General features: G+C 38.3%; 57 protein-coding genes and 3 tRNA genes (1 of these 60 only partly in view). 37 read left to right on the top strand and 23 right to left on the bottom strand.

Translation table 11 applies throughout. The annotated features are described in order from the left end of the window. Positions 1-676: the 3' portion of a tRNA (N6-threonylcarbamoyladenosine(37)-N6)-methyltransferase TrmO gene (gene tsaA, locus ACT53H_RS02280; RefSeq protein ID WP_476008505.1), read on the top strand. It extends 59 nt beyond the left edge of the window; only the last 676 of its 735 coding nucleotides appear in the window; its start codon lies off the left edge, out of view; the stop codon is at positions 674-676. A gap of 6 nt (positions 677-682) precedes the next feature. Here the strand turns inward: tsaA and ACT53H_RS02275 are convergent, their stop codons facing one another. After that, positions 683-1,954: an MgtC/SapB family protein gene (locus ACT53H_RS02275; RefSeq protein ID WP_474770476.1), complete on the bottom strand. Its 1,272-nt coding sequence runs from the start codon at positions 1,952-1,954 to the stop codon at positions 683-685. Positions 1,955-2,243: 289 nt separating this feature from the next. Between ACT53H_RS02275 and tfpB the strand changes: the two genes are divergently transcribed. The 4 genes from tfpB (at position 2,244) to ACT53H_RS02255 (ending at position 6,543) form a co-directional block, all read left to right on the top strand. After that, positions 2,244-4,001, top strand: a complete 1,758-nt coding sequence (gene tfpB, locus ACT53H_RS02270; RefSeq protein ID WP_174732310.1) for a type IV pilus assembly ATPase TfpB — start codon at positions 2,244-2,246, stop codon at positions 3,999-4,001. Positions 4,002-4,076: 75 nt separating this feature from the next. Continuing rightward, positions 4,077-4,436 (top strand): NirD/YgiW/YdeI family stress tolerance protein, encoded by a 360-nt coding sequence (locus ACT53H_RS02265; protein ID WP_312822608.1) that lies wholly within the window; start codon positions 4,077-4,079, stop codon positions 4,434-4,436. Positions 4,437-4,543: 107 nt separating this feature from the next. Continuing rightward, positions 4,544-5,206 carry a response regulator transcription factor gene (locus ACT53H_RS02260; protein WP_004791211.1) on the top strand — a complete coding sequence of 221 codons (663 nt, stop codon included), beginning with the start codon at positions 4,544-4,546 and terminating at the stop codon, positions 5,204-5,206. Beyond that, positions 5,203-6,543, top strand: coding sequence for a sensor histidine kinase (locus tag ACT53H_RS02255; RefSeq protein WP_312822605.1), 1,341 nt, complete (start codon positions 5,203-5,205; stop codon positions 6,541-6,543). Before ACT53H_RS02260 ends, ACT53H_RS02255 begins: the two co-directional genes overlap by 4 nt. A 72-nt stretch (positions 6,544-6,615) precedes the next feature. Here ACT53H_RS02255 and hemP read toward each other — a convergent pair whose 3' ends face one another. Then, complete coding sequence (gene hemP / locus ACT53H_RS02250) at positions 6,616-6,786, bottom strand: hemin uptake protein HemP (RefSeq protein WP_004643472.1); 171 nt, start codon at positions 6,784-6,786, stop codon at positions 6,616-6,618. A 136-nt stretch (positions 6,787-6,922) separates the two neighbouring features. On the opposite strand from hemP, the gene ACT53H_RS02245 reads away from it, so the two are divergent. Continuing rightward, positions 6,923-7,825, top strand: coding sequence for an NUDIX domain-containing protein (locus ACT53H_RS02245; RefSeq protein WP_476008504.1), 903 nt, complete (start codon positions 6,923-6,925; stop codon positions 7,823-7,825). Positions 7,826-7,847: 22 nt separating this feature from the next. Here the strand turns inward: ACT53H_RS02245 and ACT53H_RS02240 are convergent, their stop codons facing one another. Further along, positions 7,848-8,396, bottom strand: coding sequence for a tetratricopeptide repeat protein (locus tag ACT53H_RS02240; protein WP_191899952.1), 549 nt, complete (start codon positions 8,394-8,396; stop codon positions 7,848-7,850). 21 nt (positions 8,397-8,417) lie between these two features. Then, positions 8,418-10,814 carry a penicillin-binding protein 1B gene (gene mrcB / locus ACT53H_RS02235; protein WP_312822599.1) on the bottom strand — a complete coding sequence of 799 codons (2,397 nt, stop codon included), beginning with the start codon at positions 10,812-10,814 and terminating at the stop codon, positions 8,418-8,420. Positions 10,815-10,999: 185 nt separating this feature from the next. Here mrcB and ACT53H_RS02230 point away from each other — a divergent pair, with 185 nt between their 5' ends. Together ACT53H_RS02230 and ACT53H_RS02225 are read left to right on the top strand one after the other, a co-directional pair. Continuing rightward, positions 11,000-11,908 carry an NAD(+) kinase gene (locus ACT53H_RS02230; RefSeq protein WP_004791221.1) on the top strand — a complete coding sequence of 303 codons (909 nt, stop codon included), beginning with the start codon at positions 11,000-11,002 and terminating at the stop codon, positions 11,906-11,908. Then, on the top strand, positions 11,905-12,177 hold the full coding sequence (locus ACT53H_RS02225; RefSeq protein WP_004791223.1) for a YeaC family protein: 273 nt from the start codon (positions 11,905-11,907) through the stop codon (positions 12,175-12,177). Before ACT53H_RS02230 ends, ACT53H_RS02225 begins: the two co-directional genes overlap by 4 nt. Positions 12,178-12,379: 202 nt before the next feature. On the opposite strand, the gene ACT53H_RS02220 is transcribed toward ACT53H_RS02225, so the two are convergent. Further along, positions 12,380-13,393: a glycosyl transferase family protein gene (locus ACT53H_RS02220; protein ID WP_476008503.1), complete on the bottom strand. Its 1,014-nt coding sequence runs from the start codon at positions 13,391-13,393 to the stop codon at positions 12,380-12,382. 505 nt (positions 13,394-13,898) lie between these two features. Between ACT53H_RS02220 and ACT53H_RS02215 the strand changes: the two genes are divergently transcribed. Beyond that, a complete protein-coding gene (locus ACT53H_RS02215) occupies positions 13,899-15,257 on the top strand; it encodes a dicarboxylate/amino acid:cation symporter (protein ID WP_174759360.1) in 1,359 nt (452 codons plus the stop codon). A gap of 163 nt (positions 15,258-15,420) precedes the next feature. Continuing rightward, entirely contained in the window at positions 15,421-16,566 is a 1,146-nt protein-coding gene (locus tag ACT53H_RS02210; protein ID WP_476008502.1) for an acyl-CoA dehydrogenase family protein, read from the top strand. Between the two features lie 51 nt (positions 16,567-16,617). Here ACT53H_RS02210 and ACT53H_RS02205 read toward each other — a convergent pair whose 3' ends face one another. Both ACT53H_RS02205 and ACT53H_RS02200 read right to left on the bottom strand, forming a co-directional pair. After that, complete coding sequence (locus ACT53H_RS02205; protein WP_476008501.1) at positions 16,618-17,244, bottom strand: hypothetical protein; 627 nt, start codon at positions 17,242-17,244, stop codon at positions 16,618-16,620. Between the two features lie 108 nt (positions 17,245-17,352). Beyond that, on the bottom strand, positions 17,353-18,297 hold the full coding sequence (locus ACT53H_RS02200) for an alpha/beta hydrolase (protein ID WP_476008500.1): 945 nt from the start codon (positions 18,295-18,297) through the stop codon (positions 17,353-17,355). A gap of 184 nt (positions 18,298-18,481) precedes the next feature. Here ACT53H_RS02200 and pheA point away from each other — a divergent pair, with 184 nt between their 5' ends. The 4 genes from pheA to ACT53H_RS02180 all read left to right on the top strand — a co-directional run bounded on the left by pheA (position 18,482) and on the right by ACT53H_RS02180 (position 24,089). After that, a complete protein-coding gene (gene pheA / locus ACT53H_RS02195) occupies positions 18,482-19,591 on the top strand; it encodes a prephenate dehydratase (protein ID WP_003650703.1) in 1,110 nt (369 codons plus the stop codon). A gap of 107 nt (positions 19,592-19,698) precedes the next feature. Beyond that, positions 19,699-21,945, top strand: a complete 2,247-nt coding sequence (locus tag ACT53H_RS02190) for a bifunctional prephenate dehydrogenase/3-phosphoshikimate 1-carboxyvinyltransferase (protein ID WP_476008499.1) — start codon at positions 19,699-19,701, stop codon at positions 21,943-21,945. Positions 21,946-22,072: 127 nt separating this feature from the next. After that, positions 22,073-22,456 carry a hypothetical protein gene (locus ACT53H_RS02185; RefSeq protein WP_004791237.1) on the top strand — a complete coding sequence of 128 codons (384 nt, stop codon included), beginning with the start codon at positions 22,073-22,075 and terminating at the stop codon, positions 22,454-22,456. 172 nt (positions 22,457-22,628) lie between these two features. Next, a complete protein-coding gene (locus ACT53H_RS02180; RefSeq protein WP_476008498.1) occupies positions 22,629-24,089 on the top strand; it encodes an aminoacyl-histidine dipeptidase in 1,461 nt (486 codons plus the stop codon). Positions 24,090-24,122: 33 nt separating this feature from the next. Here the strand turns inward: ACT53H_RS02180 and rtcA are convergent, their stop codons facing one another. The 5 genes from rtcA to ACT53H_RS02155 all read right to left on the bottom strand — a co-directional run bounded on the left by rtcA (position 24,123) and on the right by ACT53H_RS02155 (position 29,004). Continuing rightward, on the bottom strand, positions 24,123-25,169 hold the full coding sequence (gene rtcA / locus ACT53H_RS02175; RefSeq protein WP_476008497.1) for an RNA 3'-terminal phosphate cyclase: 1,047 nt from the start codon (positions 25,167-25,169) through the stop codon (positions 24,123-24,125). 259 nt (positions 25,170-25,428) lie between these two features. Continuing rightward, positions 25,429-25,887 (bottom strand): DIP1984 family protein, encoded by a 459-nt coding sequence (locus tag ACT53H_RS02170; RefSeq protein ID WP_107972906.1) that lies wholly within the window; start codon positions 25,885-25,887, stop codon positions 25,429-25,431. Positions 25,888-25,913: 26 nt separating this feature from the next. After that, positions 25,914-26,477: a hypothetical protein gene (locus tag ACT53H_RS02165; protein ID WP_476008496.1), complete on the bottom strand. Its 564-nt coding sequence runs from the start codon at positions 26,475-26,477 to the stop codon at positions 25,914-25,916. Between the two features lie 29 nt (positions 26,478-26,506). After that, complete coding sequence (locus tag ACT53H_RS02160) at positions 26,507-27,775, bottom strand: RtcB family protein (RefSeq protein WP_141314354.1); 1,269 nt, start codon at positions 27,773-27,775, stop codon at positions 26,507-26,509. A 251-nt stretch (positions 27,776-28,026) separates the two neighbouring features. Continuing rightward, positions 28,027-29,004, bottom strand: coding sequence for a ribonuclease Z (locus ACT53H_RS02155; protein ID WP_476008495.1), 978 nt, complete (start codon positions 29,002-29,004; stop codon positions 28,027-28,029). Between the two features lie 67 nt (positions 29,005-29,071). Here ACT53H_RS02155 and rtcR point away from each other — a divergent pair, with 67 nt between their 5' ends. Beyond that, positions 29,072-30,670 (top strand): RNA repair transcriptional activator RtcR, encoded by a 1,599-nt coding sequence (gene rtcR, locus ACT53H_RS02150; protein ID WP_476008494.1) that lies wholly within the window; start codon positions 29,072-29,074, stop codon positions 30,668-30,670. 59 nt (positions 30,671-30,729) lie between these two features. Here the strand turns inward: rtcR and ACT53H_RS02145 are convergent, their stop codons facing one another. Then, positions 30,730-31,362 carry an alpha/beta hydrolase gene (locus ACT53H_RS02145; protein WP_476008493.1) on the bottom strand — a complete coding sequence of 211 codons (633 nt, stop codon included), beginning with the start codon at positions 31,360-31,362 and terminating at the stop codon, positions 30,730-30,732. A 125-nt stretch (positions 31,363-31,487) separates the two neighbouring features. Here ACT53H_RS02145 and yaaA point away from each other — a divergent pair, with 125 nt between their 5' ends. Both yaaA and ACT53H_RS02135 read left to right on the top strand, forming a co-directional pair. Next, entirely contained in the window at positions 31,488-32,261 is a 774-nt protein-coding gene (yaaA, locus tag ACT53H_RS02140; protein WP_476008492.1) for a peroxide stress protein YaaA, read from the top strand. A gap of 19 nt (positions 32,262-32,280) precedes the next feature. Beyond that, complete coding sequence (locus ACT53H_RS02135; protein WP_476008491.1) at positions 32,281-32,904, top strand: HD domain-containing protein; 624 nt, start codon at positions 32,281-32,283, stop codon at positions 32,902-32,904. 141 nt (positions 32,905-33,045) lie between these two features. Here the strand turns inward: ACT53H_RS02135 and ACT53H_RS02130 are convergent, their stop codons facing one another. The 5 genes from ACT53H_RS02130 to ACT53H_RS02110 all read right to left on the bottom strand — a co-directional run bounded on the left by ACT53H_RS02130 (position 33,046) and on the right by ACT53H_RS02110 (position 35,779). Beyond that, positions 33,046-33,831 (bottom strand): thiazole synthase, encoded by a 786-nt coding sequence (locus ACT53H_RS02130; RefSeq protein WP_001154366.1) that lies wholly within the window; start codon positions 33,829-33,831, stop codon positions 33,046-33,048. Between the two features lie 13 nt (positions 33,832-33,844). Next, positions 33,845-34,042 carry a sulfur carrier protein ThiS gene (thiS, locus tag ACT53H_RS02125; RefSeq protein ID WP_004791249.1) on the bottom strand — a complete coding sequence of 66 codons (198 nt, stop codon included), beginning with the start codon at positions 34,040-34,042 and terminating at the stop codon, positions 33,845-33,847. A 13-nt stretch (positions 34,043-34,055) separates the two neighbouring features. Further along, positions 34,056-34,421, bottom strand: a complete 366-nt coding sequence (locus tag ACT53H_RS02120) for a DUF423 domain-containing protein (RefSeq protein WP_004791252.1) — start codon at positions 34,419-34,421, stop codon at positions 34,056-34,058. Between the two features lie 112 nt (positions 34,422-34,533). Then, a complete protein-coding gene (rpoH, locus tag ACT53H_RS02115) occupies positions 34,534-35,400 on the bottom strand; it encodes an RNA polymerase sigma factor RpoH (protein ID WP_004791254.1) in 867 nt (288 codons plus the stop codon). Positions 35,401-35,533: 133 nt separating this feature from the next. Next, positions 35,534-35,779 carry a sulfurtransferase TusA family protein gene (locus ACT53H_RS02110; RefSeq protein WP_004791256.1) on the bottom strand — a complete coding sequence of 82 codons (246 nt, stop codon included), beginning with the start codon at positions 35,777-35,779 and terminating at the stop codon, positions 35,534-35,536. Between the two features lie 375 nt (positions 35,780-36,154). Here ACT53H_RS02110 and ACT53H_RS02105 point away from each other — a divergent pair, with 375 nt between their 5' ends. Both ACT53H_RS02105 and rhlB read left to right on the top strand, forming a co-directional pair. Further along, entirely contained in the window at positions 36,155-36,367 is a 213-nt protein-coding gene (locus ACT53H_RS02105) for a cold-shock protein (protein WP_000126912.1), read from the top strand. A gap of 103 nt (positions 36,368-36,470) precedes the next feature. Further along, positions 36,471-37,622, top strand: coding sequence for an ATP-dependent RNA helicase RhlB (rhlB, locus tag ACT53H_RS02100; RefSeq protein WP_004791258.1), 1,152 nt, complete (start codon positions 36,471-36,473; stop codon positions 37,620-37,622). A gap of 38 nt (positions 37,623-37,660) precedes the next feature. On the opposite strand, the gene ACT53H_RS02095 is transcribed toward rhlB, so the two are convergent. Continuing rightward, complete coding sequence (locus ACT53H_RS02095) at positions 37,661-38,041, bottom strand: hypothetical protein (RefSeq protein WP_003650739.1); 381 nt, start codon at positions 38,039-38,041, stop codon at positions 37,661-37,663. 208 nt (positions 38,042-38,249) lie between these two features. On the opposite strand from ACT53H_RS02095, the gene ACT53H_RS02090 reads away from it, so the two are divergent. The 12 genes from ACT53H_RS02090 to ACT53H_RS02035 all read left to right on the top strand — a co-directional run bounded on the left by ACT53H_RS02090 (position 38,250) and on the right by ACT53H_RS02035 (position 50,605). Further along, the gene (locus tag ACT53H_RS02090; RefSeq protein ID WP_004791260.1) at positions 38,250-38,825 is read left to right on the top strand and encodes a nitroreductase family protein; all 576 of its coding nucleotides are present in this window, start codon (positions 38,250-38,252) and stop codon (positions 38,823-38,825) included. A gap of 34 nt (positions 38,826-38,859) precedes the next feature. Next, the gene (locus ACT53H_RS02085; protein WP_005306983.1) at positions 38,860-39,933 is read left to right on the top strand and encodes an NAD(P)H-dependent glycerol-3-phosphate dehydrogenase; all 1,074 of its coding nucleotides are present in this window, start codon (positions 38,860-38,862) and stop codon (positions 39,931-39,933) included. Positions 39,934-39,989: 56 nt separating this feature from the next. Beyond that, positions 39,990-40,445 carry a SixA phosphatase family protein gene (locus tag ACT53H_RS02080; protein WP_476008490.1) on the top strand — a complete coding sequence of 152 codons (456 nt, stop codon included), beginning with the start codon at positions 39,990-39,992 and terminating at the stop codon, positions 40,443-40,445. A 23-nt stretch (positions 40,446-40,468) separates the two neighbouring features. Continuing rightward, positions 40,469-41,608, top strand: coding sequence for a type II secretion system protein GspL (gene gspL / locus ACT53H_RS02075; protein ID WP_476008489.1), 1,140 nt, complete (start codon positions 40,469-40,471; stop codon positions 41,606-41,608). After that, positions 41,608-42,087: a type II secretion system protein GspM gene (gene gspM / locus ACT53H_RS02070; protein ID WP_013197251.1), complete on the top strand. Its 480-nt coding sequence runs from the start codon at positions 41,608-41,610 to the stop codon at positions 42,085-42,087. The genes gspL and gspM overlap by 1 nt, the downstream gene beginning before the upstream one ends. Positions 42,088-42,176: 89 nt before the next feature. Further along, complete coding sequence (locus ACT53H_RS02065) at positions 42,177-43,181, top strand: quinone-dependent dihydroorotate dehydrogenase (RefSeq protein ID WP_004791270.1); 1,005 nt, start codon at positions 42,177-42,179, stop codon at positions 43,179-43,181. Between the two features lie 6 nt (positions 43,182-43,187). Further along, complete coding sequence (locus ACT53H_RS02060; RefSeq protein ID WP_151963198.1) at positions 43,188-43,775, top strand: CvpA family protein; 588 nt, start codon at positions 43,188-43,190, stop codon at positions 43,773-43,775. A 25-nt stretch (positions 43,776-43,800) separates the two neighbouring features. After that, positions 43,801-45,342, top strand: a complete 1,542-nt coding sequence (purF, locus tag ACT53H_RS02055) for an amidophosphoribosyltransferase (protein WP_004791274.1) — start codon at positions 43,801-43,803, stop codon at positions 45,340-45,342. A gap of 78 nt (positions 45,343-45,420) precedes the next feature. Then, the gene (locus ACT53H_RS02050; protein WP_151963196.1) at positions 45,421-47,310 is read left to right on the top strand and encodes a M48 family metalloprotease; all 1,890 of its coding nucleotides are present in this window, start codon (positions 45,421-45,423) and stop codon (positions 47,308-47,310) included. Positions 47,311-47,410: 100 nt separating this feature from the next. Beyond that, entirely contained in the window at positions 47,411-48,058 is a 648-nt protein-coding gene (locus tag ACT53H_RS02045) for a hypothetical protein (RefSeq protein WP_476008488.1), read from the top strand. An 11-nt stretch (positions 48,059-48,069) separates the two neighbouring features. After that, positions 48,070-49,035 (top strand): 2-hydroxyacid dehydrogenase, encoded by a 966-nt coding sequence (locus ACT53H_RS02040; RefSeq protein WP_476008487.1) that lies wholly within the window; start codon positions 48,070-48,072, stop codon positions 49,033-49,035. Positions 49,036-49,177: 142 nt separating this feature from the next. Then, positions 49,178-50,605, top strand: a complete 1,428-nt coding sequence (locus ACT53H_RS02035; protein ID WP_476008687.1) for a M48 family metalloprotease — start codon at positions 49,178-49,180, stop codon at positions 50,603-50,605. Between the two features lie 91 nt (positions 50,606-50,696). On the opposite strand, the gene ACT53H_RS02030 is transcribed toward ACT53H_RS02035, so the two are convergent. Together ACT53H_RS02030 and rpsU are read right to left on the bottom strand one after the other, a co-directional pair. Beyond that, positions 50,697-51,143, bottom strand: coding sequence for a GatB/YqeY domain-containing protein (locus ACT53H_RS02030; protein ID WP_004791284.1), 447 nt, complete (start codon positions 51,141-51,143; stop codon positions 50,697-50,699). 25 nt (positions 51,144-51,168) lie between these two features. Beyond that, complete coding sequence (rpsU, locus tag ACT53H_RS02025; RefSeq protein WP_001136722.1) at positions 51,169-51,384, bottom strand: 30S ribosomal protein S21; 216 nt, start codon at positions 51,382-51,384, stop codon at positions 51,169-51,171. A gap of 145 nt (positions 51,385-51,529) precedes the next feature. On the opposite strand from rpsU, the gene tsaD reads away from it, so the two are divergent. Continuing rightward, positions 51,530-52,540, top strand: a complete 1,011-nt coding sequence (gene tsaD / locus ACT53H_RS02020) for a tRNA (adenosine(37)-N6)-threonylcarbamoyltransferase complex transferase subunit TsaD (RefSeq protein ID WP_005306952.1) — start codon at positions 51,530-51,532, stop codon at positions 52,538-52,540. A 2-nt stretch (positions 52,541-52,542) separates the two neighbouring features. On the opposite strand, the gene ACT53H_RS02015 is transcribed toward tsaD, so the two are convergent. Both ACT53H_RS02015 and ACT53H_RS02010 read right to left on the bottom strand, forming a co-directional pair. Further along, a complete protein-coding gene (locus ACT53H_RS02015; protein ID WP_476008486.1) occupies positions 52,543-53,646 on the bottom strand; it encodes a DUF6670 family protein in 1,104 nt (367 codons plus the stop codon). 108 nt (positions 53,647-53,754) lie between these two features. Beyond that, the gene (locus tag ACT53H_RS02010) at positions 53,755-54,636 is read right to left on the bottom strand and encodes an ATP-binding protein (protein WP_174727805.1); all 882 of its coding nucleotides are present in this window, start codon (positions 54,634-54,636) and stop codon (positions 53,755-53,757) included. A gap of 178 nt (positions 54,637-54,814) precedes the next feature. Here ACT53H_RS02010 and ACT53H_RS02005 point away from each other — a divergent pair, with 178 nt between their 5' ends. The 5 genes from ACT53H_RS02005 (at position 54,815) to ACT53H_RS01985 (ending at position 57,536) form a co-directional block, all read left to right on the top strand. Beyond that, positions 54,815-56,323: a DUF3336 domain-containing protein gene (locus ACT53H_RS02005; RefSeq protein WP_004791293.1), complete on the top strand. Its 1,509-nt coding sequence runs from the start codon at positions 54,815-54,817 to the stop codon at positions 56,321-56,323. Next, positions 56,310-57,116 (top strand): protein kinase domain-containing protein, encoded by an 807-nt coding sequence (locus ACT53H_RS02000; RefSeq protein WP_238611686.1) that lies wholly within the window; start codon positions 56,310-56,312, stop codon positions 57,114-57,116. Before ACT53H_RS02005 ends, ACT53H_RS02000 begins: the two co-directional genes overlap by 14 nt. Positions 57,117-57,218: 102 nt before the next feature. Further along, positions 57,219-57,303 (top strand) — tRNA-Leu (locus tag ACT53H_RS01995). A 53-nt stretch (positions 57,304-57,356) separates the two neighbouring features. Next, a tRNA-Trp gene (locus tag ACT53H_RS01990) sits at positions 57,357-57,430 on the top strand. A 27-nt stretch (positions 57,431-57,457) separates the two neighbouring features. Continuing rightward, positions 57,458-57,536: transfer RNA gene (locus tag ACT53H_RS01985), tRNA-Leu, on the top strand.

The raw sequence follows: 57,536 nt of genomic DNA, 5'->3' as shown, positions 1-57,536 counted from the left end.
ATTTGGCATTCCACGCCAGCCTAATTTGGTAAATATTGAGTCTTATATCGAAATGGCAGAACCTTATAATGACTTATTAGCATTTGAGGGAATTGAGCAGTTCAGTCATCTCTGGCTAGTTTGGCAGTTTCATGACAATAAAAATCAGGAGAGTGCAGATAAATTCCGTCCACAGGTTCGTCCACCACGTTTAGGCGGTAATGAGAAAATTGGAGTCTTTGCTACACGTAGCATGTATCGACCATCTCCAATCGGGCTTTCAGTTGTAAAATTGAATAAAGTGGAAAAAGTTGGTAAGTCTGTTCGGGGCTATATCACAGGAAGTGATTTATTAAATGGCACTCCAATTTTAGATATCAAACCTTATATTCAATATTCTGATGCAATTATTGATGCAGAAAGTGGTTATGCACATGCAGAACCTGAACGGAAGTCGGTCGTTTGGTCAGAAGCTGCGTTAATAGCGCAAAAATATTTTCTGCAAAATAATGAAATGAATTCACAGTACATTGATGAGCTTGAGCAAGTTTTATCTTTAGATCCTCGGCCTGCCTACCAAGAAGACGCTGAACGAATCTATAAAATGAAATTTTCAGACTTTGATATTCATTTTAAGGTCGATCAATTTGTAGTTACTGTCGTTGATGTGGTGAAGACTTCTTCGCTTGCGCAATAGAAATTTTTAAAACCAATGGATGTTGAGCCAAAGTAAACTAATAAAAATAGCCATATGAATGAGTTGGGCTGGAACGAAAGCAAGGGCATAGCGTAGCCCGCCCGAAATTGCAGAGTTCACACTTTTGGCAAGGGCATGAACTGCGAAACCTCCTAAAAATGCAATTAATAAAGGTGTCATATGCGTGCTATCAGGTTCACCTTGCACAATGACTGCCGCAATAGCTGCGTGTATTTCAAACAAAGAGCCAAGTAGGGTTCCAGCGATTAAGCCCGCATCTCCCAAATATAGACTTAGGCCATATACTCCAATCTGAATGAGAGTGAGTGTGCTGGCAATAATAATTGCTTCTTTTAAGCTGAACATTCTTGAGTCGAGTTCGGGCGAAGTTGTACTGGGCTCTGCTTTACGTAATAAAATGAAGGCCCAGATTGCTAAAACTACTAATGCAATAAGTGTAGGAAATATAATCAGTTTAAACCAAGCAAAGCTAATTCCAATCACAATAATTAAAGTTTGAATGAGTGTTGAAACGCAAGACATCAATGCAGCACCTGCATTTGTCGTTGCATTGGCTTTGCCTGAGCGTACCTCTAAGCCTAAACTGGCAATAGTCGCTGTACTAGAAACAAATCCAGAAGCTAAAGAAGAAAGCAACAAAGCATTTTTAGATGTCAAAAGCCGCTTTGCTATATGGGCGAGGGCTTGCACAAATAAGATTAAAGTCAGTAATTTTAAAATCACATGTGGATTTAGGACTGGCCCCCAGAAAGGCTTATTAGGTACTAAAGGCAGCGCTATTAACAGTAAGGCAAGTAGGAAAATACCATCACGTAATTCTGATTCAGTAATCCACTGACTGGCAATGCCATGCATAGATTGTTTAGCTAATAAAATAATCGTCATGATTACGGCAAGTCCAGCCGCCAATGATATATTCCAAATGCACAGCGCTCCAATAAAGTAAGTCATAATAAAGGCAAGTTCGGTGGTCACACCAGGGTCATTGGGCTGATTTTTGAGAGAGGCAATGCTGATCGCGCCAATAAGGAGAGCGCCTACAATTCCAATTTCAGTGCCGAATAAAAAACAGATGGCGCCTAATAATGAACTAATTGCAAAAGATCGAAATCCAGCAAACGTTTTGTATTCATGTTTAAGCTTACTTCGCTCACGTTCTAAACCAATTAATAAGCCACAACCGAGCGCCGCAGCAATCACGGTAATGAATTCTTCAAATGAAGTTGTTTGTAATGACATTGTCATTGGAAGCTCCATGTTACTTCCTCTTTGGTTTATTGTTATAAGTCGATTTGAATCGTTTTAAAAATCATATATTCACGTTCAGTTTATGCTTTTTATTATAATGAGCATAGTACCTTTTCTAGACAAAACCACATACACAGTTTTTTTATAAATGTGAACTATGACGCAAAAAAATATTAAGTTGAGAGTTGGTTTAATGATTTGAAGTTAAAGAATATTTAAAAGTACCGTTTAGCAATTTTGTGACGAGCTAAATCAAAAATATCTCTGCTATATTATAAAAATATATTGGGGATAACGCATGAATGCACATGTACAAATAGATACGTATTGGTGTCTAGAACAATTATTACAAGAAGGTCGTATTACAGAACGAGATAAATTACTGGTACAGTCAAGCCACCGTCAAAAAGACCAATTAAAGTGGCACCCATTACAGTGGATTGCACATTTTAATTTAAAAGATCAGCAGCACACACATGCTCATTTAAGTTTAAACCGCTTATGTTTATGGTTTGCAGATCTGGTTCAGCTCCCTTTATTCGTGATTGATCCTTTAAAAGCAGATGTCAGTGCTTTAACGCAAGTAATGTCACAAGAGTTTGCCATTCGCAATCATATTTTAGCTGTTGAAATTCGTGCCGACCGAATCGTGATTGGAACAGATCAACCATTTCAAACAGATTGGCTAACCAATTTAGAGCGGAGTCTAGCACCTAAAAAAATTGAGCGGGTATTACTTAACCCTGAACAGTTGCAACGCTATTTGCGTGAATATTATCAGGTCAGCCGTGCGGTAAATTCCGCTCAAAAAGATGCAGCTCATGAACGTGACACTAAAAATGTTGAAGCGCTTTTGCAGCTTGGTGATAGTCAAAATCCAGATGCAAATGATCAGCATATTGTGAAATTGGTTGACTGGATTTTACAGTTTGCATTTGAGCAGAGTGCCAGTGATATTCATATGGAACCACGTAAAGACAATGGTAAAGTCAGGTTCCGTATTGATGGTGTGTTGCACACTATTTATAACATGCCTTCAAATACACTGACCGCTGTGATTTCCCGAATTAAAATTTTAGGGCGTTTAAATGTAGCGGAAAAACGTAAACCGCAAGATGGTCGATTAAAAACACGGACACCTAAAGGTCAAGAAACTGAACTCCGTTTATCAACCTTACCAACAGCGTTTGGTGAGAAACTGGTCATGCGTATTTTTGATCCAGATGTGTTGGTACGTTCTTTTCATCAGCTTGGTTTTGAAGAGGGCCTCTTACAACAGTGGCAGCAATTAACAAAAAATAGCCATGGGATTATTTTAGTCACGGGGCCAACAGGTTCCGGTAAAACCACAACGTTATATTCTTCTTTAAAGCAGCTCGCAACAGATCAGGTTAATGTCTGTACCATTGAAGACCCGATTGAAATGTTAGAGCCTAGTTTTAACCAAATGCAGGTCAATAACGCAATTGAACTAGGATTTGCAGACGGTGTTCGTGCACTTATGCGACAAGACCCAGACATTATTATGATTGGGGAAATTCGTGATCAAGATACAGCGAATATGGCCATTCAGGCCGCACTCACAGGTCATTTGGTGTTATCAACTTTACACACCAATGATGCGCCGTCCAGTTTGACTCGATTGCATGATTTAGGTGTGCAGCCATTTTTAACGGCAGCAACTATTTTAGGTGTATTGGCTCAGCGTTTAGTACGACAACTTTGTCCACTCTGCAAACAGCAAACTCATATTAATGAGGATGAATGGCAACATTTAACATTCGACTACATTATGGATATGCCAGAAAAAGTTTATCAGGCAGTTGGGTGTGAACAATGTCGTCATACAGGCTATAAAGGGCGAGTCGGTATTTATGAATTTATGCCAGTTAGTCTTGAGCTTAAGCATCTTATTAGTAGCCATATGACATTAAATGATTTGAGAACGCAAACTAAAAAAGAAGGTATAGAACCCTTAAGAATTGCAGGTGCTCGTAAAGTGATTGATGGTCTTACAACATTAGAAGAGGTATTGCGGGTTGTGCCATTAAATTAACTTTTTCTTAAGATTCACCTCATCTATGCCTGTTGTACTTACGCTATTCCAAGATGTGGTTAAAAAGGTGATCTTATGAAAATGCTTAAAGCAATACTAATGACTACAGGTCTAACAGTTACTGGCGTAGCTATGGCAAATACACCTGTGAATCAGGCAGCAATTGCTCCAGCAACTCTGACAACTGTTAAGCATGCATTAACGGCGAAAGATAATACACCAGTCAAATTACATGGTCAGGTTGTAAAGTCTTTAGGTGATGAAAAATATCAATTTCGTGACAAGACAGGTAGCATTACAATTGATGTAGATGATGAACTTTGGCAGGGTCGTCCTATTTCAGCAAATACAAATGTCACTCTAATTGGTGAAGTAGATATCGACTATAAACCTTTAAAACGTGTAGAAATTGATGTGGATCAAGTTCAGTTTTAATTCATGAGTCTGTAGATCTACTACTTTTAGCCGCATTTAAATGATGCGGCTTTGCTTTTTTTATAAAGGCTTGGCAAGATCAAATCAGGATACAACAGGAAAAATAGATGAGAATTTTGCTTGCAGAAGATGATCGATCTCAAGCTGAAAGCATTCAATCATGGTTAGAGTTAGACGGTTATCAAGTAGACTGGGTTGAAAGAGGTGATTATGCCCTTACGGCAATCGAACAGCATAACTATGACTGTATTTTGCTTGATCGGGGACTGCCGCAATTGGCTGGTGAAAAAGTTTTAACAACGATCCGTCATAAACAAAAAAATGTTCCTGTTATTTTTATTACTGCACGTGACAGCATTCATGATCGGGTAGAAGGACTAGATTTAGGTGCAAATGACTATTTGGTTAAGCCTTTTAGTTTAGAAGAGTTATCTGCTCGTATCCGTGCTCAATTACGCAAACAAACTTTGAGTCAGCAATCAATTTTAACGTGGGGTGACCTGCAACTTGATACACAAGCAAAAGTTGTATTAAGTGCGGGCAAGTCTATTGATTTAACGGCAAAAGAATTCCAAATATTGCGTAAGCTTATGATGCAGCCCGAGCATATTATTACCCGTGATCAATTAGAAGAAGCACTCTATGCATGGGGTGAGGAAATTGAAAGTAACGCGATTGAAGTATTTATTTATCAGCTTCGAAAAAAAATTGGAAGTAGCAGTATTAAAACCATACGGGGGCTAGGCTATCGTATGGGAGATTTAAAATGAAATCGAATCGCTCATCCTTGCAGTCGCAACTGGTTAAAACCACAATGTGGAGTAGCGTTGTGGTGGGGCTGTTGGCTTTAAGTTTACTCACCATATTTTCGATCTATCACAACATGTCAGTGCAAGACGAAATTATGGATGAAATTTCAGATACTTTGTTGGTTTCTGACCTTTCTGGACACTCCATGAAACAGTTTGATGAGCTGAGCGATGAATTTGATATTCAATATGAGTTATTAAACACAGGCCAAGTATTGACCCATTCTCATAGCTATCAGCATGAACTTTTTGAACAAGGTAACTTGTCAGAAGGTTTTTCATATTTTTGGTTTGATGGTCAATTATGGCGTAGTCTGGCTGCACAACAAGATGACTCTCAACTCCAAGTTGAAGTTTTTCAGCCAATGAGTACACGTATTGAAGAAGTACTCAAAGCACTTGCCGGATATAGTGGTCTTATGGTGTTGTTCTGGCTACTACAATGGGTCATTGTAAGTTGGCGTACCGAGCATCAATTGGCTGCACTAAATTTACTCTCAAAACGTATTGCTCAAAAAACTGCATCAAATTTAGAACCAATTCAAGAACCAGATGTTATTACAGAAATTCAACCTGTTATAGATGCTTTAAATCAGTTGCTTGCAAGATTGCAAAGGGCTCTTGTTGCTGAACAGCGTTTTACCGCAGATGCTTCGCATGAGCTACGTTCTCCGTTATCTGCCATACAAATGCGTCTTCAAGTTTTACAGCGTAAATACCAGCATCTTCCCGAGCTTCATCAAGATTTTGAACGTATACAAGAAGATGTTTCTAGAAGTACAAAGATACTTGAAAATTTACTACTTCTTGCTCGTTTGGAACCGAATGAAGCTGAGCAGCCACAACTTCCTAAGGCAGTTATCGATTTAAATTACTTATTGGCAAGAGTTATTGAAACTGTAGATTTAGATGCGAAAGCTAAACAGATGTTGATAGAGACAAATACTTTCTCGACAGAAACTAAAATGTTTGCAAATGAAGAATTACTGTTTATTGCTTTTAGAAATTTATTTGATAACGCCATTCGTTATAGCCCGAATTTAGGCTCTATTCATGTCGAGATTAGTCAGGACGAACAGCAAATTAAGGTCGCTATAGAAGATACAGGAAATGGTGTAGATGATGAGGTATTGCAACGTTTAGGGCAGCGTTTTTTTCGAGTATTAGGCACTCAGCAACAAGGTTCAGGGTTGGGAATTTCAATTACTCGAAAAATTATTGAATTGCACAATGGTGAATTGCATTTTATGCATGCTGAACAGGGTGGTTTGAGGGTAGAGGTTAATCTTCCATTATAGAAAATAGCATGGTTACCCATGCTATCCATTTTTTGTTTTCCCACGAATATTATTGAAACGCGAGTGTATTTTTTATTTAGTTAAAATTAGACGATTGTTGCGAGTGAGGCGTAAACGATATTCCTCGCCAGCATGCATAATGCGGATTTCACGGCCTAATGCAAAGAGGTTGTTAGAATGTAACATTGGTAAGGCATGAGCTGTTTCATTGTTACGAGTAAATAAGCTAAAAGGTGCGTTCATTTGTTGTGCTCCGTGGTATGTTCTTGAACGATTTAAATGATAATCATTATCGAATAGATCTGTCAATGAGATTTTTAAGATTTTATAAAATGATAAAATTTGCTTACACTTGAGAAAAGTTTTAGAGAGTAAAAAAATGCCCAAACCAATTGTTGATGTCGCTATAGCAATCTTGATCCATCATGGAAAAATACTAGTTGGATGGCGCGAAGAGCAGCAGCATCAAGGTGGAAAGCATGAGTTTCCGGGGGGGAAGGTTGAGCAAGGTGAAACACCCGAAGAAGCCTGTCGCCGTGAAATCTATGAAGAAGTGGGTATTGGTTTAAAAGATTGGCATCAATTTGATTATATTCATCATGAATATGACGACATTATTGTCAATTTACATTTATTCCATAGTTATGTGCCTGATGAACTATTAAATCTTATTCATCAACCATGGGCATGGTACACACGTGAACAATTACTTCACTTAAACTTTCCAAAAGCCAATAAAGACATCATAAAAAGATTGTATTGGCCGCATTTTATTAAAATTAGTCCTACGCTGGCACCAGTCGAAAATGATGACACTTTAGTGTATTGGCGTAGTGAAAAAGATAGTTTTGATCAGGCAGATCTAGAAAAATTAGCTCTTTTAGATACCAATCAGCTTTCAAAATTAATCGTGAATGTCGAAGTTTGGCACAAGCTAAAACCTGAGTTAAAAACTCATATAAAAACAGTACATCTTAAGCAACCCCAATTAATGAGTTTACATAAAGGCGACTTGGAAGTGGGAGTGCGTTTTATTGCTGCTTGCCACGATGCAGTTTCTTTACAGCATGCTCAGCAAATTGGCTGTGATGCTGTTTTTGTAAGTCCTGTCAAAGTAACAGAGACCCATCCAGATGCGACCGCATTAGGGTGGAATCGTTTAAATGACTTGATTGAGAAATGCCAGATTCCCGTATTCGCTTTGGGAGGCATGAGTCCTGATGATTTAGCCACAGCACAGCAACACGGTGCGTATGGCTTGGCGGGTATTCGTAATTTTTAATAAAACATAAAAGCATTAAAAGCTAGAGCGCTTTTAATGCTTGCTGTGCTTCTTGAACAGTTTTTTGGTTATTACGTTGTTGCCCAGCTTTTAAAATAGTTAGCCAAAGCTGTTTTTTCATTGCCTGACTTTGGGCAAAACTCAAACCACGTCTGGCAAGAGACTCAGCATTAGAATATTGCTGTTTATGATTTGCAGTAAGTGCAAGAAATAAATAAGTCTCAGCTGCTTGCGGTGCTAAACGCTGTGCCTGAAGTGCATAGCGTTCAGCCTCTGACCATTGCTGATTTTTATAAGCCTGCTGTGTTTTCTGCATTAAAACTTTAAATGCAGGTAACTGACTTCCATCATCACTAAAATGTTGAGGCTTTTTCTGTTGAGGAACAATCACCTGTAAATTTTTGCGTTGAATTTCCGGGTGATCATAAGGTGTAATTTTTACACCCGATGGAGTTTCCGTCTTTTTGACTGGAGGAGTAGGTGTTTTCTCTTTGGAGTCAGAATGATCGGGCAAAGTTGTACAGCCGACCATAAGAACAGCACCAATATAAAAAACACCTTTCTTCAACATATCCTAATTTCCTGTTTACGCTTAGTTGTTATAACTACCACTTGAAATCACGTGTGAGTTATTTGACAGATCTTGTTGCATCTGACTTTCACTTTCACGAATATAACTGTCGGTATTATCATCCTGAGAGTCAGGCGTTGTGTTATCACTTTGTGGCGTATATGTTGGATCAACTTGATAATAAGGTGCTCCACATGGAGTAGCACGGTGCGGAACCGTATGGGTTAGCATCGGAATATACATAGCGCCATCACAAGCCTGAGCAGATAAATCACCCGTTGCACGATCAATCCACTGCCACTGTACAGTGTCTGGTTGACGTATATTCACAGGAGTTTGGCGTAACTGTTTCATCACGTTAGTCCATACTGGCAATGCACCAGATGAACCTGTTAGACCAGTTACTTTATTGTCATCTAAACCTAACCATACTACAGCGACATGGTTACCCGAATAACCAGCAAACCATGAGTCACGTGTATCGTTAGTCGTACCTGATTTACCTGCCAATTTTAAAGCTGGAGATAAGCTACTGTAGGCTGAACGACCAGTACCCGAAGACATGACCTGTTGTAAACCATAGTTCATGATATAGCCAACAGCCGGATCAATCGTTTGTTGAACATTCAGGCCATAACGGTCAAGTAAACGACCATTCGCATCTACCACAGATCGAATTGCACGAGTTGGATATTTAAAACCGCCTGTAGCGAAGTTCTCATAGATTCCGAGCACTTCCATTGGTGACATATTGACTGCCCCAAGGAAAATAGAAGGGTAGGCAGGAATCGTTGATTCAACACCAAACTTTCTTAGATTATTGCTAAATGTTGATAAACCAAACTCTTGACCCAAACGTACAGCAGAAAGGTTATATGAGTTTGCTAATGCTTCGCTCAGACTTACTACACCATGTCCACCACCACTATAGTTTTTAGGTGTCCAGCTTTTACCGCCGTCTACAGGAACACTGATTGGAGCATCTTCAATTTGGCTTGCCCAGTTATAACGTCCAGATTCAATCGCACTTAAATAAATGACAGGTTTCAATAAAGAACCGACTTGGCGTTTTGCATCTAAAGCACGGTTAAAACCAGTAAAGTCTTGTGTAGAGCCAACTGCTGCAACAAGCTCACCATTTTCAGGATGCGCAATCAGTACAGCACCTTGGAGGTTTTTCAAACGTGCTGGGTTGCTGTTTGCTAAGCGGTCTACTGAAGCTTTAAATGCATTTTGAACTTGAGTTTGAGTAATTGGGTCTAAGGTCGTAAAAATACGTAAGCCCTGATTGGTTAAATCACTTTCTTGATATTCTGTACGCAATTGACGACGTACAATATCTAAAAAGTCTGGGAATTTTGCAGGCCCTAAACTTGGTTTGCTTAATACATTTAAAGGACGTGCAATTTCATCTTCATATTCGGCTTGAGTTAAATAACCCATCACACGCATGTTATTTAATACGGTATCGCGGCGTTTTTTTGCACCTTCAGGGTTTTTCCAAGGATTATATAAAGAAGGTCCTTGTACCAAACCTACTAAATAAGCTTGTTGTGCAACACTAAGCTCACGTAATGGTAAACCAAAATAAAATTGTGAAGCCAAACCATAGCCATTAATTGAGTAGCTACCGTTTTGGCCAAGATTTACTTCATTTAAATAGGCTTCTAAAATTTCATCTTTGCTGTAATGCAGTTCGATGAGCAAAGCCATTAATGCTTCATTGACTTTACGTTTTAATGTGCGCTCAGGTGTGAGATAGAAGTTTTTAACTAATTGTTGAGTCAGGGTTGAGCCACCTTGACGCTTTCCACCTGTGATATTACTCACTAGTGCACGAGCCGTACCGCGAATTGAAATACCATGATGATGATAAAAATTGCGGTCTTCTGTAGAAATTAAAGCTTCAATAAGTGGTTTAGGGACATTATTCAGTTTAATGAGTACACGGTCTTCATTGTGTTGAGGATAAATTCCTCCAATGAGTAACGGTTCTAAGCGTGCAACGCCAGTTGAAGAAGGTTTGGTACTTCGAACTTCAACAACTTGATCATTTGCAAAACTTAACTCTAAGACTTGTTCAGGTTCAACACTGTCGCCGTAGTCAAAGCCACGTGTGTGAATATACATATTACTGCCTTGAGCAACATAACTTCCAGACTTGTCATAATTACTTGAAGTTTTGTAACCCAGTAGCTTCAATTCTTGAGTGAAATTTGCTTGGGAAATAGGCGCGTTGTTATAAATTTCCAGAGGTCGTGCAAACACTTTGGCAGGAATATCCCACCGCTGTCCTTCAAATTTTTCACGGATAATATTATCTAAACGAATCAGATAGATACTAAGAGCAATAAAAGCACCAATGACCAAAATGGAAAAGATTAGTGCAAAGAAACCGATACCACGTTCAAACTTCATAAAAATGAGATAAAACCCTAACAATGCCTGTAATGATGCGATAGCTTGTCATCAATTTGCAATGATAAAACTGTGAATAATTGGAAAACTTAGATTGAATTTTACAGCATCTTGTAGTTATGTTTTTTTAAATTAATCAGGATAATGTTATTATAGGCAAGTATCGCAGCGGAGCTTACTCATTCGTGCAAATTTCACATAAGTCCTTCAGAAACGTCGGGTTAATCGGTCGACCAGATAAATCATCAGTTGTAGAAACACTATGTTTAATTCATGATCATTTATTGAACCTAGGCTTAAACCCCATTTTTGATCAGGAAACTGCTGAATTAGTGCCTTATGATCATGCACAGGTGGTAAGCCGTCATTTATTAGGTGAAGTTGCTGATTTAGTTATTGTAGTAGGCGGGGATGGCTCTTTACTCCATGCGGCAAGAGCTTTGGTTCGTTACAATACACCTGTTATTGGTATCAATCGTGGGAGATTAGGTTTTCTAACCGATATCAAACCGTCAGAAGCGATTTTTAAACTTGACCAAGTGCTTCAAGGGCATTTTCAACTTGATCGCCGTTTCTTACTTGAAATGGAAGTGCGAACAAATGGCGAAGTCATTTATGATGCCATTGCTTTAAATGATGTCGTTTTGCATTCGGGTAAGTCGGTCCACATGATTGACTTTGAACTCAACATTGATGGCCAATATGTTTATCGCCAGCATAGTGACGGTTTAATTGTTTCGACTCCAACTGGTTCAACAGCGTATGCGTTGTCAGGTGGTGGACCAATTTTACATCCAAGTATGGATGCGATTGCATTAGTTCCAATGCATCCCCACACATTGTCATCACGTCCTATCGTAGTCGGTGGACAAAGCGAAATTAAGATTGTTATTCGCGAAAATCGGGTGTTACCGATGGTGAGTGCAGATGGTCAACATAGCATATCGCTCAATGTTGGAGATAGTTTACACATCCGCAAACATCCATTTAAACTAAGTTTATTGCATCCACCAGGTTATGATTTTTATATGGCCTGCCGTACCAAACTTGGTTGGAACCAAGATTTTGAATCTTTCCAAAGAGATGAATCATGAATATTGAACAAATGCTATCTATTTTAAACCCTGAGATTGTAGAGCGTTTAAAAACAGCAGTAGAAATTGGTAAATGGCCAAATGGCGTTGTTTTAACAAAAGAGCAGCGTGAAACTTGTATGCAAGCTGTAATCGCTTGGGAGCTAAAGAACTTACCAGAAGAGCAGCGTAGTGGTTATATTGACCGCGGTACGAAAGAAGAGGGTGAGGTTTGTGAAGATGATCATCACAAACATGAGCCAGAATTTAAACCAATTCGTTTTGTTTAAAATTTTATAAGACAGAAAACTTATTTTTTGTTATTCCATATAGCCTTGAATACCATGTTTTTTATGAGTTATAGCATATAGGCTTTTATTACTTTTGAAGGATCAAAAGTAACCAAAAATCTTTTGTATCACTGACGATACTTCCATGTATCGCAGTGATACGGTCGACATCCATGTCGACCTTCACGATAGCATTTGTTAACTACGAATTAAGATTGCTTAAATTTCGTGTATCCCATAACACTTTTGCTTTTTGCATTGCCTCTTCAAAACTCGCAACAACGCCCATCGTATATAGCGCGATTCCGATGGTTTCTGTTACGGCCATTTCTCCATATTCATGGTGCTGTTGACCTAACCATACTGCTTTAAAAGTTGCTAAATCTAACTCTTCTTCAATTGGACTGCGTTCAGGGGTGAGCTTTGGTAACTCATGTTCATAGAGCTCACCATTTTTAATGCCACAAATGAGTGTTTTTGCATCTGGATTTCGTTCAAACTCACCGCCTTCACCTTTAATGACAGCACTATTTTGATAGCCTAAGCGCAATGCACTATGTTGATGTGAAGTTCGATAAGCTGGATGGAATATAGCTTGTAAGGTAGCTTTAGCATTAAAAGGATTGATTAAGCGGGCTAAAGTATGGATAGGTGAGCGTAGGCCCATTACATTTCTTAAAGAAATTAGTTCACTTAAAACTGGTGAAATCACATCTAGTGGTAAGTATGCGAAATTTTGCTCTGCTATTTGTGTTCGTACTTCTTGTTCAGAATGACAAATTTGATAACCCAGATATTCTAAAACTTGCTCGGTATAGACGCGGTTAAGCGTGTGGCCTGATGCACCATGCATAACAATCTTATAGCCATGCTGGGCAAGTGTGAGAGCTGCTAACAAAAACCATGGGTAATGTTTACGTTTACCCGCATAAGATGACCAGTCTAAATCAACTTCCAAAGGTTGAAAATTGAGTTGATCTCTAGTGGCTTGAACAAATCCCGCGAGTTCATCAATAGATTCTTCTTTAACACGAAGTAGCATTAAAAAAGCACCTAACTGAACATCAAGCACTTCACCTTTTAAAATCATGCTAAATGCTTGATAAGCTTCTTCATAGCTTAAAGAGCGTGAACCACTTTTTCCCTTACCTAAAATACGGACATATTGAGCGAATGGGTGTTCAGCATCTTTATAGATATTACGTTTAGTATTCATCGTGGTTCAAAAACAATAAAAATGATGGGATGTAGGCAGCTCAAAATGAAATGTCCACAAGTATTTAATCAATATGACATAAAAAACTGTCGAAAAAATATCAAAAGTGTTTCTTATACTAAAGTCTTAAGGCTGCATGAGTGTTTTTTGCGCGTATTAGCTAAAAATTTAACCGAATCATTGTTTAATTCGAGTACACTTTCTCGTGCTTTTTTGAGCATTCATATCATAATTTTCTGTGATTCTCCTATATCTTCAGCTTTTTATTGAAAAAGTAAGAGGTTATTTCTAACTACTCAAAGTGGTTAGAAACTTCAGGTATTCTCCTGTTTTAGAAAACAACTTTTTTTGTTTTCATTGAGGTAGTAGGAAGGTTTTTTGTTTACAAAGAACCGTTTCCCTTTTGCGGTGTTCATGTGAAAGGTTAGGGCTGTGTATTCGTAAAGAATAGACGTTTCATTTTGGTATTTCCAACGGACTTGGAAATATAGATTGAAGTAAAGTTATGGCTAAAAAACCGATTTATAAATCACTTTATTTTCAGGTGATTATTGCGATTATTGCGGGTGTTTTGGTAGGGCATTTTTCCCCAAGCTCAACGCAAATTGTCAATGGTGTTGAACAGCATATCCCAGGTTTAGGTGAGAAACTCAAGCCATTAGGTGATGCCTTTATTCGTTTGATCAAGATGATCATCGCTCCAGTTATTTTCTGTACCGTGGTCAGCGGTATTGCTGGCATGGAAAGCATGAAGTCAGTCGGAAAAACTGGCGGCGTCGCGTTGTTATATTTTGAAGTTGTTTCAACAATTGCACTTCTGATTGGCCTTGTTGTAATTAACATTGCTAAACCGGGTGTAGGGATGAATATTGACCCTACAACTCTAGACACCTCGGGCATTCAAAAATACGTCAGTTCTGGTGAGTCACAATCTACCATTGATTTCTTAATGCACATCATTCCAGATACGGTTGTTGGCGCATTTGCAAATGGTGAAATCTTACAAGTCCTTCTTTTTGCAATTCTCTTTGGTTTTGCTTTACATAAGTTAGGTGATGCAGGACGTCCAGTTTTAAAATTTATTGATCAAGTTGCACATGTGTTCTTTAACATTGTGAACATGATCATGAAACTGGCTCCGATTGGTGCATTCGGTGCAATGGCATTCACCATTGGTAAATATGGCGTTGGTTCACTTGTACAATTAGGGCAATTAATTCTCTGCTTCTATATTACGTGTCTACTCTTTATCTTCTTGATTTTGGGTACAATCAGCCGTGTTAGTGGATTCAGTATTCTCAAAATGATTCGCATGATTCGTGAAGAGTTATTAATTGTACTTGGTACATCTTCTTCTGAATCTGTTTTACCTCGCATGTTGCGTAAACTCGAAATTGCAGGTTGTGAAAAGTCTGTAGTCGGTTTGGTTATTCCAACAGGTTATTCATTTAACTTAGATGGAACGTCAATTTATTTGACTATGGCAGCAATCTTTATTGCTCAGGCAACGAATACTCAGCTTGATATTCAACATCAGATCACTTTGTTATTAGTACTCTTAATCTCATCTAAGGGTGCTGCGGGTGTAACAGGCTCTGGTTTTATTGTTATGGCGGCAACTTTGTCTGCTGTAGGACATATTCCAGTTGCAGGTTTGGCATTGATTTTAGGTATTGACCGTTTCATGTCAGAAGCACGTGCTTTAACTAACCTTGTTGGTAACTCTTTAGCGACGATTGTGGTTGCTAAATGGGTTGGTGCTTTAGATAAAGATAAGCTTAATGATGCTTTAAATAATCCAGATGAAGTCGACAGAAAAATGATGGAACCAAAAAGTCCTCAAGTCGCTGAAGGTCTAGATTAATTCAAATAAAACTATATAAAAAAGGAAGCTAAAGCTTCCTTTTTTATTGGCTGACTGAAAAGTACAGTTTTAATGAGCAGCTATGCCATGACAGTTGCTAAAAAAATGATTAGCATGCACAGCAACGAGATTCGATAAAACAATAAAGCTGAAGGAAAATATTATGTTGGCATACGATGCAGATTTAGAATTATTCCGTGATAATTTTAAACGTTTTATGAGTGAGCATATTGCGCCTCACTACGACCAATGGGAACGCGAAGGAATCATGCCTCGTTCAGTTTGGAATCAACTGGGCGAAAATGGCTATCTATGTGTAGATGTTCCAGAAGAATATGGTGGTTATGGGGTTCCAACCTACTACTCATTAATGTTAGTTGAAGAGTCTGCACGTGCCGGTTTTTGTGCATTATCAACAGCTATTTCTTGTCACTCTGAAATTGCTGCGCCGTATATTTTACATATTGGGACAGAAGAGCAAAAACAATATTGGTTACCGAAAATGGTAACAGGTGAAATTGTTGGTGCAATTGGTATGACTGAACCTGGAGCAGGCTCGGATTTACAATCAATGCGTACCAGCGCCATCTTGCAAGGCGATCACTATTTATTAAATGGTTCAAAAACATTTATTTCAAATGGACAGCATGCTGATCTTGTTGTGCTTGCAGTAAAAACTGATCCCCAAGCCCGTGCGAAAGGTGTGTCATTATTATTGGCAGATACACATCTGGAAGGCTTTAAAAAAGGCACAAATTTAGACAAAATCGGCCTACATTCTCAAGACACATCTGAGCTGTTTTTTGACAATGTGAAAGTACCTAAAAACCAATTACTTGGCCAAGCTGGGCAAGGTTTTGCTTATTTAATGCAAGAGTTACCTCGTGAACGTACTGCAATTGCATCTACTGCAATTGGGGCAATTCGCGGTGCGATTGATTTGGCAACAGCTTATGTAAAAGAGCGCCAAGCATTTGGTCAACCCATTTCACAGTTCCAAAATACTCGTTTTGTTTTAGCACAAGCAAAAATTGATGAGCTTGCTACAGCAGCTTTTTATGAAAGAAACGTTGCTTTATATCAAGAAGGCAAACTAGATGTAGAAACGGCTGCGGCATTGAAAAGTTTCAGTAGTGATATGCAAATGAAGGTTGCAGACAACTTACTCCAACTTTTTGGTGGGTATGGTTATATGACTGAATATCCAATTTCACGTTTCTTTGTAGATGCTCGTATCCAACGTATTTACGGTGGTACAAATGAAATTATGAAAGAAATCGTAGCGCGTGGATTAATTGGCAAAGCCTAATTAAGCAGAGAAAAAAACAGCCTGTCTTAGAACAGGCTGTTTTGTTTTTAACTATTTAGTCTTCTGTTGAATGACAGGATAGTCTTGTTGTTTCGGTAATTGCTGTAATGCATGATTCATCTTTTTTAAAAACTCATCTGCTTCATCTTGATGAAATGAATCTTCGGTGTATTCACTACGTTCTTGAAAGACGACACCACAACCAGTTATTTTCATATTTTCAGGATTAAATGACCAGTCATTTGGGTCCTTTAAGTTAATGTTTAAATCACTTTCACAACTTTTCCATAAACGTAAAAACTCATTTGATAATTCTGCTTTAAATCCTCGTGCTGGATAGACCGAGAAGCCTTTCATTTCGGGATTCGAAAACTGTATAAACATGTTTACTGGCATACCGCCCCAAATGATTGCTGTACCTTCTTGTAAATAGATGCCTGATAAATTTTTCTCTTTTAAAGCATGTGTTTGCTCAAATTTCTGCCTGAAATTTTGCGACTGATAAGTCAGCTTGGTTTGGGGTGGGATTGGAATACCACGAACTTGATTACTGACAGTTGTTATATAGTACGGAGAATTATCCCTACCATTGCATCCTGCGATTAAGGGGCAACCGCCACAAGCCGTTAAACTAAAACTTGTAAGACCCAGTAAGCCTAAAACAATAATTTTATTCATTCTATTTTACTGTTGTTATGACATATTGGGTCAGTATAACCAATCTATGCATTAAGAGGACTATCTTTAAGAACAACGAAATAATCATCTTTAAATGTAATTATGTTTTTACTTGGCTGGCTGCTGTGATGGCTCATCAAATAAAGATTTACAGCTTTCTAGGTCTTTGCACGAAGCAAACATAAGAGCTTTAGGTAGGCTCGCATACAAATTTGTAATGTGTTGTTCAGCAGGGTTATAAAAATGCCAATAAGTAAATTGATCTGAACGTTTATTTTCCAGAGCTTTAAAGAAATCTGTTTCGTTAAATTTATTATCAAGTTGAGTACGAGGTCCACCTTGCTCATGTGTACCGACCGTGGTCAAAAGCATCGGAGAGTTGTTTTGTTTTTGACTTTGCCAATGATTTAACTGTTGGAATAACATGCCTTGGTCAAACCAAAGAGAAGGGCTGGCAGCAAAATAACGCTGAAACACATCTGGCTTTTGAAAAAAATGATAAAGAACCAACAAGCCCCCAAAAGAATGTCCATATAGGCTCTGTTGTTGACTATTAACTGGAAACTGTTTTGCAATTTCTGGTTTGAGTTCATCATTTAAGAAATTGATGAATTTGTCAGCACCGCCATATTTATATTTACCTTGTGCCTGAAATTCAGCAGAAGGTTTTGGTGTGTAATCATAAGCACGTTTTTGCACATCAAAAGTTTTTTGCTGCGGATAACCAACCGCGACAATCATGAGCGGGTCTAGACCTAATTTTGCAGAACCGGCACCAATTGACTGGGCAATATTGGCAGCACTTGGAAATGTTGCATTGCCATCTAATATATAAAGTACTGGATAACCCTGTTGGGGTGGGGCAACGGGTGGTTTATAAATTTGAATAAGATAATCATGGCCTGTATTTTTAGATTTAATTTGAAATTGGGCCTGATTATTTTGAAAAACGATTTTTGATTGATTTTGTGTAGAAGTTTGAGCCAAAACAGAGCTACTTATTAATGAGCTCAAAAGGAAACAGCAAGGTAAAAAGAAAAATGATTTATGCATAATGGGGAATAATAAAATTTATTATACAAATGATAAATGAAAATCATTATCAAATAAAGCGATTCAAGGAATGTGTGCAAAAAGGTTAATGAAAAAAGCTCTTACAGCCATATTGCCTAACAAATCAAAGCAGACTATTGTTATACTCTCGTTCAAAAGATGATTTTACTGAGGCTGCATTCTAATGATCAACGATGATCAAAACAAAACGACTTCTCTTAGTTTAGAACAAATTCGCGAAGATATTGATAGCGTGGATCAACAGATTCAAGAATTATTAAATCGACGCGCAAGCCTTGCTGAAGCTGTTGCGAAAGCTAAATTTGCTTCCGAAGAGAATCCTTTGTTTTATCGTCCTGAACGTGAAGCACAAGTGTTACGTAAAGTGATGGAGCGTAACCAAGGTCCTTTGTCTGATGTAACCATGGCGCGTTTGTTCCGTGAAATTATGTCTGCTTGCCTTGCTTTAGAAGCACCGCAAAGTATTGCATTTTTAGGGCCAGAAGGTACTTTTACTCAATCTGCTGTGCTTAAGCATTTTGGTAAAGATGCGGTTGTACGACCACTCCCAACGATTGATGAAGTCTTCCGTGAAGTGGAAGCTGGTAGTGCACATTACGGCGTAGTTCCAGTTGAGAACTCATCTGAAGGTGTTGTAAACCATACCTTAGATTGCTTTAAAACATCGAATTTAAATGTGATTGGTGAAGTTGAATTGCGTATTCATCATCAATTCCTCGTTTCTGAAAATACACGTAAAGACAGTATTAAGCAGATTTATGCTCATCAGCAAACTCTGGCCCAATGTCGCCAATGGTTAGATGCGCATTATCCAGGTGTTGAACGTGTTGCTTTAAACTCAAATGCAGAAGCTGCGCGCCGTATTCGCAATGAATGGCATTCGGCAGCGATTGCATCTGATATTGCAGCAGGCATGTATAACCTTGAAATCTTACATAGCAATATTGAAGATAATCCGGAAAATACCACGCGTTTCTTAGTGATTGGCCGTGAAAAAATTCCACAAAGCGGTAATGACAAAACATCGTTATTGATTTCAGCACATGACCGTGCGGGTGCTTTACTAGAAATTTTAGCACCATTTGCAAAACATAATATTAGCTTAACAAGTATTGAAACTCGTCCAGCATTACCTGAAAAGTGGGCATACGTATTCTTTATCGATTTAGAAGGTCATATCGAACAAGAGAATGTTGCTGCTGCGATTAATGATATTCGCCCAATGGTGAAAGAGATTCGTATTTTAGGTTCTTATCCTGCCGCTGTTCTGTAATCACTTATGTTGGAATAATGACATGCATCAAGATAAGCATGTCATTATGCTTAAAAACAAATTGCTCAATGGTTTAAATAACTTTGAGCAAAAGCAAAGTTGAAGTTATGTCACAACCCCTATTTAAAAAAGTTGCATTTATTGGTTTAGGACTCATCGGGTCGAGTTTAGCTCGTGTTATTGTTGCAGAAAAGTTGGCCACAACTGTTGTTGCATCTACACGCTCACAGAAAACTTTAGAAGATGCAAAATCACTTGGCTTAATACAAGAAGGATTTTCTGATCCTGTTGAAGCCGTGAAAGGGGCAGATTTAGTTGTTTTAGCCTTGCCCGTACGTGCTACACAAAAAGTGCTTGAGCAAATTAAACCTTATTTGTCAGAAACCACGATTGTAACTGATGTGGGAAGTACAAAAGGTAATGTCGTTGATGCAGCAAAAGCTGTATTTGGTGAAAATTTACCAGCAGGTTTTGTACCGGGACATCCTATTGCAGGTAGTGAACACACGGGTGTTCATGCAGGTAGGGTTGATCTATTTGCAAATCACAAAGTAATTTTAACGCCGTTACCGACAAGTGCAGAATGGGCTGTTGATAAATTAATTCAACTTTGGTCAGCTGCTAAAGCTGAAGTCATTTGTATGGATGTTGCTAAGCATGATGAAGTGCTTGCGCATACGAGTCATCTACCACATTTAATGGCATTTAATCTGGTCGAGCAACTTGCAAATCGTGAAGATAATCTTGATATTTTCCGTTATGCAGCAGGTGGTTTCCGTGACTTTTCAAGGATTGCAGCTAGTGATCCTCAAATGTGGCATGACATTTTCTTTGCCAATAAAACAGCGATATTAAATGCTGTAGATGGCTTCGAAAAGCAACTTACCGTACTTAGAAAATTGATTGAAAACGAAGATTCTCACGCATTAATGGGATTACTCGGCCATGCTCAGGCAGCACGTCAGCATTTCAATCATATGTTAGCCAAAAAACCTTTAATGGAGAAAAATAAGGTGACACAGCAATTCAGTATCTTACCGGGAAATAAGGCCTTTAAAGGTAAATTTACCGTACCGGGTGACAAATCTGTGTCACATCGCTCCATTATGTTTGGTGCTATTGCCGAAGGCACTACCCATGTAACTGGCTTTCTCGAAGGTGAAGATGCTTTGGCAACTTTGCAAGCTTTCCGTGATATGGGCGTAAGCATTGAAGGCCCTAAAAATGGTGAAGTGACCATTCATGGTGTAGGCATGCATGGTTTAAAAGCACCTGCAAGCGCATTGTATATGGGTAACTCTGGTACAAGCATGCGTTTGCTTTCAGGCATGTTATCAGCACAAAAGTTTGATTCAGTGATGACGGGTGATGCTTCACTTTCTAAACGTCCAATGGAGCGTATTGCTAAGCCATTGCGTTTAATGGGTGCGCAAATCCAGACAACAGGTGAGAAAGGTACACCACCTGTCAGCATTACGGGTAGCCAGCAATTAAAAGGCATTCAATACGATTTACCTATGGCATCTGCTCAAGTGAAGTCTGGTATTTTACTTGCGGGCCTATGGGCTGAAGGTGAAACTTCGGTAACTGAACCAGAACCAACTCGTGACCATACAGAGCGCATGCTTCGTGCATTTGGTTATGATGTTAAAACTGAAGGCAATAAGATCTCTCTTGTGGGTGGCGGAAAATTAGTAGGTACTGACATTCAAGTACCATCAGATATTTCATCTGCTGCTTTCTTTATGGTGGGTGCTGCAATTACTGAAGGTTCCGATGTTATTCTGGAAGCTGTAGGTATTAATCCAACACGTACTGGCGTAATTGAAATTTTAAAACAGATGGGTGCTGACCTAACTGTTGAAAATGAACGTATTGCTGGTGGTGAACCTATTGCTGATATTCATATTAAAGGTTCACGCACGCTTAAAGGCATTCATATGCCCGAAGATCAAGTGCCTTTGGCAATTGATGAATTCCCAGCTTTATTTATTGCAGCAGCTTGTGCTGAAGGCCAAACGGTACTAACTGGTGCGGCAGAACTTCGTGTGAAAGAATCTGACCGTATTCAGGTTATGGCAGATGGCTTAAAAATCATGGGTATTGACTGCACGCCAACTGATGATGGCATCATTATCGAAGGTAAGGGTAAGTCAGGTGATTGGTCACCAATCTTTGCTGGTGGTGAAATTGAATCACATCATGACCACCGTATTGCTATGAGTTTTAGTATGGCTGGTCTTCGTAATTCTGGTCCGATTACAATTCATGGTACTGAAACTGTGGCGACAAGTTTCCCAACTTTCACTGAGTTGGCGAATCGTGCAGGCTTAACAATCGAAGTTAGCCAATAACTTTTGACCTAACACATTTTATAATTGCTAACACAATAGCAACGGCAGCAGCGGGCTAAAGGCTTGGCTGCTGTTTGTTTATTGCTTATGCTAAGCGCAGATAATGATAAAAGTGTTAGGACAAAGGATGAAAAAATTACAATTTATTGCCAGTTGCCCACAACATGGGGTGCTTGATCATCCACCAAATGAATGCCATATCACTCAAGAATATGTAGCGGCTTTACTGTTTAAACAATTGGGGCACTATGGCTTTGATGCACAGCATATTGTGCATGAGCATGAAAAGGTAGAAGTGAGTATTGATAATCACCTTTTACCCTTGTCGATTACTTGTCAGAAAACAGACCACGATGGGCATTTGATGTGTGAAATCTCTGCCAATCCAGATGAAGAGCAAGACTGGTTTGAAAAGATTGAAACACAAAGCATTATTCGTCAACTTGCGCAGGCCGTTGAAAATAGTTTGAAAGCTGATCATAGCTTTTCAGCATTTGAGTGGAAAAACTAAAAAATACGCTTGTTAATATTTATTTGTGAAGTACGGCTTTTTTAGAAAAGTCGTACAATTTCTTTAGATTAAAGATAAAAATACAAAATCTTTCCCGAAATCCCTACCTATCTTTAATGCATTGTGTATATTGAAATTATTAAGATATTTACATAATTAGAGTGTGGTTTTCATGACACAAGTTGATATTGCAGCATTATCTCCTCAAGTGGTTTGGCAGCATTTTCAGACACTTTGCACTATTCCTCGGCCATCAAAGCATGAACAGCAGCTTCGTGGGTTTTTACAAAGCTGGGCTGAAAGTCGAAATTTAGAAACTTACGTAGATGAAGTCGGTAATTTAATTATTCGTAAGAATGCGACTGCGGGTAAAGAACATGTATCTGGCGTTATTCTGCAAGGCCATTTAGATATGGTCACACAAGCCAATACAGGCACAGTACATAACTTCTTTAAAGACCCGATTCGTCCAGTTTTTGAAGATGGTTGGTTGATTGCTAAAGATACGACTTTGGGTGCTGATAATGGCATTGGTGTAGCTTTAGCTTTGGCAGTTCTAGACTCAAATGATATTGCTCATGGCCCAATTGAAGTTCTTTTAACTGTTGATGAAGAAGCAGGTATGAGTGGTGCACGGCTTTTACAGGCAGGTGTACTAAAAGGGAAATGGCTATTTAATATTGATACAGAAGAGTGGGGTGAGTTATATCTCGGATGTGCTGGCAGTATTGATGTTGAAGTTGAGCAACCACTTAATTATGAACCAATTCCTGAAAACTTGATGGTTGTAAATATTCAGGTGGCTGGCCTTAAAGGTGGTCACTCTGGTGTAGATATTCATTTAGGACGTGGCAATGCCAACGTTATTCTGGCCCGCTTTTTAAATGAGTATTTAGCAAAGCTGGGTGGACACCTTGTTGAATTTACAGGTGGTACAGCTCGTAATGCTTTACCTCGAGAAGCATTGGCAACCATTGCTATTTCGTCTAACCAATTGCCTAAATTAGAAAAATTACTCGATGAATATCAAACAGCATGGAAAAAACAGCTACAAGGTATTGATGACAATCTGCAATTAACTATTCAGCCTAATAGAGCTGAAGTGACCGAAGTAATTGCTCAACAACAGCAAAACGAGTGGTTACAAGCTTTAGCAACAAGTCCTTATGGCGTTGCAAGTATGAGTCAAGCTCTCCCAGATGTGGTTGAGACTTCAAATAATATTGGGGTGGTGAGACTAAATAGAGAAGGCGGAAAAGCTGTTTTAATGGTTCGCTCAATGGTGAATCAAGAAGCTCAAGATTTTGCAGAAAAAATTCAGGCACATTTTAGTCAATTTAATATCGCCTCTATACTCACACCATTAGTTTCAGGTTGGACACCAAATCCTGACTCGGCTGCTCTAAAGTGCTTACAACAAGCCTATCAAAATGCATTTAATATTGAGCCAAATCTAAAAGTAATTCATGCAGGCTTGGAGTGTGGGATTATTGGTGAACATTATCCACATTTACAGATGGTTTCTTTTGGACCAGATATTCAAGGTGCACATGCACCAGGTGAACGAGTCAAAGTTGATACTGTAGAGAAATGCTGGAAGCTGTTGGTAACAGCTTTAGCATCTGTAGAGTAGTTTTTACAAATAAGAAGCTCAATTGTGAGCTTCTTAAACTTTAATTTTTACATGAAAATGATTTGGACTTAACTCGGCAAACTCGATTTCACAATTAATAAATTTTTCAATCATGGCTGCTTGAGTATGAGTGTGTTCGCTAATACATTGTGCGGTGAATTCACCACCTTGACCTAAAGCTAAAGGTAGAAGCAATTGATCTGCCAAATACTCATCTACAACAGCCTGCGAGGATAAATATAGCTTTACATCTTTTGCTAAGTGATCAGCTATTTGCTCTGCACTTTTGCTCTTCTCACCTAAAGCTGTAAAAAGTTGAGTGTGATATTGATGAGTAACTTTCACATACACTGTATTGCCTTGGCTAATTCCATTTAAATGAAATTGCTGTTGAGAGCTTAAGTTTAGCTTTTTACTTAACATAGTTAGTTCACGCTGTGCAATTTGTGCTTCTTCTGAAAGATTTAATACTGCTGCAAAAGCTTTATTGCATTGCAAAACACCACGATCTAATAAATTTAGCTTGTTTCGGTGTTGCCATGGCTGAACGGTAACCTGAATTTCACCTGCACCTATCGGAAAAAAGCCAGCTTTATTTAATCTAAAATCGACGTTAATTCCAATCTTCGCTAGAGTAGGTAAAAAGCAGTGTTCAATAAAATCTGCTGTTGGTGCAAGTGGGTTGTGTGTGCCCCCTGAAATGATGAGTTCTGTAGCTTCATTTTGTAATAACAAAACAGGTAGAAGCGTTTGTAAAACCAGTGTTGTACTACCCGCTGAACCGATTTGAAATTGATATTTACCACTTTGAACATGCTGAGGTGCGAAATATAAACGTTGGCTATGTAATTCAGCACCCTCTACATAAGCTTGGCTAATTTGTTGAGATGCTTGTACACAAACCAAATGTTGACGCATTAACCCTGGTTTTTTACGTCCTGCACGTATATTAATTAATTCAAATGCCTGACCTGTAATCATTGAAAGGGCAAGGGCGGTTCTTAAAATCTGTCCACCACCTTCACCTTGTGAGCCATCAATTTGAATGGCTTTTGGCATATTTGCCAAAGCTTTATTCACTTCTGTTTTCCTTATTTTCTAATTTAATGAACATACTGTCAGTACATGGTAATGCGAAGTAACGTGTGACTTTGCTTTTGACAAAGATTTACTAGGTGCATAGTGCTGAGCCTGATAAGTGAATATCGATGCACGGCTCACATGCTGCCATAGCCGCCTGAATTATTTTCAATCCCTCAGATCGGAGTAACGCAGGATCTTGTACTCGCCCAGTATGTCCAAACTTTGATTGTGAAAATGATTTCACAAAATTTATTGTTTAATCGATTAGATCAATTTGCCAATTAGCAGCCTGAATTTTTACGTTTAAGTCACGTAGTTTCGCACTGATATCATCCGCCTGCTTTTGTAAGTTAGAAACAGGAATGACTTTCTTCCACTTAATTTCACGTGAGCTATAACGATCAGGTTCTCGATGTGTATTAGCAATCGCATCGATTAAAATCTTATGCTGTTCAGCATAACTATCGCGCAAGCTTAATAGAGACAATAATACTTTGCCATCTTCCAGTTTTGCTTGTGCATTGGTCAAATGAATACGACAAATCAATTGATTGCTTTCCTGAGTTAAAGCAAATATCTGTTTGATCAGTTCATTTGGATCTTCACTAGGTTCATCACCGTCTTGTACCAATACATTGGCATTGATTCGTTGTTTTAACGAAGCGAGCTTTTTTTGTTGATCGCTTCGAAGTAAAAGCGCTTCTGCGAGTTTCATCTTTTATTTTCCTAAAAACTTATTCTTTAGTCTGTTGAACTTGCAAGTAATAAACAGCCTTTATGTTGCTGTGCTGAATAGATGGTTAAGCACCAATTGCCCCACCATTCACGACCAGGTTCAAAATAATCATTCCATTCAGAATCATCATCTCGACCACTACCAGAACAACCCACCCAATCATATATTTCACAGTCATTCTCAGTTAAAAGACATAACTGAGACAACGCTTTTAAAAAAGCAATCTGATTAGGACGGGCAAGGGTAGTGTTATATGGTGGATAAATAATTGCGTGTAGTAAGCTTAAAAACCAATTTTGCATGGAAAACAAATTAACTTTATCAAAGCTATCAATATCACTATCTACAAGATTATGATCTAATTTTTCGGCAGCTAGAACGTTTAAGTCTAAGGATTTTTCTATTGCTAAACTTTCACAATTCAATAGCATTTGTTGATGAATAGTCCGTGTATTTGAAAATCTGGAGACATCTTTGATATCAAATAAAGAAACTTCAAATACAGCCTCTATAGCATCAAGATTAGATTGTAATTCTTTGGTTTTTAAATGATCTAATTGTACAAACATATGCTCACCTTTATGGTTGTGCGAAGATTTTAACCTTTCACACAAACCACTTGTCTTAATGTATAAACCACTTCAACCAAATCACTTTGTGCTTTCATTACATCTTCAATTGGTTTATATGCCGATGGAATTTCATCAATAACCGCAGCATCTTTACGGCATTCCACACCTTCAGTTTGAGCAATTTGATCTTCCACAGTAAAACGTCGTTTTGCTTCAGTACGGCTCATAACACGGCCTGCACCATGCGAACATGAACAGAAAGATTCCTGATTTCCAAGTCCACGGACAATAAATGACTTCGCACCCATTGAACCTGGAATAATTCCGTATTCACCTAGACGCGCACGGACTGCACCTTTACGAGTGACCATTACTTCTTCACCGTAATGTTCTTCCTTTTCCACATAGTTATGGTGACAGTTCACTGCTTCCAAACGTGCCTGAAAAGGCTTTGGTACAATTGTAGCCAAGGCTTTAATCGCAGATTGCATCATGATTTCTCGGTTCTTCATCGCAAAGCGTTGAGCCCAACCTACCGCAAACCAGTAATCATCAAAGTGTTCAGTTCCTTCTACTAAGTATGCTAAATCTTTATTTGGCAAATTAATGAAATGCTTCTGCATGTCTTTACGGGCAAGTTCAATAAAATGATTACCTATAGCATTTCCTACACCACGAGAACCTGAGTGCAACATAATCCAAACATGATCATGCTCATCTAAACAGATTTCGACAAAGTGGTTTCCAGTACCTAAAGTTCCCAAATGTTTGCGGTTGTTGGTGTTTTTTAAACGTGGGTGTTTTGCGCAAATATATTCAAAATCTGCAACCAGATCGGTCCAAGCTTGATCTACCATTTCTGGTGGAGTTTCCCATGACCCACGATCACGTCCGCGCTTAGTCATTCCATGTGGAATTAATCGTTCTAGTTCAGTACGTAGAGCATGTAAGTTATCTGGTAAATCTGAAGCAGTTAAGCTTGTACGGGTTGCCATCATTCCACAACCAATATCTACACCCACAGCAGCAGGAATAATTGCCCCTTTAGTTGGAATCACGCTACCAATAGTTGCTCCTAAACCGAAGTGTACATCTGGCATTACCGCCATCCATTTATAAATAAAAGGCATTTGAGCAGTTTGCAATAATTGTTGTTTTGAGTTGTCATCAACAAGCACGCCTTTAGTCCACATTTTGACTGGCATACTTTTTTCATTTTGCAGAACTTGATAAGAGCGTTCTTGCTGCTTTTGTTCAAATTGAGCTTGTTGGTTAATTTCTTCAATGACAGACATTTTCTTTTCCTTTCAAAGCCTGCCTGCCAAGCGTTTGCAGGCAGGTGTTATTCACAAGATCCCAATGATGTTGTGTGCTTTGTACTATTGCACTGAGTGTGCCAACTTTTTTAAAAAGCATTTAATTTAAGTGTAAATTATTGAAAATAATAAATATAAATAATTTTATTTTATATCAGATGAATTTTGTTGGCGGTTTTGAATATTGAAAGTATATCTAAAAATATATTTAAATATCTTTTTGGATATATTTAATTAATTGGTTTTACGGTTTTATTGACTTTTAAAAGCTGTCCAGCTCCATTTAAAGTAAATTCATCAAAATCATTTGCTAAATAAAAATGACCTTTATAAAACTGGCGAACTTCTTCGGTAATAGCTTGCTGCCCAGCTTTATCCTGATGTCTAGGGCTAAAATGCGTCAGAATTAAATTACTTAAAGATTGCTGTTCTGCAAATTCAGCCACCATTTTTGCTGAGCTATGCATTGGACCTTTGCCGACTTTATCTAAAACCGTTTGCAAGTAAGTCGATTCGTGAATAAGGAGTTGAGCATCTTTGCAAGCATCAGCTAATAGTTCAGGTTGATCATTATCTCCACCTATAATTGCATGAACTTGTTGATTTTGAACTTTGATAAAGTCTTGAGCTTTTAAAGTTTTTCCCTCAAATTCAACATTGTAGCCTCGTTTTAAATGGCCCCACATATCACCTTGAGGTACGCCAAGCTGAGTTAGAGCTTGGGTATCTAACTTCTTCTGAATAGATTTGATATAAATGCTAAAAGCAAAACTTGGAACACGATGGCTTAGTGGATGTGCTTGAACAATGAATTCGTCAGTGATTTGTTGTGGCTGCGTTGCTTCATTCACATCAATAAATTGAAGGGAATAGGGTAAATGTAAATCTGTAAGATAGGCAGTGATTTCAAACCATTGCTGAATTTCTTTCGGTGCAATCACGATTAAGGGTTTGCTACGGGCATTCATGCCTGCACTTGCCAATAAACCAACTAAACCATAACAATGGTCGCCGTGAACGTGTGTAATACAAATGGCAACTAGGTTTTGTAATGAAAGTTTGGCTTGTTGAACGCGGTGCTGTGTACCTTCGCCGGCATCAATTAAAATCCAGTCCTTATTTTTGCTGTTACGAACTGCTAATCCTGAAACATTACGTGTCAGGGTCGGTACACCTGAAGACGTGCCTAAAAAAGTAAAATGAAGCATATTCTTGGAATTGTTTGGTCAAATGCGTATTGTATATTATAGACACTTATAAAATTTTATAGAAATTATGGCGGATGCAAAGAAAACAGTCGTTATTGGCTTTGTGGGTTCTACACTTGATCAGGGAAGAAAGCCAGATCGATGGCAACGTTGGCGTCCTACGATTAGCTTGTTAATGCATGAAGATTTGCTTGTAGATGAATTGGTGCTGTTACATGATCGACAACATCATAATTTAGTTAAATCTATAGCAGCAGATGCTAAAGAGATCTCTCCACAAACTGAGGTTTCTGGACATAAGGTCAGTATTAAAGATCCTTGGGATTTTGCTGAAGTTTATGGTGCACTCTATGACTTTGTAAAAACCTATCCGTTTGATGTCGAAAAAAATAACTATTTATTGCATATCACAACCGGAACGCATGTTGCTCAAATTTGTTGGTATTTATTGGTAGATGCGCATTATTTACCAGCCCAACTCATTCAAAGTTCACCTAATCAACAAAAGACATCAGAAGGTGAATATAGAATTATTGATCTGGACTTATCTCGATACGCTGTTTTAAAACAGCGATTCGATGATGAACAAAAGCAAAATTGGCAACAACTTAAAGAAAATATTTCTACTCATAATAAAGCGTTTAATCAGCTTATTGAGGAAGTTGAGTTAGTTGCAACTCGCTCTAGTGCGCCTATTTTAATTATGGGGGCAACAGGTGTTGGTAAGTCTCATTTGGCAAAACAGATTTTTCAATTAAAGAAAGATAAATTTCAATTAAGTGGCCGTTTTATTGATGTTAACTGTGCAACCTTGCGTGGTGATAGTGCCATGTCAACTTTATTTGGTCATATAAAAGGTGCATTTACAGGAGCAGCTGCATCTCGTGCTGGTTTATTAAAAAGTGCTGACCAAGGCATTTTATTTTTAGATGAAATTGGTGAATTGGGACTTGATGAACAAGCTATGCTGCTAAAAGCGCTAGAAGACAAAAGCTTTTTTCCTGTTGGAAGTGATAAGGAAATTCAGGCCGATTTTCAACTAATCGCAGGTACTAACCGTGATTTGCGTAATGAGGTTCAAGCTGGCCGTTTTCGTGAAGATTTATGGGCTCGTTTGAATACGTGGACGTTCTTTTTACCCAATTTAAAAGACCGTGTAGAAGATATTGCACCCAATATTGATTTTGAGCTACAGCGTTTTGCTGCAATTCATCAAAGACAATTACGTTTTCAACGTGATGCTTTAGAAACATATTTAAAGTTTGCTAAATCAGTAGATGCATCATGGCAAGGAAATTTTAGAGATTTAGCAGCGAGCGTAACTCGTTTGGCAACTTTATCTCATGGTGAGTTAATTCGTCGTGAAGCTGTAGAAAAAGAAATTCAACGCCTAAAGCAACTTTGGCTTACTCAGGATGAATTTTACAATGATAAAAATACAGATATTTTGTTGAACTATTTGAGTCCTGAGCAGCTAGAACAAATAGATGAATTTGATCAAATTCAATTACGAGGTGTGCTCAAAGTCTGTGAAAATTCAAAATCAATGGCAGAGGCGGGAAGACAACTTTTTTCGGTGTCTCGTCGACAACGTAATACAACGAACGATAGCGACCGAGTGAAAAAATATTTGGCCCGTTTTGGATTAAGTTGGAATAATTTTTAGCAGTTACAGTGCTTATGAAATGATGGACATAGACTCGATCTATGTCCATCAAATACCCTTTATTTCATGATAATAAAGCGTGTGATGATTTGACGAAGCTGTTTTAAATAGCCTGTAAAGAAGTGATTAGCGCCCGGTAAAATCGTAATTGGGTGCTTCTGCGGTTTTGCCCATGCAATTGCATCTGAAAGTAAGGTAATGTCATCTTGCTCACCATGGATGAGTAGAATGTCACCTTGAATTTCAGGAGTTTTATAGTGGCGTAAACCTACTACTGTAGCCGTCGGTAAGCCGCATAAAATTAACTGTATAGGTCGTAATTCAGTATTAAGCTGCGCAAAGCATTTTGCCAGAACATGTGAGCCGAAGCTGAAACCACCTGCGTAAAATGGCAAGTCTTCATGAAGCTTACGTACATGTTCAATGACAGCTAAGATATCTTCAGTTTCACCATGGCCTTCATCATGAACGCCTTCACTACCGCCTAAACCACGAAAGCTCGGGCGGTAAACAATGCAACTATATTCATTAAAGATTTGGGTTAAAAGGGCAGGGACTTTATGTTGAGGGGTTCCACCTTGCAATGGGTGCGGATGACAAACAACCGCAAAGCCTTTGATTTCACCTTCAGGGCGGTCAACGAAAAGTTCAATTTTACCTACTGGACCCTGGATGAAAGTTTGCTCAGACATATAAGAACCGCTAAATAACAATACGTGATGCTATTTTACCGATAGTCGTCATTGAAAACACGAGTTAGCATTAAAAAATATCTACTGTTATAGTTGGTATTAAGAATAATTTTTTCAGGTTATGTATGCTTGCTTTAATTTCTCCTGCAAAAACTTTGGATTATGAAACAGCGTTACCTACAGATGAGTTTACTCAGCCTCGCTTGTTAGAACACTCAGCACAATTAATTGATGTTAGCCGTAAACTTTCTGCTTCGGAAATTGCGAGTTTAATGAGTGTTAGTGAAAAAATTGCCACATTGAATGCAGACCGATTTAGAGATTGGAAGCCCGAGTTTGATTTTTCAAACGCTCGTCAGGCAATTTATGCATTTAAAGGCGATGTCTATACGGGTTTAGATGCGTACCATTTAAAAGACAAAGATATTGATTTTGCACAGCAGCATTTGCGTATGCTCTCTGGTCTATATGGTTTATTACGTCCTTTAGATTTAATGATGCCTTATCGTCTTGAAATGGGCACTAAATTAAAAAATACGCGTGGTCATAATTTGTATGAGTTCTGGGGTGAAATTATCACCAATCAAATTAATGAAGATTTGGCTGCAATTAAATCTGAATTGTTGGTAAATCTAGCTTCAGATGAGTATTACAAATCGGTCAATGAAAAGAAAATTAAGGCTGAAATTGTGAAGCCTGTTTTTCTTGATCAGAAAAATGGCAAATATAAAGTCATTAGTTTCTATGCGAAAAAAGCACGCGGCTTAATGGCTCGTTTTATGATTGAAAACCAATTAGATAAAGCTGAGGATATTAAAGCGTTCAATACCGATGGATACTACTTTGATGTTGAGAATTCATCAGCAAAAGAGTTGGTATTTAAACGGGACGAACAATAATCCTGAGTAGGGACCATATATGATGATGCAGCTTTATTTATCAAAACTAAAATATTTTTGGTTTGAGCTGCATCAGCATTATCATTTTTCTGAACCGCAAAAAATCTTAAATATACTCATCGCTGCTTATAGTGAAAAGCAGCGAGCCTATCATACTGTTCAACATATATATGAATGCTTAAATCTGCTTGAGTCAATTAGATTAGAATTAAATGATGCACATGCAGTTGGATTGGCACTTTGGTTTCATGATGCTATTTATGATCCACAAGCTAAACACAATGAGCTTAAGAGTGCTGAGTTATTTGAACAATACATGGCTCAAGATTTACCAGTAAATACAGTTGAGAAAATAAAGCGTTGGATTCTTGCGACTCAAAAGCATGCGTTAACCGATGAAACAGATTTACAATTTTTATTGGATATTGATTTAGCTATTTTGGCAGCAACACCTGAACGTTTTGTACAATATGAACAACAAATTCAGAAAGAGTATGCTTGGGTTGATCCCGAAGTATATTCAATTAAAAGAAAAAAAGTTTTAGTGCATTTTTATCAGTCTGAGCCACTTTATCAAACTACATATTTCCAAAAGAATTTTGAGTTAAATGCCAAACAAAACTTAAAGCAAATATTAGAATAGCCTAAGCTAAATATAAAAAAATTAGATCTGTGGATTAGAATAAAGTGATATAGAGTTATAGTCTTTTTTGAAAAGTGAAAATGGCTACATGAGAGGAGAGAGAGGAACCACTGAAAAAAGCAGTGATTCCTTAGAAATAAATTATTTAAAGAAATAACCTGTTTCTGGTGAGCTTGCATTTGCCATACGCTTACGTGGCATACGACCAGCTAAAAATGCTTCACGTCCAGCTTCAACAGCTTTTTTCATTGCAGAAGCCATCAAAATAGGATTTTGAGCAGCTGCAATTGCTGTATTCATCAGTACGCCGTCACAACCAAGCTCCATAGCAATAGCTGCATCACTCGCTGTACCAACGCCTGCATCTACCAAAACTGGTACTTTTGCATTTTCTTTAATAATTGAAATGGTGTGAGGGTTTAAAATACCTAAACCTGAACCAATTAGACTACCTAAAGGCATGATCGCAACACAGCCCATACTTTCAAGTTCTTGCGCAATGATCGGGTCATCAGAGGTATAGACCATAATCTCAAAACCATCATCAATCAAAGTTCGAGCTGCTTTTAAAGTTTCGGTTACATTTGGATATAAGGTCTTTTCATCGCCTAGAACTTCAAGTTTTACTAGGTTATGACCATCGAGTAGCTCACGCGCTAGCATACAAGTACGAACTGCGCTATCAGCATCAAAACAACCTGCGGTATTTGGCAAAATTGTATATTTTTCTGGTGGAATGACAGACAGTAAATTCGGTTGATCTGGATTTTGTCCAATATTCACACGGCGGATTGCGACAGTTACAATTTCTGCACCACTGGCTTGAATAGCTAAATCCGTTTCATTTAAGTCTTTATATTTGCCAGTTCCTACCAATAAACGAGATTGAAAAGAACGTGAACCAATAATGAGAGGGGTGTCTTGCATGGATAACTCCGACTTAGCCGCCGCCAACAGCGTGAATAATTTCGATACGGTCATGTTGAGCAATAGTGATTTGCTCTAATTTGCTTTTAGAAACGATTTGCTGATTGTGTTCGACAGCAAAGCGTTTTCCTTCAAGTGCCATTTCCTGAATGAGTTGCAACAGGTTTTGACAAGGCGTGTCCGTTAATTCGCCATTTAAATAAATTTGCATGATCACATTCCAATTATTTTGCGTATTTGAGGGCATTCCAAGCCAAAACGAGCCATCCAGCTATCATAAATGCTCCGCCAATTGGTGTAATTGCCCCTAAAATTCTCGGTAATCCAAGTGCCATGATATAGAGTGAACCACAGAAAAATAAAATACCGATCTGAATCAATAAGAATGGTAATTTAATGGGGAACGTCAGGATAACTTTGCTTAAAATACCAAGTGCTAATAAGCCTAAAGCATGGTAGAAAAAGTAGTCAGTTGCAGTATGCCACCAAACAAGTTGCTCGGGACTCGCGTGAGCTTTAAGACCATGTGCTCCAAAAGCACCCAACATGACTGCAAAGGCAAGATTAAGGGCTGAAATGGCAATCCACATAACAAAAAACGCAAATGAATAATGAAAGGCAACGTTATCATAGATTGGGTTGGCTAAACATAGCCAGATAAAACAAAAGGGCTAAACGCCCTTTTATTTTTAAACTTATTTTTTAGCTTGCAGACATAGCAATTTTAATTTTTTCCATTGCATTCTTTTCAAGCTGACGAATACGCTCTGCTGATACATTATATTCGGCTGCTAACTCGTGGAGAGTAGATTTATCATCATCTAACCAACGACGTTGTAGAATATTACGCGAACGATCATCTAACTGATCCATTGCATCATGTAAAGCAGAGGTACTTTGCTCTTCCCAGTCTTCATTTTCAACTAAACGAGCTGGATCATAGCGATTATCTTCAAGATACAATGCAGGTGCAGTATGCGGAGTGTCATCGTCGTCGTCGCCTTGAGCTTCGAAAGCAGCATCATAAGCGGTTAAACGACCTTCCATCTCCAGAACTTGTTCTGCAGTAACATTTAAGTCATTCGCAATCGATTGAGCTTCTTCGAGCGTTAATTTTTTACTCGATTTTTTTAAACTACGTAAATTGAAAAATAATTTACGTTGTGCTTTGGTCGTTGCAATTTTGACAATACGCCAGTTACGAATAACGTATTCGTGAATTTCTGCTTTAATCCAGTGGACGGCAAAAGATACAAGACGCACGCCCATATTTGGGTCGAAACGCTTCACGGCTTTCATTAAGCCTAAATTACCTTCTTGAATAAGGTCGCCTTGTGGTAGGCCATAACCTGCATAGCTGCGCGCAATGTGAACGACGAAACGTAAATGCGACATTACCAGCATTTTTGCGGCATCAAGATCTTGGTCATAATAATAACGTTCAGCAAGTTCTTTTTCTTGCTCGGCCGTTAAAATAGGAATCTGATTGACAGTACTGATATATGCACCAAGGTTTACACCGGGCGCAGACAATGACAGGGGCATCAATTGATTGCTGCTGTCACTCATGATTTCTCCTTGTAGGATCGGATGGGATAACCAATAAATTCATCTTAATTTGAATCAGCTTCATAATTAAGGAAAATTGGGTAGAGAAATGTAAAATTTTATGCAATTTCTAATCTTTTAGTTTATCAAAGAATCATTGAGTTTCAATTAAATAGTGAAATTCTCTTTCGGATATATGTGTTGTCTGACACATAAAATGATGTAAACCACAGTAACGAGTTACATCTATTTCACTATGAGGGTCAGAAGATTTTAATAAGAATAGCTGTTTACCCGATACTTTTTTGAGTTCGCGTTTTAGCATTAATAAAGGCATCGGACAGGGTTGGCCTAAAGCATTAATTTCAATGGGCGCTGTAGTAGAAGAAGTGTTGGTCATTCATCATCAAAACAACTAAAAAAATTATTCTAACAAATTTTTTTATAAATGCTGCACATTTTATAAAAGAAGAAACAAGCAATTACCTATAAAAAATATTGTAATAAGCTGTTTAAAAAAACGACTAAAAATACGGGGAATAATTGAAAAAAATTCTATTAATTGTCATAAACCCGTGGTAAGCTCGAACCGTTTTAAGATTTACCACACACTTAAATTGGTTTAAAAATCTTATAACAAATGGATGTAACCGGAAATTGTTGATAGTTTTACAGAATGATTACAAGCTTTAAGATTATAAATATTTTAAACACTTGTTTGCTCTGCTGTTTGCAACACCGGAAGGTCCTTTTTTCAACATCTGAGGATTGACTTATGACAGCTCGCGAACAAGGCGTAGTAAAGTGGTTTAACGACACTAAAGGTTTTGGCTTTATTCAACGTAACGGTGGTGATGACGTATTTGTTCATTTCCGCGCAATCGTTGGTGACGGCCACCGTTCTTTACGTGATGGCCAACGCGTAGAATTTAGTGTAGTACAAGGTCAAAAAGGTTTTCAAGCTGAAAACGTTCAGCCTTTAGACTAATTCATCTTTTTGATGAATCATGGACGCTCCAATTTTTGAATTGGGGCGTTTTTGTTTATAATGATCTTCTCATTAGAGAGATTGTTTGTTAGAGCACGTATTTATGACATCTGGTTTTGAAACCTTGAATTTACATCCGCAACTTAAAAAGGCGATTGATGCTTTAGGGTTTAAGCAAATGACCCCGATTCAGCAAAAGGTTTTAAAATATACGTTGGGCGGGCATGATGCGATTGGTAGAGCGCAAACAGGAACAGGTAAAACTGCTGCTTTCCTTATTAGTGTAATTAATGACTTGTTACATAACCCGATTCAAGAGCAGCGTTTTCGTGGTGAGCCACGTGCCTTGATTTTGGCACCTACTCGTGAATTGGCACTGCAAATCGAAAGCGATGCAAAGTTACTCACAAAATTTTCAGATTTACACATCGTGACACTGTTGGGTGGCGTAGATTTCGATAAGCAAAAGAAACAGTTAGATGCTAATTTTGTCGACATCATCGTTGCCACTCCTGGGCGTCTAATTGATTTTGTAGAACAAAAAGAAGTTTGGCTCGATCAAATTGAATTTTTAGTCATCGATGAAGCTGACCGCTTATTGGACATGGGTTTTATTCCTTCTGTAAAACGTATTGTGCGTTATTCCCCACGTAAGGAACAACGCCAAACGCTCATGTTCTCGGCTACTTTTAGTTATGATGTGCTTAATTTGGCAAGACAATGGTTATTTGAACCAATCACTGTTGAGATTGAGCCTGAGCAAAAAACTAACAACGATGTTGAGCAGCGCGTTTATGTAGTCGCTAAACAAGATAAATATCGTTTACTACAAGATATTTTGCGTGAAGAGCCTATCGATAAAGTTATGATTTTTGCGAATCGACGTGATCAAGTACGCCGTCTTTATGATCATTTAAAGAGAGATGGATATCGGGTCGGAATGCTTTCAGGTGAAATTGCTCAAGATAAACGTTTAAAAATGTTAGAGCAGTTTAAGCAGGGTAAAAATAACGTCATGATTGCAACTGATGTTGCAGGCCGTGGTATTCATGTTGATGGCGTATCCCATGTGATCAACTATACTTTACCTGAGCAATCAGATGATTATGTGCACCGCATTGGACGTACAGGTCGTGCTGGGTCACAAGGTGTAAGTATTAGTTTCTTATCTGAAGATGATGCTTTTTACTTGCCGGAAATTGAAAAAGCAATTGGTAAGAAATTACCATTAACCCGTCTAGACGGTTATTGCTAGTAAAAAAATCCCAATCAGTTGATTGGGATTTTTTTTGATTAATTAATTTTACAATAGAAGGTAAGGGTTGTTTGATAATCATCATCTTTTGCAAGTGATGCATTTTTGCCAGTTAAGGTGCCAATGACACCAGCCGCTGCTTCAACCATTTGGCCAGTTTTTTCGCTTACAACATCTTTTAATACACCGTTGTATGTTGTTTTTTCATCTACTACAACAGGACTGGTACTTTTTGAACAAGTTTTTTGAGCAGCAGTAATCGCATTATTTTTTGCAATTAGATTCGTTTTACCAATACCTGTGACTTCAAATTGATTATTTTCTTTTTGAACTGCCAAAGTGTTCTTAGGGGTAGTGGCACAAGCACCTAGTAATAAAACAACACTACTCAACGCACTCGCTAAAATTATTTTTTTCATGTTTCACCTAATATCGCTAATTGCCAAAATAATTATATATTTGAACACAGCTTTTCTAATTGTTTTTGAAGACGTTGTATGAGTTTTGATGTTTTGTATTAAAAAATGTCAAAGCATGACCTGATTGTTTTTATGTTTTAGATACGATGGTGGATTATCTGTAGATTATGCTAATCTATTTTGAATTTTTTGAGTTAGATCAATATTAATGACGGATTCAGCAATACAGATAATTCATCAGAATATTCACCAACGTCAATCTATTGGTCAATTGATTGAGCCTGCGCCAAATGCAGATCAATTAGAATTGGCTTTTCAAGCTGCGTTAACTGCTCCTGACCACCATAGACTTAAACCAACACGTTTTGTCGTTATCGAGGCTGAACAACGTGCTGCTTTTGGTGAAGTTTTAGCAAAAGCTTTGGCTGATTTAGGTGAAACTGACTCAGCGCAACTTGAGCGGGTTAAGCAACATCCTTTCCGCGCACCTTTACTCATTTTAGCGCTTACGCAGCTGCATGATCACCCCAAGGTTCCTCATTTTGAACAGATTTTAAGTACGGGGGCTGCCGTACAAAACCTTTTATTGTCTTTACAAGTTCAAGGTTTTTCTACCATGTGGCGTAGTGGTGCTGTTGTCGAATCAAATTGGTTAAAACAGCATTTAGGATTGCAACCACATGATTTAATCTCAGGTATTATTTATGTGGGTACGGCAGCTAAAGCGATTGCGCCGCGTGCAGATATTGAAAGTAAAGAATTCGTAAAAGTTTGGCAGGCATAAAAGTCTGTAGAAGTAAGAAATAGGATAATAAAGCATGACTGAATTTAAGTTTACAGATTTAGTGGAACCTGTTGCGGTCGATAAAAAAACAGCATTACGTATTACTGTTTTAGGTGGAGGCAGTTTTGGCACGGCTATGGCGAATTTAGCTGCACGTAATGGCTGCGACACCATGATCTGGATTCGTGATGCTGATACAGCAGAAGAAATCAATAAAACCCATATTAATAAACGTTATCTGCCAGACTTTGTTTTAGAGTCCTCATTGCGTGCTGTGTCAGACCTTGAACAAGCAGTATGTGATCGAGATATTATTTTAGTGGCCATTCCTAGCCATTCATTTCGTGATGTCTTAAAACAAATTGCTCCTTTTATTACTGCACAAGCGATTGTCTCTCTAACCAAGGGTGTTGAGGCTAAAACTTTTAGTTTCATGAGCGATATTATTCGCGAAGAATTGCCAGAAGTGCCTTATGGGGTATTGTCTGGACCAAACCTCGCTAAAGAGATTATGGCAGGTATGCCATCTGGTACTGTTATTGCCAGTGATTCTGAACTCGTTCGTTATGCTGTACAGCATGCTCTCCATAGTGCGTTATTCCGAGTTTTTGGTAGTGATGATGTGCATGGTGTTGAACTGGGTGGAGCACTTAAAAATATTTATGCCGTTGCAATGGGAATTGGTGCAGCTTATAAAATTGGTGAAAACACCAAGAGTATGATTTTGACGCGTGCTTTGGCCGAGATGAGCCGTTTTGCAGTCAAACAAGGTGCAAACCCATTAACGTTCTTAGGTTTGTCTGGCGTTGGTGACTTATTTGCAACCTGTAATAGTCCATTAAGCCGTAATTATCAAATTGGTTATGCTTTGGGTTCAGGCAAAACACTTGATCAAGCGAGTAAAGAGTTGGGGCAAACCGCGGAAGGAATTAATACGATTGTTCAGGTGCGTGGTAAAGCAGAAGAACTAGACGTATATATGCCAATTACCAACGCTTTATATGAAGTTATCTTTGAGGGGGCACCTCCTTTAAATATTGCCTTATCTCTTATGAAAAATGGGCACCGAAGTGATGTTGAGTTTGTTTTACCTCATCATGAAGTCTGAAGAAGAAATGTCATAAATTACGGTTATAATGCAAGAATTATTAACAAGGAATATTTATGCAACTGACATTGGTTCGTCATGGGGAAGCTGCTCCTCCAGTAAATGGTAATGATACTAAACGTCCACTTACTGCTCGTGGGCATGCTCAAGCTGAACAGACAGCAACATTTTTAAAAAATATTGTTAAGCCTGATATTTTTGTAGTGAGTCCATTATTGCGTGCTCAAGAAACATTAGCGCATATTCAAACTTACTTTAAAGATGTTCCCGTGTTGTTATGCGATAAAATTAAACCAGACGATAATGCGAAAGAAGCGGTTGAGTGGTTGTCTCAGGTTCCGTATGAGTCAATTGTAGTCGTCTGTCATATGAATGTAGTAGGGCATATTGCTGAACTATTGACTCATGAAAACTTTAATCCATTTGCACTTGCCGAAGCTCGAATTTATGATCAGGCGGTGATTGCTACTGGTTTATCAACACAAAAAAATAGTTTTGTACCCACAATATAATTAAAAAGGTCATTTAGCCCATTATGCTGTATTTATGGATGCCTGAAACCAATGGAATATGGCATTGGTCTAACGGAGAAAACTGGTTGCAGGCAGCAAGTCTTGATCAATTAATACAAGATCTGCAACTACATCAAGGAAAAGAAGCTGTCATCTTTTTCCCGAGTCGCCATGCTCAGGTACTCCAGCAGCACATGGCAAAGTCTCATTACAAGCAACTCGGGGCAGACGGTGTTAAATATTTGCTTGAAGAATTTGTGACTTTGCCGATTGATCATATGAAAGTGGTTCACCATTTTCATGCTGATCAATTGACCGTATTGGGAGTGGCAAAAACAACAGTAGAAACATGGCAACATGCAATGGCTTTGCTGCCTATTAAACTCGTTGCTTTATTGCCAGACTTTTTAATTTTACCGGAACCTCAAGACCAGCAAGCGGTCTTATGCAATATTGACCAGAAATTACTTGTGCGTGAAAGTAAATGGGTCGGTAATTCTCTAGATGATTTAGGATTGTTTTTAGAGTTCCAGCCGGTTGAAACCCATTATCAATATAGTGGTTTGACATCAGAGCAATTAGAAAGCTTTATGGCAGCATCAAGTGCTGAGCAGCGTTCAGAATTTATTTATCAATTTCAGGCATTAGATAAACCTAAACAGCATCCTTTTAATGTTCTGCCTAAAGCTAAAGGGCAAGAGCAAACTGTTTCAGGTTATTGGAAAGCGTGTGCCGCTGTAATTTTGGCGATTATAGTGGTTCAGTTTAGCTATGATTTATTGCGTTGGGCAAAGTTAAAAAGTGTGGCTAATCAAACCGCTGAACAGACGATTGAGCAATATAAATATTGGTTTGGTCCATCTGGTCGAGTAACTGAACAAAATATAAGAAGTAGTTTTAAAAGTCATTTAGAAATGAGCAAGCAAGGTGATACACAAGCACTTTCTTTATTGAGCCGTGTTGGGCCTATTTTAATGCAAAGACAAATTTTAGCTCAGCAGTTAAATTATGATGCTTCAATATTAACAATGGCATTAAAAGCAAAATCGGCAGACGATTTGCAAGCTTTAACTCAGCAACTTAACCAACAGGGATTCAAAGCAGAGCTCGGTAATGTTCAAGCCGATGGTGGTGGGGCAATCGGGGTGGTGAAAATACAATAATGAAAATGATAACTCAATTGCAAAATCGCTTTGATCAGTGGGTTGAACAGATCGTTCAATATTTGGATCGCTTAACTGTACGTGAACGTATTATGGTGGTCTTTACTACAATCTTTGTAGTCGTGGCTATTGTGGGAGCTTCACTTTGGAAAATGCATTCTTTGGCAGAGCAGCAACAGCAACGATTAAATGATTTAAAAGATTTGATGGTATGGATGCAGAGCAATGCAGTTACCATGAAACCCGCAAATGAACTTGAGTTGGGTCAATCGGAAAAAATACAACGTGTAGCTCAGCAACAAGGCTTAACCGTTACTTCTCAACAAAATGGTGAGCAGTTACAAATTATTGTTACTCATCAGAATTATGCAATTTTAGCGAACTTTTTGACCCAACTTGCTCAAATGGGCTTAAGTATTCAAAAAATGGAAATGGTTTCAAGTGACGGACAGATTAAATTAACAGCGACGGTTCAATAACATATTAAAATATGGTGTTCTTAAGCATGGTGTTTTGTGCTGCCTGTGCCTATAATATGCCTACCTAAAATCAGTAGACTGTGATTGGTATGTTATATTCACTTGCTCGCCCGATGTTGTTTAGTTTAGCACCAGAGCGTGCCCATGAATTAACATTATCTATGCTTGATAAAGCACATAAGTTCGGCCTGCTACGCCAAAGCGTAGAATCAAAACCAACAACCTGTATGGGAATTGAATTTCCAAATCCGGTAGGTTTGGCGGCTGGACTTGATAAGAATGGTGCACATATTGATTCTTTAGCCGGACTGGGTTTCGGTTTTATTGAAATTGGAACAATTACACCTCGACCTCAGTCGGGTAATCCACAGCCACGATTGTTCCGTATTCCTGAAGCTAAAGCCATTATTAACCGCATGGGTTTTAACAATGATGGTGTTGATAAGCTTGTTGAGAACGTTAAAGCTTCAAAATTTAAAGGAATTCTAGGCATTAATATTGGTAAAAATGCAGATACGCCTGTAGAAAAGGCTGTTGATGATTACCTGATTTGTCTTGAGAAAGTTTATAACTACGCTTCTTATATTACTGTTAATATCTCATCTCCAAATACTAAGAACTTAAGAAGTTTACAAAGTGGCGATGCATTAACTGAATTGTTGCAAACATTAAAAGAAAGACAACTTGAGCTAGCCGAGCAATATAACCATTATGTTCCTTTGGTTTTAAAAGTTGCACCTGATTTAACAGCTGAAGATGTTGAGTTTATTGCAGCACAATTATTGCAATTTAAGATTGATGGTTTAATTGTTACCAATACGACTTTATCTAGAGATGGTGTAGAAAACCTTCCTAATGGTAACGAATCGGGTGGATTATCAGGTGCGCCTGTTTTTGAAAAAAGTACCGAATGCTTACGTTTATTTGCCCAAACGTTAAAAGGACAAATCCCGTTGATTGGCGTGGGTGGAATTTTGTCGGGTGAACAAGCAGCAGTCAAACAGCAAGCTGGAGCAACATTAGTACAAATCTATAGCGGATTGATTTATACCGGTCCTATATTAGTAAAACAATGTGTTGCAGCCATGACTTAAGTGAATATGAACACAATTGATATCATTATTCTGATACTTTTGCTCATTGGGGGGCTAAACGGTTTGCGACAAGGATTTATCAAAGCCTTTGCGAACTTGGTAGGATGGATCATTGCATTAATTATGGGTGCAAAATATGCTGTCCTTCTTGCGCCGTCCATGTCTGGTTTGAGTCATGATCCGGTTGTTCAAAAAATTGCAGCTTTCGCATTTATAGCACTGATGATCATTGTTTTAACATGGATCGTCTCTGCATTTTTAAATGGTCTCTTGAAAAGTCTGAAATTGGGGCCATTAAATCGTTTAGCGGGTGGTGCTTTTGGTTCTTTAAAAGGCTTGTTAGTCGTGTTGATTACAATGCAGGGTGTAGGGCCTTGGGTTGAAAGTTCACCACACTGGAAACAGTCCAAACTTATACAATTTTTACTGCCTTATGCACCTTTAGCGACCGAGTTATCTAAAGATGCAGCAAGTGAGGCGTTTCATCAAATAACATCTGGAGGTAGTGCATCAAGCACCCCTTCAAGATCAATGGACGAATCGGGTGAATTAGAAAACCGATCCGACCATTCGACAAAGAATCCTTTTTATTAATTCCTAGCTTGTCTGCGAGGTTGCTATGTGTGGAGTTGTTGGTATAGCCGGTAAATCGCCAGTGAACCAAATGTTGTTTGATGCTTTAACGATGTTGCAACATCGTGGGCAAGATGCAGCTGGAATAGTAACCTGCCATGAAGGCCGTCTTTTCCTTCGTAAGGATAACGGTATGGTACGTGATGTTTTTCATACTCGTCATATGAGAGCATTACTTGGTAATTATGGTATTGGCCATGTACGTTACCCAACTGCTGGTTCTGCTAGCAGTGCTGAAGCACAACCATTTTATGTGAACTCACCTTACGGTATTACGCTTGCACATAATGGTAACTTAACCAATGCCGAAGATATTCATGATGACCTGTTTAAAACAGATTTACGTCATATGAATACGGACTCTGACTCAGAAGTTCTTTTGAACGTATTCGCGCATGAGTTGCAAAAGAACGGTACTTTAAATCCTACACCAGATGATATCTTTCACACAGTTTCTCGTGTACATGAGCGCTGTCTGGGTGCATATGGCGTAGTGGCAATGATTACTGGTCATGGTTTGGTTGGTTTCCGTGATCCAAACGGTATTCGCCCACTGATTTATGGTTCACGTATGACTGAAAAAGGCGAGATGGAATACATCATCGCTTCTGAATCAGTTGCTATTACAGCACTTGGTTTCAAAATTGAGCGTGATATTGAGCCAGGTGAAGCAATTTTCATCAATTCAGATGGTGAATTGTTCTCAAGACAATGTGCAGCTAATCCAAAATACCGTCCATGTATTTTTGAATATGTTTATTTTGCACGTCCTGATGCCATTATTGACGGAATTTCAGTTTATAAAGCTCGTTTAAAAATGGGTGAAAAACTTGCCCATAAAATTTTACGTGACTGGGGTGAGGACCACGATATTGATGTGGTTATTCCAATTCCGGATACGAGCCGTACTTCAGCATTAGAACTTGCAAATATTCTAGGTGTGAAGTTCCGTGAAGGTTTTATGAAAAACCGTTATATCGGTCGTACCTTCATTATGCCAGGTCAGCAACAACGAAAAAAATCAGTACGCCAAAAATTAAACCCTGTAGAACTTGAGTTTAAAGGTAAGAATGTTTTATTGGTTGATGACTCAATTGTTCGTGGCACAACCTGTAACGAAATTATCCAGATGGCACGTGATTCTGGTGCAAAAAAAGTATACTTTGCGTCAGCCGCACCAAAAGTGATGTATCCAAACGTTTATGGTATTGATATGCCTGCTAAAGCTGAGCTTATTGCTTCAGAACGCAGTGTAGAAGAGATCCAGGAAATTATTGGTGCTGATCGTTTGGTTTTCCAAGAATTGGAAGACTTGAAAAATGCTGTACGTACCAGCAAAGTGCCTGATCTAACTGAGTTTGATTGCTCTGTGTTTGATGGAGTTTATGTAACAGGTGATATTGATAGTGCTTATCTAAATAATTTGGAGCAGAAGCGTAATGATTCTGCTAAAAAGAAAAAAGATGGCTACATTGATGTGAATGTTGACGCTGCTTCTGTAGATTTAACAGGCATTAAAGAAGAATAGAAATAGCTGAAAAAAGCGGGTGTTTCCCGCTTTTTTCTTTTATGATGAAAACTAACAATGTAATTGGGAATATTTACATTGAAAGAAGTAAGCCACTATCTAATCGAAAATAAGAATATGGCATGGTCCATCACTATGTGTTTGGTTGCTGTGCTGCTTACTATTTTTATCTTAAATTTAATTTTAGGTTTACTCGTCCATTTTTTTGATTATAGTCAGCCCATCTGGTGGCATACCTTAAGTCCTTATTTCGTCGCGCTATTGCTTTTTATTATGGTTTGGTCGGTAGTTACTGAACTTTATATCTTGCGTAAAGGTGGGCATTCTTTAGCAAAACAACTGAAAGCGCGTCGATTAGTAAAAGAAGAAAGTACACCTGAAGAGCTTGAAGCATTGAAAATTACTGAATATTTGGCGCAAAATTTTTCGCTTAAAGTTCCAACCTTATATGTTTTACCTGATGAAGTAGGCGTAAATGCGCTTACGGCAGGTTTTCACCCTAAAGATATTGTGATCATTTTGACATGGGGAGCTTTGCAAAATCTGGATAAACTTGAACTATATGGTTTGTTGGGTCATGAGTTTAATCAGATTCTATCGGGTGAAGCTGTTGAGAATACTAAATTAAAGATTTTATATAGCGGATTAACGACATTTAGTCAGTGGGGCAGTAAATTAGCGAAACAAGGTTTTAAACGCTACAGCCCAGGTTATAAACATAAATTTGAAACAGTATTTGTTGCAGTAGGTGGTGTCATTTGGCTAGCTGGAAGCCTAGGCGTACTAATTACCCGATTTATTAAATACTTAACTTTGAGTGGACGCACATTTCGTAATGACCAAAAAACGGTACGATTATTAAAAAATAGTGCTAATACCCAGACTTTGTTGCGTATTTATGTCCACCATTCTGGCTCACAAATCCATAGTGCCTATTCTGAATCAATCGCGCATATGTGTTTTGCTAACTCACTGAGTCCGCAAAGTTGGATGAATATTCACCCAAGTATTCGTGAGCGTATTTACGAGTTAAATCCGACTTTGCTACAAGATTTACAATTAGAAAATTTAAAAAAGCTTCGCAATCGTCCGTTATTTAGTTTATTTCATTTTTTAGAAGAATCTGAAAAAGAAATTTATGTTCCGTGGTCATCTCCGCAACCTTTACCCTTATTAAGGTTGTCACCCATTAGTTTTGCATTAAATGATGCTATTAAGCCTCTTAGTAGTGATGTACGTCGCAATAAAAAGCGTCCTGAACTTATTCAGCGTGCACTTCAAACTGCTACGGGTTCACGTGAGGTAATGGTCGCTATTTTGATGATTCGCCAATATCGAGAATTCATACCTAAAGATGCGCCAGTTAGCCATGCCATTATTGATGCCTTATTAAATCTTGATGGGCGTATACACATTCAGATATTTCATGATGCTTGTAAAAATATTGGGCATATGCCAGCAAGCATTTCGCGGCAATTTCTAACAAAACTAGCGCTCATTATTCAAGAAGATGGCGAAATTGGCTTGCTAGATGCGCTTTTGCTGGAGCGGGTCAAATATGAGTTGAATTTAATGCCGTTACATTTGCCAACAGCATTTGAAGAGGTAAAACCTCAAATTGTTCGTTTAATTGATGCCTTACTTCATGTTCAGCAAATTAATAGTCCAAATCAGTTAGAAGTACGTGAACGTATTTTACGTTCGTTACTTAATCCAGATGAAATGTATGTCTATGATGAGATTTCAGACGAGCCTTTAGATTTGGCTGAAATTTTAAATGACATTGCAGGTTTATTATTGCGTGACCGTCTTAGTATTCTTGCGATCGCAGAAATGTGCTTGTGGAGTGATCGTATTATCACACAAGACGAACTAGATGTACTTGAATTACTTTATTGGAGATTTGGCTTTGAAACAGAAGAAATTGTTGAGCAAATGCAAAAAAGAAATAGTGTGATGATTATTTAAAAGACATCTACGATTATAAAAACAGCTGAACGAAATAAAACACTGAAAAAAAAACTCAAGCCCGTTAGAATGTAGCTTAAGCAGAGGTATTGATTCAAACATGATTGGGCAGCAAAGAAATATATTGGCGACTTTAGGGATTGATGTATGGATTCCTAAGACACAGGTGTGCCAAAAAAATAATGCTCAAAGCCTTTGGCGAGATCATGTCGTAGAAGAACAAGAACCGATCATATTATCCTCTGTAGAACCCATAGTTCTTGAGCAGCCTACCAAGCCACAAATTAACGATATTCCAAAAGTTGAACCTGAAATTGTGGCGCCAGTTTCAATGCCGGTTCAACCTATTATAGAACCTCGTAATGAAGTGCAAGCACCTGCCATCAAGATTGCATCATTTGAGTTGCAGGCTTTTTCTCTTGAAAAATGTGTTATTTTTTTAGATGTTACAAATTTAAGTGAAGAAGAAAAACAGCTTTGGAATAACATACAAAAAGCGAAAATAGGGCAATATGCTGAACTAAAATGGCCTTTCCCTTTAGCTGCTTATCAAGATCAGCGGGGAGTTGGTTCGTATATACAAGGCTTCTTGGATGCTGTTGCAGCAGATAAAAAGATCTTATGCCTTGGTGAGTGTTCTTATATTCAACATGCCAATATTATCCATTTGGCAAGTTTAAAGGAAATGCTGGAGAAACCACTCCTTAAAAAAAGGTTATGGAAATTAATGCAAGATAACAACGAGTAGTAGGGATTTACATGAAAAAAGTTGTAGTTTTTAGCCAAATTGATGAAGAAATTTTGTCTCGATTACAACAGGATTATCATGTTGTGGTTCTTAACCCAAAATTGGGTGATATTAATGAACAAATACGGCAACACGTTGTCGATGCTGATGGGATGATTGGTGCGGGGCGAGTACTAAATGAAAAGAACCTTGCGCCGGCACAAAAACTAAAAATTATTTCATCTGTAACGGTGGGCTATGACAATTATGATTTAGCTTATTTAAATCAAAGAAAAATCTGGTTATCAAATACGCCCCATGTTTTAACAGAAACAACAGCTGATCTTGCTTTTACATTGTTACTAAGCGCTGCTAGAAAAGTTCCTTTTCTTGATCATTGGACTAAACAAGGTGAGTGGAAAAGAACAGTAGGGCCTCAGCAATTCGGTTTAGATGTTTTTGGAAAGACATTAGGTATTATTGGACTTGGTAACATTGGGGCTGCAATTGCACGACGTGGTTTTTATGGATTTAACATGAATATTGTTTACCATAATCGTCGTGAAAAGCCTGAATTAGCTGAACCGTTAAATGCAGAATATCTTGGTTTAGATCAGTTACTACAGCAGTCCGATTTTGTAGTAACCGCGGTTGATTTAAATAATGAATCGAAAGCCTTAATGGGTAAAACTCAGTTTGAACTTATGCAAAAACACGCTATTTTTATTAATATTGCGCGTGGTTCTGTGGTTGATGAGCAAGCTTTAATTGAGGCTTTGCAGCAAAATCAGATCTTTGCTGCTGGTTTAGATGTGTATGAAAAAGAACCTTTACAAGATTCGGGACTTTTTAAATTACCGAATGTAGTGACTTTGCCTCATGTGGGATCGGCGACTGCTGAAACCCGTAAAAAAATGGCAAATCTTGCCTATAGAAATTTGGTTGAAGCTTTAGAAGATAAAACACCTAGATATTTGGTAAACCAAAACTTTATATAAGTGATTAATAACACTTCATTGCAAAACTAGTCGATTTCGAGTGATATAGTAAAAGTCTATTGATTGAAAACCAATTTTTGTGGTTTACATCAATAGGCTTTTTTTATGGTTTAATTTTAATAGAGAAAAACTTTTGAGATTTTTGCCAGTTATTTTAAGTGCGACTTTTATAGCAAATGCTTCGTATGCACAGTCTTTTGACCCACAGCCATCTGCGAATCAAGTGGAAATTCCGAATATCGGAAGTGGAATAGGTTTGCTTGATCAACAAAAAGAAAAATTTATTGGTGAAAAAGTTTTCCGTGAAGTTCATAAACAAATGCCCGTTATCCAAGACATCTGGCTCGAAGACCAATTTTTTCAAGTATTTTCAAGTATTTTGAGTGAGACTCAGCTCGGTCAGCCTATTGGTCTAGTTGTTATTAAAGATCCACAAATTAACGCGTTTGCCGTTCCGGGCGGTCTATTTGCGCTCAATACAGGACTTATTGCTTCAGCTCGCAATATTGATGAAATTGCTGGGGTGATGGCGCATGAAATTGCACACGTATCACAAAGACATTTTAGTCGTTCAGAGGAAGCCTTTAAGGGGCAAACGTTATTAAGTTTAGCTGGGCTTTTGGCGGGTGTGGCCATAGCTGCACAGGGTGGCGGAGATGCAGGAGCAGCAGTGATGTTAGGAACGCAGGCTGCATTAATGGATAGCCAGTTAACATACAGTCGAAATCAGGAGCGTGAAGCAGACCGTATTGGCATGCAATATATGTATGCAGCTGGTTATAACCCGCAAAGTATGGCAGACTATTTTGAAACAATGCATCGTGCGACTAGTCGGGTAAGTTTTTTACCAGATTTCTGGCTGACCCATCCATTGACGACCGAACGCATGAGTGAAGCTCGACTTCGTGCGAATCAAATGCCTAAAGTTAAAAGTCGGATATATGATGTCGATTTTGAAATTTTAAAATGGTACACAATGGTAGTTTCAAATCAGGCTACCGAAAACCAACTACAGAGTTTAGCCTCACAAAAAAATATTGCGGGTCTTATTGCTTTGGCAGCTTTTTATGTAAAACAAGGTGATTATGCGCAGGCGCAATCTACTTTAGATCAAGTCAAATCTAGTGGAAAACCTCTTGTTACACTTTTGCAGACTGATATTTATCTGGGGCAAAACAAGTTGGATCAAGCCTATACTTCAATTGCTTCTACACAAATGACTATGCCTGAAAATAGAGCTTTCAGTTATAAGTTAGCTGAAGTGTTGCTGCGCCAAGGAAAATTTTCACAGGTTCAAACTCTTGTTCAACGGTTTATCAATAAAAACCCAAGAGATATCCAAGGTTGGCAATTTTTGCAGCAGGCTGCTAATTTGGACAAGACAGGACCGCTGAGAGCAGTCAATGTTTTACGCTATCGAGCAGAAGCTGAATATTGGTCGGGGAGTGAAGAGAATGCGATTAAATCGATGTTGCATGCTCAGCGATTAGCAAAAGACAATCAAGCAATGTCAGCTAGAATAGACAGTAGATTGAAACAAATGCAAGATGAGCGAAGAATGAAAATTTGAAAATATATCTTTCAAAAAATTCAATTATATAAACACGCCCAAACTAAAAGGAACTTTGGTTTGAGGGAATATAAAATTTTAAGAGAAGAGATTAAGCTAATTTAGCTTTAATTTTTGCTGAAACTACAGAAGGATCGGCACGCCCGGCTATGATCGGACGTAGAGAATTCATCACCTTACCCATATCTTTCATGCTAGTTGCTTCTTGAGCAGAAATCGTTTGCTCAATGAGAGAATCAAGCTCTTCCTCAGTCATAGCTTCTGGTAGAAACTGAGATAAAATCTCAGCTTCGGCTTGTTCTTTACTAGCTAAATCATCACGACCAGCACCTTCAAAGGCTTTGATCGATTCTTTACGTTGTTTAATTTGCTTTTCAATGACCGCAAGAACCTGAGCGTCGCCAAGCTCTATGCGCTCATCGACTTCGATTTGCTTAATTGCTGCTTGTAGACTACGCAAAACCGTCACTGTTGCCATATCTTTGGCACGCATAGAAGTTTTTAATGCATCAGTAATTTGGTTTTTTAAAGTAGTCATAATTCAGCAGTCAATCACAAATTAATTAGTAAAGGCGAGTAGTACGTACAGATTCGCGAGCCAATTTCTTTTGGTAGCGTTTAACTGCAGCAGCTTTTTTGCGCTTACGTTCTTGAGTTGGTTTTTCGTAGAATTCACGTTTACGAACGTCAGCTAAAACACCAGCTTTTTCGCATGAACGTTTGAAACGACGGATAGCTACGTCAACTGGTTCGCCTTCTTTCAACTTAACTTGTGGCATGTAAAATCCTCTAGATTATGGATAAGATCAAGCACACTATTGTGCCGGATCACAAGTGAAGGTCAGTATTTTACTCATTTACAACTCATATCACAAGTCTATAATAGCGATTGCAATATTTTGACTCATATAAAAGGCAGTTTTGATGATTGTTTTAGGCTTGGAAACTTCTTGTGATGAAACAGGGTTGGCACTTTATGATAGCGAACTCGGCTTGCGGGGACAGGTTCTTTATAGCCAGATTAAACTTCATGCCGAATATGGTGGGGTAGTACCTGAACTTGCTTCTCGTGACCATGTTCGAAAATTAATTCCTTTAATGAATCAATTGCTTGAGCAAAGTGGTGTAACAAAACAAGAGATTGATGCGGTTGCTTATACGCGTGGTCCTGGCTTAATGGGAGCCTTAATGACAGGGGCTTTATTTGGAAGAACTTTAGCTTTTTCTTTAAATAAACCTGCCATTGGTGTTCACCATATGGAGGGGCACATGTTGGCACCTTTACTCTCAAGTCAACCGCCCGAATTTCCATTTGTTGCTTTATTGGTTTCAGGTGGGCATACACAATTAATGGCAGCTCACGGTATTGGTCAATATGAGCTTTTAGGTGAATCTATTGATGATGCAGCTGGGGAAGCCTTTGATAAAGTTGCAAAAATGATGAGTTTGCCATACCCAGGTGGCCCTAATATTGCGAAATTGGCTTTAAGTGGTAATCCATTAGCGTTTGAATTTCCACGACCAATGCTTCACCAAGGTCTAGATTTTTCTTTTAGTGGTTTAAAAACAGCTGTTTCTGTGCAATTGAAAAAGTTGAATGGCGAAAACCGAGACGCAGACATTGCAGCTTCATTCCAAGAAGCAATTGTAGATACCTTGGTAAAAAAATCAGTAAAAGCCTTAAAGCAAACTGGACTTAAGCGTTTAGTTATTGCGGGTGGAGTAAGTGCAAATTTACGACTACGTGAACAGTTGGAAACTTCATTAGCTAAAATTAAGGCACAAGTTTATTACGCAGAACCTGCTCTTTGTACTGATAATGGGGCAATGATTGCTTTTGCAGGCTATCAACGCTTAAAAGCAGGTCAACATGATGGTTTAGCTGTAACCACAACACCACGTTGGCCAATGACTGAGTTGTCTATTCCTGAGTAAAATTAGTTATCTTCAAAGGCCTGTTGGTTTTCAATATCTATATATTCGATATAACCACGGCCTTGAACTTCATTACCAAAATAATTACCAGTAAATATATAACTACTTGCATAACCTCGCCCATGACCGTAGCGGAGTGGGCAGTTAATTTCTGCCTGAATATTTAAAATAATTTGTTTAGCTTCATTTCGAGCAATCCACGAAAAGAATTTAGGAAGTCGCATCTTTTGCCCAGTCGGTGAGATGTAATCATCAACTTGGTGAGAAATAATATCAAAACTGACATCTGTATAAACTTCTGCGGGTCGATCAAGATATCTAATATGCAAAGTATAAGCTGCTGTTTGACCGGCAATATCTGCTTTGGTAAGAAGAAGTTGAGTGGTCTCATTTAAATTGATAATTTGATAAGTAAAAAAATCAAGCGGCAGTTTATAGGCTTCAGGAATAAGTTTATCTGCGATGGAATGAGCTCCAACTGCTCGAGCATATTCATAAGTGCAGAGTCCCTCACTTTCAATACGTTCTGCTTGATAGGTTAGGAAACCTTTAAACTTTGCCAACAAGCTAAAATGATCATAAATCGGTGTTTTTATAAACCATGAAACATGGGAGGTAACATCAATGTCAAAGTCGAAATCAAGCCCCTCATAATGTCCATTAATGTGAATTTTTGGGAATTTTCCTTGAATTGAGATTTCTTGTCCTAGTTCGATTAAGCTTCCATCTTCATTAATTTTTGTATCTTCAGGAATGATATAAGCCTTAAGCAAAGCTTTTTCTACTGCGGCTGTACTTGAAAAGAAAGTCGCTGTTTTTCGAGGATTTCCATAAATTATGTCATCATGATCAAATGCAAGAGCACCAGGTGTGCCTAATAAAATCATAATATTTAAATAGCGATGCGGCTCGGGCAAAAGTGGGAAAAAGATGCCGTAATGAGTCCAGCTATAATATTTTTCATCAACTCGGGGCTGGATAATATGAGACTGTGAAAAAGGAAGAGTTGAGTATTTTTCTGCTTTATCTATAACACTTTGCGCGAGCAATAAGCTTTGACCTAAAACTTTGCTGCCTATAGAAATTTTCGGCAATTGTTTTTTCATATATAAACCTAAATGTGGATAGGACTATCTTTGTTTTAGGTTATGAAAAACAACTATCAAAACTAAGCGGTTTTCAGGCCAGAGCTAAGGCTTTGCGGGACATTTTGTTTAATTGTTAGACAGTTCTTTTAAGCCATTTAAACCAATCCAGTGCTTAGAAAACTGATATGCAGCACGTCCTGAACGTTGACCACGCATTTGACACCAACGCAAACTTTCAGCGCGAACTTCATCGTTAAAAGCCATGTTTGCTTTATGAATGTAATGCTCCACGATTTCTAAATATAAATTCTGGTCCATTGGGTAAAAAGATAACCACAAGCCAAAACGATCTGACAAAGAGATCTTTTCTTCAATCGCTTCTTGTGGGTGTAACTCAGTATATTGTGGTACATCGACCTTGGTTACAGGCGTATTCTCATGCATAAATTCTGGTAACAAATGACGACGGTTACTGGTTGCATAAATAATAAAATTACTTGAACCAGACTGTAATGAACCATCCAATACACTTTTTAAACTACGGTAATTTTCATCTTCAGCATTAAACGCTAAGTCATCACAATACACGATGTATTTTTCAGGTCGGTTTTGAATGAGTTTCTGAATTTTAGGTAAATCTGCTAAGTCATCACGCTCAATTTCAATTAAACGTAATCCTTGCGGGGCATACTCAGTCAATAAAGCACGCACAATAGATGACTTTCCTGTACCACGCGAGCCTGTTAAAAGCACATCATTGGCTGGTAAGCCATTTAAAAATTGCAAAGTATTTTGAATGATTTTTTCTTTCTGACGTTCAATGCCTTTTAAGTCATCAAGATAAATATTTTTCGGTGTGTGGATGGCTTTAAGTTGTTGATTTTCCCATCTAAAAGCAGGTGCAGTAAAATCTGTCTCTTCTCGAGGTTCAGGTAAGACCTGCTGTAGCTGATTTAATACAAGTGATAATGTTTGAACTAAATTCTCTGGTAAATCAATGGTAGCCATGGTTAATCAATCATGTTAAACAGTAATTTACTAGGATACTAACACCGAAATTAACAGGCTGACAAAAAACTTATTGCCTATACACTTTATCGGTTTTGCAATTGATTGAAATGTTCAGACCGAGCATAGTGTTGTCATGTCTATTTAGTAAAATCATCTGAGAAGATGAGGACGAAATATGTTTGAAAAATTACGAAGTGATATGAATCCACATCAGGCTTACCGTATCAAAAAATTACAACGTCAATTAGACATGGCTGAATCTTATGAAGAATGGAAGTCTTTTGCATTAAAACTAGATGAAGAAACAGGAGTGCAAGAGTGGAAATTTGATAATAGTTCACCTTACTTCGATGCCGAGCTCATTTCTTATCGGTATACCTTACTCAAAAGATATCGCCAGCAACATCGAACACTAGATCTTATTTATTTACTCAAAGAAGGTCTAACCTACGATATTGCAAATATTGGCCATCCTATGTTGTTTGCTGCAACTCATGTTGGAACGAAAAAGTTAATTGAAGATTATATTGAAGAAGTTAGCCAAAGCTTGGCCTATATTGCTTCAAGTGAATGTATTACTTTCCAAAGAAAAGAAAAAATTGAGTTTTTTGAAAATTGTGAAAAAGCATATGGCCAACCAGCCCTTATGTTCTCAGGTGGGGCAACTTTAGGCCTTTTTCATACTGGGGTCTGTAAAGCTTTAATTGAACAAGATTTAATGCCTAAAGTGTTGTCTGGCTCAAGTGCTGGGGCAATTATGACGGGCATGCTCGGAACTTCAGCCAGTGAAGATGTTCAAAATTTATTAAATGGAGAACAATTCTTTAGTGATGCTTTTCATTTTAGAAAACTTCGTGAACTCATTAAAGGAAATGGTGGAATTGCCGATGTCCACTATTTGAAAAAGTTCCTTGTTGAAAATCTGGGGGATCTCACATTTGAAGAGGCTTTCAAAAAATCTGGTTTAAACATTAATGTGGCAGTTGCACCGTATGATGCAACAGAAAACCCGCGCATCATGAATGCCATTATGACGCCAAACGTTTTAGTGTGGAGTGCTGTGTTGGCTTCATGTGCTGTACCTGTGTTATTTCCACCCGTACGTTTAACTAGCAAACGTTATGACGGTGAACACACGCCTTACATGGCAAACACAAAATGGGTAGACGGCAGTGTAAGAAATGATTTTCCACAAGAAAGAATGGCCCGACTTTATAATTTAAATTACACCATCGCTAGTCAGGTGAATCCACATATTGTTCCATTTATGCAAAATGATGCAGACCGCTTTCGTAAAGATGTTTTAAGTTGGCCTGAACGGATTTTAAGACGTCAAGGTAAAGTGTTATCCATGGGACTTATGGACTTTACACGTCAAAGACTTGGTTCTATTTCTCCGATTAGACGATTACTCGATCATGGCTATGGTGTAATGGGGCAGCGTTATTATGGCGATGTGAATATCATTGCTAAATATGGCTTGAGTCACTATACCTATACTTTGCAAAATCCACGTCCACATTTGTTTAAACGCTTACAGCGAGAAGGGGAGCGTGCGACTTGGCCAAAAATTTCTTCGATTGAGACCCATGCTCGTATTGGCAAGACGATTCAGCATTGTTTAGAAGTTTTGCGTTTTGAAGAAAAGCAACAACAGCCAGAGTCTTACTATGCTGAAGCATGATTTTGCTTCGCATATACAAGACTTAAAAAGTGTGACAAAACCTGTGAGTGCCGCTTTAGGGCGGTATCTATGGACATGCAGCATAGATAATAAAGACTATTGGTTAAAATATCATTTACCTGAAACAGATGTTCAAAGTGAGCAAGATTTTATTCATGAGCAATTGTTTTACGAAGAAATTACTCATAAGAAACCTGCGTGGCTTTTACCTCATAACTTAATTGAAGTTAGTGCTATTTCTCAATTAAACCATTCTTTAGGTAGGGTTTTAATTTTACCCAATACTGATTTGTGGTTTGGTTCATTGTCTCATGAAACGGATTTAACTGATGTATATCATGCGATTTGGTCCGCACTAGATAAGCTCGCTGAACTCCACGAATTTGGTTGGATTCATGGAGATATTAAGAAAGAACATTTTCGAAAGTTTGAGCAAAATGCTTATTTGATTGATTTTGAGAAAGCCCGACTTATATCGAGCTCAGATTTAAGAATGGATGCTACACCACGATATATGGCTCCAGAGCTGTTTAGAGGCGCTTTTAAGGATATACAAAGCGATTTATACGCATTTGGTATCGTTCTATATGAATGGTTAACTCAAACTCGCTTAGAAGCAGGGAGTTACTATGAGTGGGCAGTATTGCATTGTCAAAATTTAACCATTCAATTACCCACGCAACTTATGAGTTTTTATCCCTTACTTTCGGGTTTATTGCAAAAACAACAAAAAAATAGGTTTGCAAGCGTGTTTGAAGCGATGAATTGTTTAAAAGCCCATTCAAACTTATAAAAATCATTGATCTAGTATCTGTATACAATTTACACGGTCAGTTTTTTTTAGAAAAAAAACACTTGTCACTGTTAGATCTTATCGCTAATATACACAGCCATCGGGGGCGTGGCGAAATTGGTAGACGCACTGGATTTAGGTTCCAGCGCCGCAAGGTGTAAGAGTTCGAGTCTCTTCGCCCCCACCACTTTAAGTTAAAACTTAAAGTTAATGTAGATGTTAAGTCATCTATGTTTTGGAAGAGGATTGGTGTAATGGTAGCATGACGGTCTCCAAAACCGTTCGTCAAGGTTCGAGTCCTTGATCCTCTGCCACATTTATTTTAAATAAATGTCCCAGATGGGGGCGTGGCGAAATTGGTAGACGCACTGGATTTAGGTTCCAGCGCCGCAAGGTGTAAGAGTTCGAGTCTCTTCGCCC

The organism is Acinetobacter sp. DMC2, assembly GCF_056314305.1.
Note: the sequence above shows the minus strand (reverse complement) of the source record. Positions and strands in the feature narration are given on the sequence as shown.

Bases quoted from the DNA above. Each gene is read 5' to 3' on its own strand.
- ACT53H_RS02190 (WP_476008499.1), top strand. From the start codon at position 19,699: ATGTCACAACCCCTATTTAAAAAAGTTGCATTTATTGGTTTAGGACTC.
- ACT53H_RS02045 (WP_476008488.1), top strand. From the start codon at position 47,411: ATGATTGGGCAGCAAAGAAATATATTGGCGACTTTAGGGATTGATGTA.
- ACT53H_RS02105 (WP_000126912.1), top strand. From the start codon at position 36,155: ATGACAGCTCGCGAACAAGGCGTAGTAAAGTGGTTTAACGACACTAAA.
- ACT53H_RS02015 (WP_476008486.1), bottom strand. From the start codon at position 53,646: ATGAAAAAACAATTGCCGAAAATTTCTATAGGCAGCAAAGTTTTAGGT.
- ACT53H_RS02255 (WP_312822605.1), top strand. From the start codon at position 5,203: ATGAAATCGAATCGCTCATCCTTGCAGTCGCAACTGGTTAAAACCACA.
- ACT53H_RS02210 (WP_476008502.1), top strand. From the start codon at position 15,421: ATGTTGGCATACGATGCAGATTTAGAATTATTCCGTGATAATTTTAAA.
- ACT53H_RS02120 (WP_004791252.1), bottom strand. From the start codon at position 34,421: ATGTGGATTGCCATTTCAGCCCTTAATCTTGCCTTTGCAGTCATGTTG.
- rpsU (WP_001136722.1), bottom strand. From the start codon at position 51,384: ATGCCACAAGTTAAGTTGAAAGAAGGCGAACCAGTTGACGTAGCTATC.
- ACT53H_RS02030 (WP_004791284.1), bottom strand. From the start codon at position 51,143: ATGACTACTTTAAAAAACCAAATTACTGATGCATTAAAAACTTCTATG.
- ACT53H_RS02000 (WP_238611686.1), top strand. From the start codon at position 56,310: ATGCTGAAGCATGATTTTGCTTCGCATATACAAGACTTAAAAAGTGTG.
- hemP (WP_004643472.1), bottom strand. From the start codon at position 6,786: ATGAACGCACCTTTTAGCTTATTTACTCGTAACAATGAAACAGCTCAT.
- ACT53H_RS02185 (WP_004791237.1), top strand. From the start codon at position 22,073: ATGAAAAAATTACAATTTATTGCCAGTTGCCCACAACATGGGGTGCTT.
- ACT53H_RS02275 (WP_474770476.1), bottom strand. From the start codon at position 1,954: ATGGAGCTTCCAATGACAATGTCATTACAAACAACTTCATTTGAAGAA.
- purF (WP_004791274.1), top strand. From the start codon at position 43,801: ATGTGTGGAGTTGTTGGTATAGCCGGTAAATCGCCAGTGAACCAAATG.
- ACT53H_RS02170 (WP_107972906.1), bottom strand. From the start codon at position 25,887: ATGAAACTCGCAGAAGCGCTTTTACTTCGAAGCGATCAACAAAAAAAG.
- tsaD (WP_005306952.1), top strand. From the start codon at position 51,530: ATGATTGTTTTAGGCTTGGAAACTTCTTGTGATGAAACAGGGTTGGCA.
- ACT53H_RS02095 (WP_003650739.1), bottom strand. From the start codon at position 38,041: ATGAAAAAAATAATTTTAGCGAGTGCGTTGAGTAGTGTTGTTTTATTA.
- ACT53H_RS02245 (WP_476008504.1), top strand. From the start codon at position 6,923: ATGCCCAAACCAATTGTTGATGTCGCTATAGCAATCTTGATCCATCAT.
- ACT53H_RS02145 (WP_476008493.1), bottom strand. From the start codon at position 31,362: ATGTCTGAGCAAACTTTCATCCAGGGTCCAGTAGGTAAAATTGAACTT.
- ACT53H_RS02165 (WP_476008496.1), bottom strand. From the start codon at position 26,477: ATGTTTGTACAATTAGATCATTTAAAAACCAAAGAATTACAATCTAAT.
- ACT53H_RS02080 (WP_476008490.1), top strand. From the start codon at position 39,990: ATGCAACTGACATTGGTTCGTCATGGGGAAGCTGCTCCTCCAGTAAAT.
- ACT53H_RS02215 (WP_174759360.1), top strand. From the start codon at position 13,899: ATGGCTAAAAAACCGATTTATAAATCACTTTATTTTCAGGTGATTATT.
- gspL (WP_476008489.1), top strand. From the start codon at position 40,469: ATGCTGTATTTATGGATGCCTGAAACCAATGGAATATGGCATTGGTCT.
- ACT53H_RS02110 (WP_004791256.1), bottom strand. From the start codon at position 35,779: ATGACCAACACTTCTTCTACTACAGCGCCCATTGAAATTAATGCTTTA.
- ACT53H_RS02060 (WP_151963198.1), top strand. From the start codon at position 43,188: ATGAACACAATTGATATCATTATTCTGATACTTTTGCTCATTGGGGGG.
- yaaA (WP_476008492.1), top strand. From the start codon at position 31,488: ATGCTTGCTTTAATTTCTCCTGCAAAAACTTTGGATTATGAAACAGCG.
- rtcR (WP_476008494.1), top strand. From the start codon at position 29,072: ATGGCGGATGCAAAGAAAACAGTCGTTATTGGCTTTGTGGGTTCTACA.
- ACT53H_RS02155 (WP_476008495.1), bottom strand. From the start codon at position 29,004: ATGCTTCATTTTACTTTTTTAGGCACGTCTTCAGGTGTACCGACCCTG.
- ACT53H_RS02010 (WP_174727805.1), bottom strand. From the start codon at position 54,636: ATGGCTACCATTGATTTACCAGAGAATTTAGTTCAAACATTATCACTT.
- ACT53H_RS02265 (WP_312822608.1), top strand. From the start codon at position 4,077: ATGAAAATGCTTAAAGCAATACTAATGACTACAGGTCTAACAGTTACT.
- ACT53H_RS02200 (WP_476008500.1), bottom strand. From the start codon at position 18,297: ATGCATAAATCATTTTTCTTTTTACCTTGCTGTTTCCTTTTGAGCTCA.
- rhlB (WP_004791258.1), top strand. From the start codon at position 36,471: ATGACATCTGGTTTTGAAACCTTGAATTTACATCCGCAACTTAAAAAG.
- ACT53H_RS02225 (WP_004791223.1), top strand. From the start codon at position 11,905: ATGAATATTGAACAAATGCTATCTATTTTAAACCCTGAGATTGTAGAG.
- ACT53H_RS02090 (WP_004791260.1), top strand. From the start codon at position 38,250: ATGACGGATTCAGCAATACAGATAATTCATCAGAATATTCACCAACGT.
- ACT53H_RS02065 (WP_004791270.1), top strand. From the start codon at position 42,177: ATGTTATATTCACTTGCTCGCCCGATGTTGTTTAGTTTAGCACCAGAG.
- ACT53H_RS02205 (WP_476008501.1), bottom strand. From the start codon at position 17,244: ATGAATAAAATTATTGTTTTAGGCTTACTGGGTCTTACAAGTTTTAGT.
- gspM (WP_013197251.1), top strand. From the start codon at position 41,608: ATGAAAATGATAACTCAATTGCAAAATCGCTTTGATCAGTGGGTTGAA.
- ACT53H_RS02130 (WP_001154366.1), bottom strand. From the start codon at position 33,831: ATGCAAGACACCCCTCTCATTATTGGTTCACGTTCTTTTCAATCTCGT.
- ACT53H_RS02005 (WP_004791293.1), top strand. From the start codon at position 54,815: ATGTTTGAAAAATTACGAAGTGATATGAATCCACATCAGGCTTACCGT.
- ACT53H_RS02240 (WP_191899952.1), bottom strand. From the start codon at position 8,396: ATGTTGAAGAAAGGTGTTTTTTATATTGGTGCTGTTCTTATGGTCGGC.
- ACT53H_RS02220 (WP_476008503.1), bottom strand. From the start codon at position 13,393: ATGAATACTAAACGTAATATCTATAAAGATGCTGAACACCCATTCGCT.
- rpoH (WP_004791254.1), bottom strand. From the start codon at position 35,400: ATGAGTGACAGCAGCAATCAATTGATGCCCCTGTCATTGTCTGCGCCC.
- ACT53H_RS02180 (WP_476008498.1), top strand. From the start codon at position 22,629: ATGACACAAGTTGATATTGCAGCATTATCTCCTCAAGTGGTTTGGCAG.
- ACT53H_RS02085 (WP_005306983.1), top strand. From the start codon at position 38,860: ATGACTGAATTTAAGTTTACAGATTTAGTGGAACCTGTTGCGGTCGAT.
- pheA (WP_003650703.1), top strand. From the start codon at position 18,482: ATGATCAACGATGATCAAAACAAAACGACTTCTCTTAGTTTAGAACAA.
- ACT53H_RS02040 (WP_476008487.1), top strand. From the start codon at position 48,070: ATGAAAAAAGTTGTAGTTTTTAGCCAAATTGATGAAGAAATTTTGTCT.
- ACT53H_RS02160 (WP_141314354.1), bottom strand. From the start codon at position 27,775: ATGTCTGTCATTGAAGAAATTAACCAACAAGCTCAATTTGAACAAAAG.
- ACT53H_RS02260 (WP_004791211.1), top strand. From the start codon at position 4,544: ATGAGAATTTTGCTTGCAGAAGATGATCGATCTCAAGCTGAAAGCATT.
- thiS (WP_004791249.1), bottom strand. From the start codon at position 34,042: ATGCAAATTTATTTAAATGGCGAATTAACGGACACGCCTTGTCAAAAC.
- tfpB (WP_174732310.1), top strand. From the start codon at position 2,244: ATGAATGCACATGTACAAATAGATACGTATTGGTGTCTAGAACAATTA.
- mrcB (WP_312822599.1), bottom strand. From the start codon at position 10,814: ATGAAGTTTGAACGTGGTATCGGTTTCTTTGCACTAATCTTTTCCATT.
- ACT53H_RS02135 (WP_476008491.1), top strand. From the start codon at position 32,281: ATGATGATGCAGCTTTATTTATCAAAACTAAAATATTTTTGGTTTGAG.